At 21.3% G+C, this 57,671-nt stretch carries 63 protein-coding genes, 3 tRNA genes, 2 rRNA genes and 1 other RNA gene (2 of these 69 running past the window's edge); 45 read left to right on the forward strand and 24 right to left on the reverse strand.

The features are described 5' to 3' along the window. The 30 genes from fusA to rplQ all read left to right on the forward strand — a co-directional run. Positions 1-1,238 carry the 3' portion of an elongation factor G gene (gene fusA, locus LDP12_RS00600; protein ID WP_265226553.1) on the forward strand. The gene continues 874 nt to the left of window position 1, outside the view, so the window shows 1,238 of its 2,112 coding nt (coding positions 875-2,112); its start codon lies off the left edge, out of view; the stop codon is at positions 1,236-1,238. 49 nt (positions 1,239-1,287) lie between these two features. Then, entirely contained in the window at positions 1,288-2,472 is a 1,185-nt protein-coding gene (gene tuf, locus LDP12_RS00605; protein ID WP_265226448.1) for an elongation factor Tu, read from the forward strand. A gap of 316 nt (positions 2,473-2,788) precedes the next feature. Further along, positions 2,789-3,100: a 30S ribosomal protein S10 gene (gene rpsJ, locus LDP12_RS00610; protein ID WP_265226449.1), complete on the forward strand. Its 312-nt coding sequence runs from the start codon at positions 2,789-2,791 to the stop codon at positions 3,098-3,100. Positions 3,101-3,132: 32 nt separating this feature from the next. Next, entirely contained in the window at positions 3,133-3,786 is a 654-nt protein-coding gene (gene rplC / locus LDP12_RS00615; RefSeq protein ID WP_265226450.1) for a 50S ribosomal protein L3, read from the forward strand. Further along, complete coding sequence (gene rplD / locus LDP12_RS00620; protein WP_265226451.1) at positions 3,777-4,385, forward strand: 50S ribosomal protein L4; 609 nt, start codon at positions 3,777-3,779, stop codon at positions 4,383-4,385. Before rplC ends, rplD begins: the two co-directional genes overlap by 10 nt. Then, positions 4,379-4,678, forward strand: coding sequence for a 50S ribosomal protein L23 (gene rplW, locus LDP12_RS00625; RefSeq protein WP_265226452.1), 300 nt, complete (start codon positions 4,379-4,381; stop codon positions 4,676-4,678). Before rplD ends, rplW begins: the two co-directional genes overlap by 7 nt. Positions 4,679-4,695: 17 nt before the next feature. Then, positions 4,696-5,517 carry a 50S ribosomal protein L2 gene (gene rplB, locus LDP12_RS00630; protein WP_265226453.1) on the forward strand — a complete coding sequence of 274 codons (822 nt, stop codon included), beginning with the start codon at positions 4,696-4,698 and terminating at the stop codon, positions 5,515-5,517. Between the two features lie 24 nt (positions 5,518-5,541). After that, complete coding sequence (gene rpsS / locus LDP12_RS00635) at positions 5,542-5,820, forward strand: 30S ribosomal protein S19 (RefSeq protein WP_265226454.1); 279 nt, start codon at positions 5,542-5,544, stop codon at positions 5,818-5,820. Between the two features lie 29 nt (positions 5,821-5,849). Then, the gene (gene rplV, locus LDP12_RS00640; RefSeq protein WP_265226455.1) at positions 5,850-6,182 is read left to right on the forward strand and encodes a 50S ribosomal protein L22; all 333 of its coding nucleotides are present in this window, start codon (positions 5,850-5,852) and stop codon (positions 6,180-6,182) included. Between the two features lie 17 nt (positions 6,183-6,199). Next, positions 6,200-6,898 carry a 30S ribosomal protein S3 gene (gene rpsC / locus LDP12_RS00645; RefSeq protein WP_265226456.1) on the forward strand — a complete coding sequence of 233 codons (699 nt, stop codon included), beginning with the start codon at positions 6,200-6,202 and terminating at the stop codon, positions 6,896-6,898. Between the two features lie 17 nt (positions 6,899-6,915). Beyond that, positions 6,916-7,329, forward strand: a complete 414-nt coding sequence (gene rplP, locus LDP12_RS00650; protein ID WP_265226457.1) for a 50S ribosomal protein L16 — start codon at positions 6,916-6,918, stop codon at positions 7,327-7,329. Then, entirely contained in the window at positions 7,326-7,532 is a 207-nt protein-coding gene (gene rpmC, locus LDP12_RS00655) for a 50S ribosomal protein L29 (protein ID WP_265226458.1), read from the forward strand. The genes rplP and rpmC overlap by 4 nt, the downstream gene beginning before the upstream one ends. Then, positions 7,516-7,761 (forward strand): 30S ribosomal protein S17, encoded by a 246-nt coding sequence (gene rpsQ, locus LDP12_RS00660; RefSeq protein WP_265226459.1) that lies wholly within the window; start codon positions 7,516-7,518, stop codon positions 7,759-7,761. The genes rpmC and rpsQ overlap by 17 nt, the downstream gene beginning before the upstream one ends. Positions 7,762-7,821: 60 nt before the next feature. Beyond that, positions 7,822-8,190, forward strand: coding sequence for a 50S ribosomal protein L14 (rplN, locus tag LDP12_RS00665; RefSeq protein WP_265226460.1), 369 nt, complete (start codon positions 7,822-7,824; stop codon positions 8,188-8,190). 19 nt (positions 8,191-8,209) lie between these two features. Beyond that, positions 8,210-8,524 carry a 50S ribosomal protein L24 gene (gene rplX, locus LDP12_RS00670; RefSeq protein ID WP_265226461.1) on the forward strand — a complete coding sequence of 105 codons (315 nt, stop codon included), beginning with the start codon at positions 8,210-8,212 and terminating at the stop codon, positions 8,522-8,524. A 14-nt stretch (positions 8,525-8,538) separates the two neighbouring features. Continuing rightward, entirely contained in the window at positions 8,539-9,078 is a 540-nt protein-coding gene (gene rplE, locus LDP12_RS00675) for a 50S ribosomal protein L5 (protein WP_265226462.1), read from the forward strand. 20 nt (positions 9,079-9,098) lie between these two features. Next, positions 9,099-9,404, forward strand: coding sequence for a 30S ribosomal protein S14 (gene rpsN, locus LDP12_RS00680; protein WP_265226463.1), 306 nt, complete (start codon positions 9,099-9,101; stop codon positions 9,402-9,404). A gap of 31 nt (positions 9,405-9,435) precedes the next feature. Then, positions 9,436-9,828: a 30S ribosomal protein S8 gene (gene rpsH / locus LDP12_RS00685; protein WP_265226464.1), complete on the forward strand. Its 393-nt coding sequence runs from the start codon at positions 9,436-9,438 to the stop codon at positions 9,826-9,828. A gap of 14 nt (positions 9,829-9,842) precedes the next feature. Beyond that, the gene (rplF, locus tag LDP12_RS00690) at positions 9,843-10,388 is read left to right on the forward strand and encodes a 50S ribosomal protein L6 (protein WP_265226554.1); all 546 of its coding nucleotides are present in this window, start codon (positions 9,843-9,845) and stop codon (positions 10,386-10,388) included. Between the two features lies 1 nt (position 10,389). Continuing rightward, entirely contained in the window at positions 10,390-10,755 is a 366-nt protein-coding gene (gene rplR / locus LDP12_RS00695) for a 50S ribosomal protein L18 (RefSeq protein ID WP_414734420.1), read from the forward strand. A 13-nt stretch (positions 10,756-10,768) separates the two neighbouring features. Next, entirely contained in the window at positions 10,769-11,272 is a 504-nt protein-coding gene (rpsE, locus tag LDP12_RS00700) for a 30S ribosomal protein S5 (RefSeq protein ID WP_265226465.1), read from the forward strand. Continuing rightward, positions 11,265-11,456 (forward strand): 50S ribosomal protein L30, encoded by a 192-nt coding sequence (gene rpmD / locus LDP12_RS00705; protein WP_414734421.1) that lies wholly within the window; start codon positions 11,265-11,267, stop codon positions 11,454-11,456. The genes rpsE and rpmD overlap by 8 nt, the downstream gene beginning before the upstream one ends. 9 nt (positions 11,457-11,465) lie before the next feature. Beyond that, positions 11,466-11,897, forward strand: coding sequence for a 50S ribosomal protein L15 (rplO, locus tag LDP12_RS00710; RefSeq protein WP_265226466.1), 432 nt, complete (start codon positions 11,466-11,468; stop codon positions 11,895-11,897). A gap of 9 nt (positions 11,898-11,906) precedes the next feature. Further along, positions 11,907-13,244 carry a preprotein translocase subunit SecY gene (secY, locus tag LDP12_RS00715; RefSeq protein WP_265226467.1) on the forward strand — a complete coding sequence of 446 codons (1,338 nt, stop codon included), beginning with the start codon at positions 11,907-11,909 and terminating at the stop codon, positions 13,242-13,244. A gap of 29 nt (positions 13,245-13,273) precedes the next feature. Continuing rightward, positions 13,274-13,390, forward strand: coding sequence for a 50S ribosomal protein L36 (gene rpmJ / locus LDP12_RS00720; protein WP_265226468.1), 117 nt, complete (start codon positions 13,274-13,276; stop codon positions 13,388-13,390). 63 nt (positions 13,391-13,453) lie between these two features. Further along, positions 13,454-13,810: a 30S ribosomal protein S13 gene (rpsM, locus tag LDP12_RS00725; protein WP_265226469.1), complete on the forward strand. Its 357-nt coding sequence runs from the start codon at positions 13,454-13,456 to the stop codon at positions 13,808-13,810. 19 nt (positions 13,811-13,829) lie between these two features. Next, on the forward strand, positions 13,830-14,219 hold the full coding sequence (gene rpsK / locus LDP12_RS00730; RefSeq protein ID WP_265226470.1) for a 30S ribosomal protein S11: 390 nt from the start codon (positions 13,830-13,832) through the stop codon (positions 14,217-14,219). 38 nt (positions 14,220-14,257) lie between these two features. Next, positions 14,258-14,878, forward strand: a complete 621-nt coding sequence (rpsD, locus tag LDP12_RS00735) for a 30S ribosomal protein S4 (RefSeq protein WP_265226471.1) — start codon at positions 14,258-14,260, stop codon at positions 14,876-14,878. A gap of 19 nt (positions 14,879-14,897) precedes the next feature. Next, positions 14,898-15,887 carry a DNA-directed RNA polymerase subunit alpha gene (locus tag LDP12_RS00740; protein ID WP_265226472.1) on the forward strand — a complete coding sequence of 330 codons (990 nt, stop codon included), beginning with the start codon at positions 14,898-14,900 and terminating at the stop codon, positions 15,885-15,887. Between the two features lie 30 nt (positions 15,888-15,917). Beyond that, positions 15,918-16,307: a 50S ribosomal protein L17 gene (rplQ, locus tag LDP12_RS00745; protein ID WP_265226473.1), complete on the forward strand. Its 390-nt coding sequence runs from the start codon at positions 15,918-15,920 to the stop codon at positions 16,305-16,307. Between the two features lie 89 nt (positions 16,308-16,396). On the opposite strand, the gene fmt is transcribed toward rplQ, so the two are convergent. After that, the gene (fmt, locus tag LDP12_RS00750) at positions 16,397-17,338 is read right to left on the reverse strand and encodes a methionyl-tRNA formyltransferase (RefSeq protein WP_265226474.1); all 942 of its coding nucleotides are present in this window, start codon (positions 17,336-17,338) and stop codon (positions 16,397-16,399) included. Then, the gene (def, locus tag LDP12_RS00755; protein ID WP_265226475.1) at positions 17,335-17,832 is read right to left on the reverse strand and encodes a peptide deformylase; all 498 of its coding nucleotides are present in this window, start codon (positions 17,830-17,832) and stop codon (positions 17,335-17,337) included. The genes fmt and def overlap by 4 nt, the downstream gene beginning before the upstream one ends. A gap of 113 nt (positions 17,833-17,945) precedes the next feature. Between def and LDP12_RS00760 the strand changes: the two genes are divergently transcribed. The 6 genes from LDP12_RS00760 (at position 17,946) to cspE (ending at position 23,375) form a co-directional block, all read left to right on the forward strand. Beyond that, entirely contained in the window at positions 17,946-18,506 is a 561-nt protein-coding gene (locus LDP12_RS00760) for a Sua5/YciO/YrdC/YwlC family protein (RefSeq protein ID WP_265226476.1), read from the forward strand. Further along, a complete protein-coding gene (aroE, locus tag LDP12_RS00765) occupies positions 18,499-19,323 on the forward strand; it encodes a shikimate dehydrogenase (RefSeq protein WP_265226477.1) in 825 nt (274 codons plus the stop codon). Before LDP12_RS00760 ends, aroE begins: the two co-directional genes overlap by 8 nt. Positions 19,324-19,556: 233 nt before the next feature. Further along, positions 19,557-19,629: transfer RNA gene (locus LDP12_RS00770), tRNA-Glu, on the forward strand. A 150-nt stretch (positions 19,630-19,779) separates the two neighbouring features. Continuing rightward, positions 19,780-22,701, forward strand: a 23S ribosomal RNA gene (locus LDP12_RS00775). A 131-nt stretch (positions 22,702-22,832) separates the two neighbouring features. Further along, positions 22,833-22,948, forward strand: a 5S ribosomal RNA gene (rrf, locus tag LDP12_RS00780). A gap of 217 nt (positions 22,949-23,165) precedes the next feature. Next, positions 23,166-23,375 carry a transcription antiterminator/RNA stability regulator CspE gene (gene cspE / locus LDP12_RS00785; protein WP_265226478.1) on the forward strand — a complete coding sequence of 70 codons (210 nt, stop codon included), beginning with the start codon at positions 23,166-23,168 and terminating at the stop codon, positions 23,373-23,375. A 97-nt stretch (positions 23,376-23,472) separates the two neighbouring features. Here the strand turns inward: cspE and LDP12_RS02265 are convergent, their stop codons facing one another. After that, on the reverse strand, positions 23,473-23,736 hold the full coding sequence (locus LDP12_RS02265; protein WP_414734422.1) for a DUF493 family protein: 264 nt from the start codon (positions 23,734-23,736) through the stop codon (positions 23,473-23,475). Between the two features lie 73 nt (positions 23,737-23,809). On the opposite strand from LDP12_RS02265, the gene cysS reads away from it, so the two are divergent. Next, positions 23,810-25,186: a cysteine--tRNA ligase gene (gene cysS, locus LDP12_RS00790; RefSeq protein ID WP_265226479.1), complete on the forward strand. Its 1,377-nt coding sequence runs from the start codon at positions 23,810-23,812 to the stop codon at positions 25,184-25,186. Between the two features lie 2 nt (positions 25,187-25,188). On the opposite strand, the gene folD is transcribed toward cysS, so the two are convergent. Further along, complete coding sequence (gene folD, locus LDP12_RS00795) at positions 25,189-26,055, reverse strand: bifunctional methylenetetrahydrofolate dehydrogenase/methenyltetrahydrofolate cyclohydrolase FolD (protein ID WP_265226480.1); 867 nt, start codon at positions 26,053-26,055, stop codon at positions 25,189-25,191. Positions 26,056-26,179: 124 nt separating this feature from the next. Between folD and LDP12_RS00800 the strand changes: the two genes are divergently transcribed. Further along, positions 26,180-26,253 (forward strand) — tRNA-Arg (locus LDP12_RS00800). Between the two features lie 16 nt (positions 26,254-26,269). Here the strand turns inward: LDP12_RS00800 and LDP12_RS00805 are convergent. The 3 genes from LDP12_RS00805 to dnaX form a co-directional block, all read right to left on the reverse strand. Beyond that, positions 26,270-26,920 (reverse strand): adenylate kinase family protein, encoded by a 651-nt coding sequence (locus LDP12_RS00805; RefSeq protein ID WP_265226481.1) that lies wholly within the window; start codon positions 26,918-26,920, stop codon positions 26,270-26,272. A 56-nt stretch (positions 26,921-26,976) separates the two neighbouring features. Continuing rightward, the gene (locus LDP12_RS00810; RefSeq protein ID WP_265226482.1) at positions 26,977-27,309 is read right to left on the reverse strand and encodes a YbaB/EbfC family nucleoid-associated protein; all 333 of its coding nucleotides are present in this window, start codon (positions 27,307-27,309) and stop codon (positions 26,977-26,979) included. 94 nt (positions 27,310-27,403) lie between these two features. Continuing rightward, complete coding sequence (dnaX, locus tag LDP12_RS00815) at positions 27,404-28,492, reverse strand: DNA polymerase III subunit gamma/tau (RefSeq protein ID WP_265226483.1); 1,089 nt, start codon at positions 28,490-28,492, stop codon at positions 27,404-27,406. A 174-nt stretch (positions 28,493-28,666) separates the two neighbouring features. On the opposite strand from dnaX, the gene ffs reads away from it, so the two are divergent. Beyond that, positions 28,667-28,753: signal recognition particle sRNA small type (gene ffs, locus LDP12_RS00820), an RNA gene on the forward strand. Between the two features lie 27 nt (positions 28,754-28,780). Here the strand turns inward: ffs and LDP12_RS00825 are convergent. From LDP12_RS00825 to LDP12_RS00860, 8 genes are all read right to left on the reverse strand, one after another. Next, positions 28,781-30,514, reverse strand: a complete 1,734-nt coding sequence (locus LDP12_RS00825; protein ID WP_265226484.1) for a SmdB family multidrug efflux ABC transporter permease/ATP-binding protein — start codon at positions 30,512-30,514, stop codon at positions 28,781-28,783. Positions 30,515-30,527: 13 nt separating this feature from the next. Beyond that, a complete protein-coding gene (locus LDP12_RS00830) occupies positions 30,528-32,288 on the reverse strand; it encodes an ABC transporter transmembrane domain-containing protein (protein ID WP_265226485.1) in 1,761 nt (586 codons plus the stop codon). Between the two features lie 92 nt (positions 32,289-32,380). After that, positions 32,381-34,252, reverse strand: coding sequence for a SurA N-terminal domain-containing protein (locus tag LDP12_RS00835; protein ID WP_265226486.1), 1,872 nt, complete (start codon positions 34,250-34,252; stop codon positions 32,381-32,383). 76 nt (positions 34,253-34,328) lie between these two features. Continuing rightward, a complete protein-coding gene (gene lon, locus LDP12_RS00840) occupies positions 34,329-36,662 on the reverse strand; it encodes an endopeptidase La (protein ID WP_265226487.1) in 2,334 nt (777 codons plus the stop codon). A 124-nt stretch (positions 36,663-36,786) separates the two neighbouring features. Then, positions 36,787-38,043, reverse strand: coding sequence for an ATP-dependent Clp protease ATP-binding subunit ClpX (gene clpX / locus LDP12_RS00845; RefSeq protein ID WP_265226488.1), 1,257 nt, complete (start codon positions 38,041-38,043; stop codon positions 36,787-36,789). A 55-nt stretch (positions 38,044-38,098) separates the two neighbouring features. Next, positions 38,099-38,725, reverse strand: coding sequence for an ATP-dependent Clp protease proteolytic subunit (locus tag LDP12_RS00850; RefSeq protein WP_265226489.1), 627 nt, complete (start codon positions 38,723-38,725; stop codon positions 38,099-38,101). 39 nt (positions 38,726-38,764) lie between these two features. Then, positions 38,765-40,090, reverse strand: coding sequence for a trigger factor (locus LDP12_RS00855; RefSeq protein WP_265226490.1), 1,326 nt, complete (start codon positions 40,088-40,090; stop codon positions 38,765-38,767). Between the two features lie 57 nt (positions 40,091-40,147). Beyond that, entirely contained in the window at positions 40,148-40,444 is a 297-nt protein-coding gene (locus LDP12_RS00860; RefSeq protein ID WP_265226491.1) for a BolA family protein, read from the reverse strand. A gap of 287 nt (positions 40,445-40,731) precedes the next feature. Between LDP12_RS00860 and cyoA the strand changes: the two genes are divergently transcribed. From cyoA to cyoE, 5 genes are read left to right on the forward strand one after another with little or no spacing between them, the layout of a single operon-like run. After that, positions 40,732-41,559 carry a ubiquinol oxidase subunit II gene (cyoA, locus tag LDP12_RS00865; RefSeq protein ID WP_265226492.1) on the forward strand — a complete coding sequence of 276 codons (828 nt, stop codon included), beginning with the start codon at positions 40,732-40,734 and terminating at the stop codon, positions 41,557-41,559. A gap of 43 nt (positions 41,560-41,602) precedes the next feature. Further along, positions 41,603-43,588 (forward strand): cytochrome o ubiquinol oxidase subunit I, encoded by a 1,986-nt coding sequence (gene cyoB, locus LDP12_RS00870; protein ID WP_265226493.1) that lies wholly within the window; start codon positions 41,603-41,605, stop codon positions 43,586-43,588. Positions 43,589-43,598: 10 nt separating this feature from the next. Then, positions 43,599-44,222 (forward strand): cytochrome c oxidase subunit 3, encoded by a 624-nt coding sequence (locus LDP12_RS00875; protein WP_265226494.1) that lies wholly within the window; start codon positions 43,599-43,601, stop codon positions 44,220-44,222. Beyond that, positions 44,219-44,548: a cytochrome o ubiquinol oxidase subunit IV gene (cyoD, locus tag LDP12_RS00880; protein WP_265226495.1), complete on the forward strand. Its 330-nt coding sequence runs from the start codon at positions 44,219-44,221 to the stop codon at positions 44,546-44,548. Before LDP12_RS00875 ends, cyoD begins: the two co-directional genes overlap by 4 nt. After that, positions 44,532-45,431, forward strand: coding sequence for a heme o synthase (gene cyoE, locus LDP12_RS00885; RefSeq protein WP_265226496.1), 900 nt, complete (start codon positions 44,532-44,534; stop codon positions 45,429-45,431). Before cyoD ends, cyoE begins: the two co-directional genes overlap by 17 nt. Here cyoE and LDP12_RS00890 read toward each other — a convergent pair. The 4 genes from LDP12_RS00890 to ribH form a co-directional block, all read right to left on the reverse strand. Then, on the reverse strand, positions 45,426-45,722 hold the full coding sequence (locus LDP12_RS00890) for a TusE/DsrC/DsvC family sulfur relay protein (RefSeq protein WP_265226497.1): 297 nt from the start codon (positions 45,720-45,722) through the stop codon (positions 45,426-45,428). The two genes, cyoE and LDP12_RS00890, sit on opposite strands and share 6 nt — an antisense overlap. Positions 45,723-45,785: 63 nt before the next feature. Next, positions 45,786-46,205 carry a transcription antitermination factor NusB gene (gene nusB, locus LDP12_RS00895; protein ID WP_265226498.1) on the reverse strand — a complete coding sequence of 140 codons (420 nt, stop codon included), beginning with the start codon at positions 46,203-46,205 and terminating at the stop codon, positions 45,786-45,788. Between the two features lie 23 nt (positions 46,206-46,228). Further along, positions 46,229-47,347, reverse strand: coding sequence for a bifunctional diaminohydroxyphosphoribosylaminopyrimidine deaminase/5-amino-6-(5-phosphoribosylamino)uracil reductase RibD (ribD, locus tag LDP12_RS00900; protein ID WP_265226499.1), 1,119 nt, complete (start codon positions 47,345-47,347; stop codon positions 46,229-46,231). Positions 47,348-47,418: 71 nt separating this feature from the next. Next, positions 47,419-47,892, reverse strand: coding sequence for a 6,7-dimethyl-8-ribityllumazine synthase (gene ribH / locus LDP12_RS00905; RefSeq protein WP_265226500.1), 474 nt, complete (start codon positions 47,890-47,892; stop codon positions 47,419-47,421). A 151-nt stretch (positions 47,893-48,043) separates the two neighbouring features. Between ribH and LDP12_RS00910 the strand changes: the two genes are divergently transcribed. Then, positions 48,044-48,117 (forward strand) — tRNA-Met (locus LDP12_RS00910). A gap of 5 nt (positions 48,118-48,122) precedes the next feature. On the opposite strand, the gene recD is transcribed toward LDP12_RS00910, so the two are convergent. The 5 genes from recD to fbaA form a co-directional block, all read right to left on the reverse strand. After that, positions 48,123-49,916, reverse strand: a complete 1,794-nt coding sequence (recD, locus tag LDP12_RS00915; RefSeq protein WP_265226501.1) for an exodeoxyribonuclease V subunit alpha — start codon at positions 49,914-49,916, stop codon at positions 48,123-48,125. Between the two features lie 4 nt (positions 49,917-49,920). Continuing rightward, positions 49,921-53,394, reverse strand: coding sequence for an exodeoxyribonuclease V subunit beta (recB, locus tag LDP12_RS00920; protein WP_265226502.1), 3,474 nt, complete (start codon positions 53,392-53,394; stop codon positions 49,921-49,923). 18 nt (positions 53,395-53,412) lie between these two features. Then, positions 53,413-56,556: an exodeoxyribonuclease V subunit gamma gene (locus LDP12_RS00925; RefSeq protein WP_265226503.1), complete on the reverse strand. Its 3,144-nt coding sequence runs from the start codon at positions 56,554-56,556 to the stop codon at positions 53,413-53,415. A gap of 77 nt (positions 56,557-56,633) precedes the next feature. Then, complete coding sequence (locus tag LDP12_RS00930) at positions 56,634-57,302, reverse strand: mechanosensitive ion channel domain-containing protein (protein WP_265226504.1); 669 nt, start codon at positions 57,300-57,302, stop codon at positions 56,634-56,636. Positions 57,303-57,535: 233 nt separating this feature from the next. Beyond that, positions 57,536-57,671 carry the final stretch of a class II fructose-bisphosphate aldolase gene (gene fbaA / locus LDP12_RS00935; RefSeq protein ID WP_265226505.1) on the reverse strand. 947 nt of this gene lie beyond the right edge of the window, so 136 of the gene's 1,083 nt are visible here — the last part of the coding sequence; its start codon lies off the right edge, out of view; its stop codon occupies positions 57,536-57,538.

Genomic DNA, 57,671 nt, shown 5'->3' on the forward strand with positions numbered 1-57,671 from the left:
TTAATAATATATTAAATCAAAAAAAAAATACTCATGATTCTCATAAAAATCTTAAAAAATGTCAAGATCAAGACTCATTTTCTGCTTTAGCGTTTAAAATTTCTACTGATCCTTATGTAGGAAATTTAACTTTTTTTAGAGTATATTCTGGTATGATTTCTTCTGGAGATACTATTTTAAATTCTATAAAAAATAAACGTGAACGTGTAGGTAGAATAGTACAAATGCATGCAAATAAAAGAGAAGAAATTAAAAAAGTTTATTCTGGAGATATAGCAGCAGCTATTGGTTTAAAAGATGTTAGTACAGGAGATACTTTATGTGATCCAGAAAATCCAGTCATTTTAGAAAAAATGGAATTTCCAGAACCTGTAATTTCGATTGCTGTTGAACCAAAAACTAAAGTTGATCAAGAAAAAATGGGTGTTGCATTAAATAGATTAGCTAAAGAAGATCCATCATTTAAAGTTTCTACAGATATAGAGTCTAATCAAACAATTGTATCTGGTATGGGAGAATTACATTTAGAAATTATTATTGATCGTATGAAAAGAGAATTTAGTGTTGACGCTAATATAGGAAAACCACAAGTAGCGTATAGAGAGACGATTGGAATAGAAATTAAAAATATTGAAGGAAAATATATAAAACAATCTGGAGGTAGAGGACAATATGGACATGTAGTAATAGATATTTTTCCATTAAAGCCTGGTCAAGAAGGTTATCAATTTATTAATAAAATTAAAGGAGGAATTATTCCTGGAGAATATATTTCTGCAGTAAATAAAGGAATTCAGGAGCAATTAAAATTTGGACCTTTAGCTGGATATCCTGTAGTAGATATAGGAGTTATATTACATGACGGTTCTTATCATGATGTTGATTCTTCTGAAATCGCTTTTAAGTTAGCTGCTTCAATTGCATTTAAAAGTGCATTTAAAAAAGCAAAACCAATTTTATTAGAACCAATTATGTCTGTTGAAGTAGAGACACCTGAAATGTATATGGGAGATGTTATTGGAGATTTAAATAGACGTCGTGGAATAATTGAAAGTATGATGGATCAAGATTTAAGAAAAATTATTAAATCTTTAGTTCCACTTTCTGAAATGTTTGGATATGCTACTGATTTACGTTCACAAACTCAAGGTAGAGCTTCATATTCTATGGAATTTTTAAAATATGTTACAGCTCCATCTAATATTTCAAAAAAGATTCTTGAAAAAAAAAATAAATAATGTATATCATTAAGATAAATAAATTTTAATTTTCTGATAAGGTAAAATTATGTCAAAAGAAAAGTTTGAACGTTCTAAAGTACATATTAATGTTGGAACAATTGGTCATGTAGATCATGGAAAAACTACTTTAACTGCTGCAATTACTACTGTTTTATCTAAAAAATATGGTGGCTCAGCTCGTGCTTTTGATCAAATTGATAACGCTCCAGAAGAAAAAGCGAGAGGTATTACAATAAATACTTCTCATGTGGAATATGATACTAAAAATAGACATTATGCTCATGTAGATTGTCCTGGACATGCAGATTATATAAAAAACATGATTACTGGTGCAGCTCAAATGGATGGGGCAATATTAGTAGTTGCAGCTACTGATGGTCCAATGCCACAAACTCGAGAACATATTTTATTAGGAAGACAAGTAGGAGTACCTTATATTGTTGTTTTTTTAAATAAATGTGACATGGTAGATGATGAAGAATTATTAGAATTAGTAGAAATGGAAGTCAGAGATTTATTAACACAATATGAATTTCCAGGTGATGATACTCCAATTGTTAGAGGTTCAGCTTTAAAAGCATTAGAAGGAGATGTAAAATGGGAATCTAAAATTATTGATTTAGCTAATTTATTAGATTCTTATATACCAGAACCAAAGAGAGCAATAGATGAACCATTTTTATTACCTATTGAAGATGTTTTTTCTATTTCCGGAAGAGGAACAGTAGTAACTGGAAGAGTAGAACGAGGAATAATTAAAATAGGTGAAGAAGTAGAAATTGTAGGCATTAAACCTACTACAAAAACTATTTGCACTGGTGTAGAAATGTTTAGAAAATTATTAGATGAAGGACGTGCAGGTGAAAATATTGGTGTTCTTTTAAGAGGTACAAAAAGAGAAGATATTGAGAGAGGTCAAGTTTTATCAAAACCAGGAAGTATTTTACCTCATGTAAAATTTGAATCTGAAGTATATGTTTTATCTAAAGAAGAAGGAGGTAGACATACACCATTTTTTAAAGGATATAGACCTCAATTTTATTTTAGAACAACTGATGTAACAGGTTTAGTTGAATTACCAAAAGATATTGAAATGGTTATGCCGGGAGATAATATCAAAATTACAGTGACTTTAATACATCCTGTAGCTATGGAAGATGGATTAAGATTTGCTATTAGAGAAGGTGGAAGAACTGTAGGAGCAGGTGTAGTATCTAAAGTTATTAGTTAAAACTTAATTTATTAAATAAATAATTTAAGTTTAAGAATATAATTTTTAATCAAGAAAAGAAAGATTTCTTTTCTTGATTTTAATAGTAATTTGAAATTTTAAAATTAATATTAATATTAGATAAATAATAATATAGTATTAATTTGTAAAAAGATTTATTTTATAATATTATTTATAAATAAATTATTAAAATTTAATTATTCTAAAAAATATTTAATATTTTAATATAAAATTACTTATTTCTAAGATTCTTTCTATATTTTATAGAAAGAAATTTTTAGTTTTTATTATAATCAATAATTGGAGTTCTGACATTATGCAGAACCAAAGAATTAGAATACGTTTAAAAGCGTTTGATCATAAATTAATAGATCATTCGACTGCAGAAATTGTAGAAACTGCAAAAAGAACTGGAGCTCAAGTAAATGGTCCAATACCTTTACCTACAAAAAAAGAAAAGTTTACAGTTCTAATTTCTCCTCATGTTGATAAAGATGCACGTGATCAATATGAAATTCGTACTCATAAAAGACTAATAGATATTATAGAACCGACAGAAAAAACTGTAGATGCTTTAATGAGATTAGATCTTGCTGCAGGAGTAGATGTTCAAATAAGTTTAGATTAATAATTTATTTTTAAAGGAGTTAATAAAAAATTGTGCTTGGATTAGTAGGTAAAAAAATTGGTATGACAAGAATTTTTAGTGAATCAGGAAATTCAATTCCTATAACTGTAATTGAAATAGTGGAGAATAGAATTACGCAAATTAAAGATCAATATTTAAAAAAATTTTTTACAATACAATTAACTACTGGAGAAAAAAAAAATAAAGTTTTAAATAAACCGAAATTAGGACATTTTAAAAAAAATAATATTCAACCAGGTCGTGGATTATGGGAATTTAAAGTTTTAGACAAAAGTAAATTTTTTGTAGGTCAAAATTTATATGTAGATTTTTTTAAAGATATAAAAAAAGTAGATATTACAGGAATTTCTAAAGGAAAAGGTTTTTCTGGTACCATTAAGCGTTGGAATTTTTCTTCTCAAGATGCTTCACATGGAAATTCTTTATCACATAGAGCACCTGGATCAATTGGACAAAATCAAACTCCAGGACGTGTATTTAAAGGTAAAAAAATGTCAGGTCATTTGGGAAATAAAAAAGTTACGATACAAAGTTTATCAGTAGTTGAAATTAATAAAAATAAAAACTATCTTTTAATTAAAGGTTCAGTTCCTGGTATGTTAGGTGGAAATTTAATTATTAAACCTTCTGTAAAAAACATAAAAGGAGTGAATGTATGGAATTAATTTTAAAAGACACTAAAGAAGTAGTAAAGATATCGTCTAAGATTTTTAACTGTGATTTTAACGAATTATTAGTGAATCAAGTTTTAAAATCATACTATTATTCTCAAAGACAAGGTACTAAATCTCAAAAAAGTAAAGCAGAAGTTTCTGGATCTGGAAAAAAACCTTGGCGTCAAAAAGGAACAGGAAGAGCTCGTGCAGGATCTTTAAGAAGTCCTCTTTGGCGTTCTGGAGGTGTAACGTTTGCTTCTAAACCTAAAAATTATTTTAAAAAAATTAATAAAAAAATGTATCGTGGAGCATTAAAATGTATATTATCTAAATTAATTAAAGATGATTGTATGATTGTTTTTAAGGAATTTAAAATTCAATTTCCTCGTACAAAAGTATTATTAAATAAATTAAATAAAATTTGTACAAAACATGTAATGATTATAAAAGAAAAAATAGATAAAAATATTTTTTTAGCTTCTAGAAATTTATATAAAATTACAGCTGTGAATTTAGATTCTATAAATCCTTTAATTTTATTGAATTATAGAAAAATTTTAATAACATTACAAGCATTAAAAAAATTAGAGGAAATTCTTGAATGTTAAAACAAAACTTCTTATTTCAAACTATTCAATCTATATATGTTTCAGAAAAATCTAATCAATCTAAAGAAAATAATGTATTAGTTCTTAAAGTTGATAAAAAAGCTACTAAAAAAGAAATTAAAATATCTGTAGAAGAAATGTTTAAATTAAAAGTAAGAAAAGTAAATCTTTTAAATGTTAAAGGTAAAAAAAAAAATAAAGGTAAAAACATATTTTTTAAAAAGAATTGGAAAAAAGCATATGTTTTTTTAAATTCTAATCAAAATTTAGATTTTTTAAATAATTCAGCATAAATTAGAGAATAAAATTAATGACAATTGTTAAATGTAAACCCACTTCTCCTGGACGTCGCCATGTAATCAAGGTAGTAGATTCTAATTTATATAAAGGTCAACCATTTTCTAATTTATTAAAGAAAAATAATAAAAGCGGTGGAAGAAATAATAAAGGTAGAATTACTACTAGACATATTGGAGGAAGACATAAAAGAGCATATCGAATAATAGATTTTAAAAGAACGAAAGATAATATTTTTGCTTCTGTGATTCGTTTAGAATACGATCCTAATCGTTCTTCAAATATTGCTTTAATTTTATATAGAGATGGAACATATAGTTATATTTTAGCACCTAAAGGTCTTAAAATTGGATCTAAAATATGTTCTGGAAAAAATGTAGGTATTAAAATAGGAAATTCTCTACCATTAAATAAAATTCCTATAGGTTCATTTATTCATAATGTTGAATTAAAACCTGGTAAAGGAGGACAACTAGCTCGTTCTGCAGGGAGTTATTTACAAATTATTTCTAAAGAAAATGATTATGTTAGTGTACGTATGCGTTCTGGAGAAATGAGAAAAATATTATCAAATTGTAGAGCTACTATTGGTGAAGTAGGAAATTCTGAACATATGTTACAAGTTTTAGGAAAAGCAGGAGCTTCTCGTTGGAGAGGAATTAGACCCACTGTACGTGGTACTGCTATGAATCCTATTGATCATCCACATGGAGGAGGTGAAGGTAGAAATTTTGGGAAACATCCAGTGACTCCATGGGGTATACAAACTAAAGGTAAAAAAACAAGAAGAAATAAAAGAACACAAAAATTTATTATTCGTTCTAGAAAAAAATAATTTATTACATATAGGATATATTTTATGCCACGTTCTTTAAAAAAAGGACCATTTATTGATTCAAGTTTATTAAAAAAGATAGATATATCTATATCTCAAAAAAGTAGAAAACCGATTAAAACATGGTCTAGAAGATCTACTATTTTTCCAAATATGGTTGGTTTAACTATTGCAGTACATAATGGAAAACAACATATTCCTATTTTTATTACAGAAGAAATGGTTGGTCATAAATTAGGTGAATTTTCTTTAACCAGAACTTATAGAGGTCATTCAGCTGATAAAAAAATTAAACAACGTTAATTCCGTTTATATAAATAAGGAAAACATTTGTGAAAGTTTTTGCTACGTATAAAAAAGCTCGTTCTTCTGCTCAAAAATTAAGATTAATTGCAGATGAAATTCGTGGAAAAAAAGTAGAAACAGCATTGAATATATTAAATTTTTCTAAGAAAAAAGCAGCATTATTAATAAAAAAAGTATTAGAATCTGCAATTTCTAATGCAGAAAATAATCAAGGATTAGATATTGATTTATTAAAAATTTGTGAAATTTTAATAGATGAAGGTCCAACTATAAAACGTATGATACCTCGTGCTAAAGGAAAAGCAGATCAAATATTGAAACGTACTAGTCATATTAAAATTGTAGTATCAGAATTGTAATTTGGAGAGATATAATTATGGGACAAAAAGTACATCCACATGGAATGAGATTAGGAATTATTAAACAATGGAATTCTATATGGTTTTCTAATAGTAAAAATTTTTCTGAATATTTAAGTAATGATTTTGAAGTACGGCAGTTTTTAATGAAAAAATTATCTCGAGCATCCGTTTCAAAAATTATTATAGAAAGACATTCTAAAACTATAAAAGTGATTATATATACTTCTAGACCAGGAATTGTAATTGGAAAGAAAGGTGAAGATATAGAAAATTTAAAAAAAATTATTTCAAAGATTTCTAAAGTACAATCTCAAATTACTATTTCAGAAATAAGAAAACCAGAGTTAGATGCAAAATTAGTAGCAGATAACATTGCATCTCAATTAGAAAAAAGAGTAATTTATCGTCGAGCTATGAAAAGAGCTATTCAAAATTCTATGAGACATGGTGCTAAAGGAATTAAAGTAGAAATTAGTGGAAGATTAGGTGGTTCAGAAATTGCTAGAACAGAATGGCAAAGAGAAGGCAGAGTACCATTACATACATTACGTGCAGATATTGATTATAGTTTTGTTCCAGCTCATACTATTTATGGTGTAGTAGGAGTGAAAGTTTGGATTTTTAAAGGAGAAATTTTAGGAGGAATGCCAAATATTGAAGATAAAAATTATTCTAATATAAATTTTACTAAAAATAAAAAAAATAAAAGATAGTAAGGAGAATTTTTATAATGCTTCAACCTAAACGTACCAAATTTAGAAAAATGCATAAAGGACGTAATAGAGGTATAATTGTAAATGATAAAATTATTTTTGGAACTTTTGGTTTAAAAGCAATTACAAGAGGTCGTTTAACATCTCGTCAAATTGAATCTGCTAGAAGAAGTATTGCTCGATATGTGAAAAAATTAGGAAAACTATGGATACGTATTTTTCCAGATAAACCAATTACTCAAAAACCTTTAGAGGTTAGAATGGGAAAAGGAAAAGGAAATGTTGAATATTGGGTTTCATTAGTTCAACCAGGAAAAATTTTATATGAAATTACTGGTATTTCTGAAGAAGAATCTCGTCAAGCATTTAAATTAGCTTCAGATAAATTACCTGTGAAAACTATATTTGTTTATAAAGTGGAAGATTTATGAAGATTAGTGAATTAAGAAATAAAAAATTAGATTTTTTAAATACAGAATTGTTAAATTTATTGAAAGAAAAATTTAATTTAAAATTACAATTTTCTTCTAATAAATTAAAACAAACTCATTTATTAAAAATAAATAGAAAAAATATTGCAATTATTAAAACAGTCATATCTGAAAAGGATCGATTACATGTCAGAAAAAAGTAAATTTTTACAAGGAGTAGTAATAAGTAATAAAATGCAAAAGTCTATTATTGTTCTTGTAGAAAGATTTATTAAACATCATACATATAAAAAATTTATAAAAAAAAGAACTAAATTTTTCGTACATGATGAATATAATAAATGTTCTATTGGAGATTATGTATATATTAAAGAATGTCGTCCTATTTCTAAAAATAAATCTTGGACTTTAGTGAATATTATAAAAAAATAATATTTAATTAAATTTTGTAATATTTATAAATTTTAAATTTTTTATACAAGGTTAATATAAATGATTCAAGAACAAACTATATTAAATATAGCAGATAATTCTGGAGCTCGTTCGGTAATGTGTATTAAAGTATTAGGTGGATCTAAACGTAGATATGCTAATATTGGAGATATAATAAAAATTGCTGTTAAAGAAGCTATTCCTCGAGGAAAAGTAAAAAAAGGAGAAGTGTTAAAAGCAGTTATAGTTAGAACTAAAAAAGGTATTCGAAGATCAGATGGTTCTGTATTAAGATTTGATAGTAATGCATGTGTTGTTTTAAATAATAATGAACAACCAATTGGAACGCGTATTTTTGGTCCAGTTACTCGTGAGTTACGTACAGAAAAGTTTATGAAAATTATTTCTTTAGCTCCTGAAGTATTATAAAATTTACAGGTATAATAACATGGCATCAAAAATTCGTATTAATGATAAAATAATTGTTATATCAGGAAAAGATCGCGGTAAAATTGGAATAGTAAAAAAAATATTTTCTAAAAATAAAGTGATTGTTAAAGGTATAAATATAGTAAAAAAACATATTAAACCTATTCCAGCAGAAAATAAATTAGGTGGTATTATAAAAATGGAATCTTATATTCATATTTCTAATATCGCTCTTTTAAATCCTAATACAAATAAACCGGATAAAGTAGGATTTAAGTTTAATCAAGGAAAAAAAATTCGTTTTTTTAAGTCTAATAATTTATCTATTAAATAAATTGGAATATAATAATGATTGATATGTATAATTTTTATAAAACACAAGTCATTCCAAAGTTTATTAAAAAATTTAATTATACTTCTATAATGCAAGTACCAAAAATAGATAAAATTACATTAAATATGGGAGTAGGAGAAGCTTTAGTTAATAAAAAAAAATTAGAATATGCAATATCTGATTTAACTTTAATTTCTGGACAAAAACCTATAGTAACAAAAGCTAGAAAATCAATTGCAGGATTTAAAATTAGACAAGGAAATGCGATTGGATGTAAAGTTACTTTAAGACGTTTAAGAAAATGGCATTTTTTAAATAAATTAATTAATATTGCTATGCCTAGAATTCGAGATTTTAGAGGATTTCCAAAAAAATCTTTTGATAAATGTGGAAATTATAATTTTGGTATTAAAGAACAAATTATTTTTCCTGAAATTGATTATGATAAAATTGATAAGATTAGAGGTTTAGATATATCAATAGTTACTACAGCTAAATCTAATTTAGAAGCATTTTATTTATTATCAAAGTTTAATTTTCCTTTTCGTAAATAATTTAATTAAGGTTTTATTACATGGCTAAAAAATGTATGAAAGAAAGAGAAATTAAAAGAAGATATTTATCTAAAAAATTTTACAATCAAAGAATGGAATTAAAATCTATAATTAAAAATATAAAATTGTCTAAAGAAAAACGTTGGAAAGCTGTTTTAAAATTACAAAAATTACCTCGAGATTCTAGTATATCGCGTCAGAGAAATCGTTGTTATATTACAGGTAGACCTCATGGTTTTTTAAGAAAATTTGGTTTTAGTAGAATTAAATTAAGAGAAGCAGCTATGAGAGGAGAAGTTCCTGGTTTAAGAAAATCTAGTTGGTAAAAGTATTTTAATTGTATTAAGGAAATATATTATGAGTATGCAAGATCCTATATCTGATATGTTTGTGCGCATTAAAAATGCTCAATCTGCAAATAAAATTTCAGTAAATATTCCTTTTTCTAATTTTAAAACAGAAATTGCTAAACTTTTAAAAAAAGAAGGTTATATAGAAAATTATTTTGTAAAACATATGCAGAAATCTAATTTAGAAATTTTTTTGAAATATTTTAAAGGAAAACCAGTAATAGAAAGTATTATAAGAGTTAGCAAGCCTGGATTAAGAATATATAAAACAAGGAATGAAATTCCACAAGTAATTTCTGGTTTAGGTATTGCAATTATTTCTACATCTCAAGGTGTACTCTCTGATCGAGAAGCTAGAAAAATAGGTTTAGGTGGAGAAATTATTTGTTATGTATCTTAATTAAAGGAAAAAATATGTCTAGAATTGCTAAACGTTCTATTATAGTTCCTAATAATATTAAAGTAATATTAAAAAATCAAGATATTGTGATTCAAGGGGAAAAAGGTACGTTAAAACGTACTTTTAATAAATTAGTAAATATTAGTTATATAAATAATATATTAACTTTTAAAGCGCGTTATAAATCTGATTCATTAGGATGGATGCAAGCAGGAACTGCTAGATCATTAACCAATTCTATGATTATTGGAGTGACATGTGGATTTTCTAAAAAATTGCATTTAATCGGGGTTGGATATAAATTTTCTATAGAAAATATAAATACAAATGAACTTATATTATCTTTAGGATATTCACATAATATTAAATATATTTTTCCATTAGGAATTAATATTGAATTAATTTCATCAACGGAAATTCTAATTAAAGGTATAGATAAGCAATTAGTAGGTCAAGTTTCTGCAAATTTAAGAAAATATCGTAAACCTGATTCTTATAAAGGAAAAGGTGTACGATATTTCAATGAATTTGTAAAAACTAAAGAGGCAAAGAAAAAGTAATATGAAAAATATGAATTTAGTTAAATATTCTAGAAAAAAAAGAGCTTTAAAAATACGTAAAAAATTAAAATCTTTAAAAAAGGTACGTTTAGTCGTATATAGAACTTCTCGTCATATTTATGCTCAAATTATTTCTTGTAATAATTTTTCTGTTTTAGTAACTGCATCAACTTTAGAAAAAGATATTAATAAAAATTTAGGATATACTGGAAATAAAATTTCTGCTGAAATTATTGGTAAAATTATTGCACAACGTGCTTTAAAAAAAGGAATTACAAAAGTATCTTTTGATCGTTCAGGTTTTAAATATCATGGAAGAATTGAATCTTTAGCGAATTCTGCACGTAAATATGGTCTTCAGTTTTAAGGTATAAAATTATATGATTTATTTTGAAAGAAAAAATATTAAAGATTTACAAGAAAAATTAATTACTTTAAATCGAGTTTCTACAACTGTAAAAGGTGGACGAATTTTTTCATTTAGTGCTTTAGTTGTAGTAGGTAATAATAAAGGAAAAGTTGGTTTTGGATACGGAAAATCTAAAGAAGTTCCGTTTGCTATTCAAAAAGCAATGGATAAAGCTAGAAAAAATATGATTAGTTTTACATTAAAAAATAATACTTTACAACATACAGTTTATGAAACTTATACTAGTTCTACAATATTTATGAAACCTGCTGCAGCAGGAACTGGAATTATTGCTGGTGGTGTAATGCGTTCTGTATTAGAAGTTTCTGGTATAAAAAATGTTTTAACTAAAATATATGGATCTACTAATCCAATTAATGTAGTTAGAGCTACTATTAATGGATTATGTAACATGAAATCTCCAATATATATTGCTAATAAAAGAAACAGGTCAATTCGAGATATTTTTGAGTAAAAATATTATGAAAAAATTTTTAATAATTCAACAAATTAAAAGCAAGATTGGTATCTTACCTAAACATAAAAATGTTTTAAAAGGTTTAGGATTGCGTTATATTAATCATGTAGTAAAAAGAAGAAAAAATAAATCAATTTTAGGTATGATCAAAAAAATTTCATATATGTTAAAAGTAACATAGGTAACTTTTATGTATTTAAATACTATATTTAAAAATTCTTGTCAAAAAAAAAAAAAACGTGTAGGTAGAGGCATTGGTTCTGGTTTAGGAAAAACTGCAGGTAGAGGGCATAAAGGTCAAAAATCTAGAACTGGAAGTAGAATTAAAAGAGGCTTTGAAGGAGGTCAAACTCCTTTATATCGAAGAATACCAAAATTTGGTTTTAATTCAAAAAAAAAAAAATATAGATCAGAATTAAAATTATCAGAATTATTAAAATTAAATAAAAAATTTATTGATTTAAATCTTTTAAAAAAAAGAAATATAATCAAATCATACATTAAATGTGTGAAAATTATTTCTTCTGGAAAAATTTCAACTCCTTTAATAATTAAAGGTTTATCTGTAACACAAGGAGCTCGTTTATGGATTGAATCTTGTGGAGGAAAGATTGAGGAATAATAATATAGAATGGATAAAAAATTAAATTTAAATTTTAAAAATATTAGTATGAATTTTTCTGAAATTAAAAATAGATTATTGTTTTTAATTTTTGCATTGATAATTTTTAGATTAGGTTCTTTTATTCCTGTACCTGGAATTGATACAGCATCTTTGTCTAAATTATTAAGAAATCAACAAGGTACAATTGTAGAAATGTTAAATATGTTTTCTGGAGGATCTTTAAATAGAGCTTCTATTTTTTCTTTAGGTATTATGCCGTATATTTCATCTTCAATTATGATACAATTATTAACTTTTATTTATCCAACTTGGAAAGATTTAAAAAAAGAAGGTGAAGCTGGTCGTGAAAAAATTAATCAGTATACTAAATATTTAACAGTTTTTTTGTCAATTATACAAGCTGTAGGAATTTCTTTAAGTTTACCTAATATGCCAGATATGAAAGTATTAATTTTTAAATTAGACTTATGTTTTTATTTAACAACTATAGTTAGTTTAGTTACTGGAACAATATTTTTAATGTGGATTGGAGATTTAATTACAGAATATGGACTTGGAAATGGAATTTCTGTAATAATTTTTGCAGGAATTATGGCAAATTTACCAATAGCTGTATTTCATACTTTAGAAGCATTAAGATTAAATAATTTAAATATATTATTATTAATATTTACAGTAATTTTAATTTTTTTGATTATTTATTTTGTTGTTTTTATTGAAAAAAGTCAAAGAAAAATTATAATTCATTATTCTAACAGACAACAAAATAATAGAATGCATTTTTCTCAAAATATAGCTCATTTACCATTAAAGATTAATATGTCTGGAGTTATTCCAGCAATTTTTGCTTCTAGTGTGATTTTATTTCCAACAACTATTGCATCTTGGATAAAAGAAAATAATCATAGTTCTTTATATTTATTAAATTTTATTTGTGATAATCTTCAACCAGGAACATTTTTATATATATTTTTATATACTATTTCTATTATATTCTTTTGTTTTTTTTATACTAATTTAGCTTTTGATTCTAGAGAAACTTCAGATAATTTAAAAAGATCTGGAGCTTTTATTCAAGGAATTAGACCTGGTGAACACACTTCGAATTATATTAGAAAAATTATGTTTCGATTAACTTTTATTAACTCGATATATATTGTTTTTATTTGTTTAATTCCAGAATTAATACATTTTTTAACACATGTTCCGTTTTATTTTGGAGGAACTTCATTATTAATAGTTGTTGTGGTAATTATAGATTTAATTACGCAATTACAAACATTAATGGTTTCTAGGCAATATAAATCTTCTTTTCGAAGAGCAAATTTAAATTTAAAAAAATAAATTTTTATTAATATTATTGAGGAGATTTCATGAAAGTTCGCACTTCTATAAAAAAATTATGTAGAAATTGCAAAATTATACGAAGAAAAAATGTAGTACGAGTAATATGCAGTAATGATCCTAAACATAAACAAAGACAAGGATAAAAATTAAATATTTTTAAATAAAAATTTATTAAATAATTTTTTATTAATAATAAGGAGTTTAAATTGGCTCGTATAGCAGGAATAAATGTTCCTGATCAAAAGCGTACTATAATAGCTTTAACATTTATTTATGGAATTGGAAAATCTCGTTCTAAAATTATTTGTAATATTTTAAAAATAAATCAAATAACAAAAATTTCAGAATTAAGTAAAGATCAAATAGAAGATTTAAGATTAGAGGTAGCAAAATTTATTGTAGAAGGTGATTTAAGAAGAGAAAATACTTTAAATATTAAAAGATTAATAGATTTAGGATGTTATAGAGGTATACGTCATCGTAGAAAACTTCCTGTACGAGGACAACGTACTAAAACTAATGCCCGTACTAGAAAAGGACCACGTAAACTAATAAAAAAATAATATAGGTAATTAAAATTTTATGCAAAAAAAAAAAATTCGAATAAAAAAACGCATTAAAAAAAAAATTTCAGATGGTATAGCGCATGTTTATGCATCTTTTAATAATACTATTGTTACTATTACTGATAAAAAAGGAAATTCTTTAGGATGGGCTACTTCTGGTGGTTCTGGATTTCGTGGTTCTAGAAAATCTACTCCTTTTGCTGCTCAAGTTGCTGCAGAAAAATGTGCTGAAAAAATTAAAGATTATGGTATAAAAAATTTAGAAGTGATGGTGAAAGGTCCTGGTCCTGGAAGAGAATCTACTATTCGAGCGTTAAATGCTGCAGGATTCAGAATTACAAATATTACAGATATTACTCCTATTCCTCATAATGGATGTAGACCACCTAAAAAAAGACGAGTTTAATTTTTTTTTAAAATTTAAAAAAATAAAAAGAGTATTTTATGGGAAAATATTTAGGTCCTAAATTAAAATTATGTAGACGTGAAAAAACAGATTTATATTTAAAATCTGGTTTAAGATCTATTGGTTCAAAATGTAAAATGGATCATTTACCAGGACAACATTATGTCAGAAAGAAAAGAGTTTCAGAATATGGTAAACAATTACGAGAAAAACAAAAAGTACGTCGTTTATATGGAATTTTAGAAAAACAATTTAGAAATTATTATAAAATTTCTGTTCGATCTAAAGGAAATACTGGAGAAAATTTATTAAGGTATTTAGAAAATAGATTAGATAATATCGTTTATAGAATGGGTTTTAGCACGACAAGATTAGAAGCACGACAGTTAGTTAATCATAAATCTATTACTGTAAATAAAGTTATAGTAAATATTCCTTCATATCAAGTGTCTCCTAATGATGTTATAGAAGTTCGAGATAAATTTAAAAAGCATTTAAGAATTAAAGCTGCTTTAGAACTTTCTGAGCAAAAAGAAAAATCAGCATGGATGGAAGTAGATTCAGTAAAAATGAAAGGAGTTTTTATTAGAACACCAGATAGAATAGATTTATCTTCTGAAATTCAAGAGCATTTAATAGTAGAACTTTATTCGAAATAATTTTTTTAAAGGTTGAATAATGACAGATTCATTAATGAATTTTTTAAAACCTCGTTTAGTAAATATTCAACAATTTAATTATAAACATTCTAAAGTTACTTTAGAACCTTTAGAACGTGGTTTTGGACATACTTTAGGAAATGCATTACGTAGAATTCTTTTGTCTTCTTTACCTGGATGTGCTGTAACTGAAGTAGAGATAGAAGGAATTTTACATGAATATAGTACTAAAGAAGGAATTAAAGAAGATATATTAGAAATTTTATTAAATTTAAAAGAATTACCTGTAAAAATTTATGATAAAAATTTTTCCTATTTAACTTTACAAAAAAAAGGAATAGGTGTAGTAACTGCTTCTGATATTCAATGTGATTCAAGTGTAGAAATTGTGAATTTAGATCATGTGATATGTAATTTAACTAATTATTCTTCTTGTATTAATATGAAAATTAAAGTAGAAAAAGGAAGAGGATATTCTCCAGCATCGACTCGTTTTAAAAATAATATTCATGAAAATAGTATAGGAAAATTATTTATCGATGCATGTTATAGTCCTATTGAACGTATTTCTTATCAAGTAGAAGCTGCTAGAGTAGAGCAAAGAACAGATTTAGATAGACTAATAATAGAATTAGAAACAAATGGAACTATTGATCCTGAAGATTCAATTCGACAAGCTGCGACTATTTTATCTAAGCAATTAGAATATTTTGTTGATTTAAAAGATGTTAGTGAACCAATAGTTCCTATTGTTCAACCTGAATTTGATTCAATTTTGTTAAAACCTGTAGATGACTTAGAATTAACTGTAAGATCTGCAAATTGTTTAAAAGCAGAATCAATACATTATATTGGTGATTTAATACAAAAAAATGAAGTAGATTTATTAAAAACTCCGAATTTAGGAAAAAAATCATTAACTGAAATTAAAGATATTTTAGCTGCTAGAAATTTATCATTAGGAACAAAATTAGAAAATTGGCCTCCAAAAAGTATTTTAGAAGAATAAAATAGATTTAAAAAAGGAAGATTATAAATTATGCGACATCAAAAAGTTGGTCGTAAATTAAATAGAACAGGTAGTCATTTAAAATCAATGTTAATAAATTTATCATGTTCATTATTTTTACATGAAAAAATTAGAACGACTTTAGCAAAGTCAAAAGAATTAAGAAGAGTAGTTGAACCTATTATTACAGTCTCTAAAATTGATAATTTACATAATCGAAGATTTATTTTCTCTAAAATTAGAAATAATAATATTTTACATAAATTATTTACAGATTTAGGTCCTTTTTTTAAAAATAGATTAGGTGGATATACTAAGATTATTAAATGTGGTTATAGAAATGGAGATAAATCTCCTATGGCGTATGTTTTATTAGTTGAAAGACATCATATACAAAATAAAATTTTAAAGAGTGAATAATAAATTATTTTATATATAAAAAACAAAACGGCATAGGTATGCCGTTTTGTTTTTTATAGAAATTATTTCATTTTATATATTTTTTAAAATTATATAATGTTACCGATTTGAAATAATTTTTTATAAGAATGTATGATTTTATCTACTGTATTTTTTTTTTTTCCAGAAATTTGTAATTTTATAATATTAATAAAATTTTTTTTTGTACTTATTAATATTCCATTGGAATCAGCTTTAATAATTTTTCCAGGAGTAGTTTTTTTATGAGATTGAACAATATTTACTTTCCAAATTTTAATCATAATTTTATTTATAAAAAAAAAAGTTCCTGGCCATGTATTAAACGCTCTAACTTTTTTTTCTATTTTTGAAGCTTTTTCATTCCAGTTTATTAAACCGTCTTTTTTATATATTTTTTTTGTATAAGTTGCATCATTTTCTTTTTGCGGAATAGAAATATTTTTTTTTAAAAAAATGTTTTTTAAAAATTTAATTAAAGATTTTTTTCCTAAAATACATAATTTTTTTTTTAATGTTTTATATGTATCTTTTTTTTTTATATTAATTGATTTTTTATATACAATATTTCCTGCATCTAATTTATCATTTATTTGAATAATACTAATTCCAGTTTTTTTTTTTCCTTTAAGTATAACCGATTGAATAGGAGATGGACCTCTAAATTTTGGTAATAAAGAAGTATGAATATTAATACATCCTAAAGAAAAAATTTTAATTATTTTATTTGGTATCATTAATCCAAAAGAAACAACAATCATTATATCTGGTTTTAATTTTTTTAAGATTTTATAATATTTTTCTGAATTTAATGAATTTAACTGTATTAATGATAATTTATTTTTTATAGCTATCTTTTTTATTTCTGAAAATTGAATTTTTTTTCCTCTACCAATTTTTTTATCTATTTTTGTAATTACAGCTAATATATTAAATTTTTTTACAATTAATTCATTTAAATGAATAGAAGAAAATTTATCAGTTCCTGCAAAAATTATTTTAATATTTTTCATGATTTTTTTTTAATTAATTTTTTTTTAATTCTATTCTTTTTTAAAGATGATAAATAATCTATAAACAATGTACCGTTTAAATGATCTATCTCATGTTGTATACATACAGAAAGTAAAGATTTTGCATTTAAAATGAAATTTTTTCCATAAGCATTATATCCAGAAACAGTTATATATTTAAATCTAGAATTAATACTGTATTCGTAATTTGGAATAGATAAACATCCTTCTTTAATTTTTATTTTTCCATTTTTTTTTTGAATTTTAGGATTAATTAAAACTAATGGATATTTTAAAGGATATATTTTATCTATAACTATAATTTGTAATTGAATATCTACTTGTATTGCAGCTAAACCAATTCCTTTTTTTTTATACATTGTATGAAACATTTTTCGAACTATATTTTGAATATTTTTATCAAAAATTTGCACCGGTTTAGCAATTTTTCGAAGATTTTTGTTTGGATATTTTAATATTTTAAAAATAGACATTTTTTAATTTTTTTAGATTTTAAATGTGAAATATAATACATTATATAAAAAGAATTTTATAAAATAAAAAAATATATTTTTTTAAATAATTTTATATAAAAGGATTTTTTTTTATGAATAAAAATTTTTTGTCTTCTTTACAAATTTGTATACAAAAATTAAATCAAAATGAAGTAATAGCATATCCAACAGAATCAGTTTTTGGATTAGGTTGTAATCCAGATAGTGAAGTTGCAGTAAAAAAATTGTTATTTATAAAAAATAGAACTATAAATAAAGGATTTATATTAGTATCTTATCATTATAATCAATTAATTCCTTATATTATTGAAAAAAAAATTTTACAAAAAAAACATCTTTTATTAAATAAAAAACAATTTTTAACCTATCTTGTTCCAGCTCATTCAAAAGTACCAATTTGGTTAACAGGAAATTCTAAATTAATTGCTGTAAGAATTACTCAACATAAATTAATAAAAAATTTATGTTTTTATTTTAATAAACCTATTATTTCTACAAGCGCAAATATTTCTGGTGAAAAACCTTGTGAAACTATAACACAAGTTAAAAAAATTTTTGGTCAAGATTTTCCAATTTTGAATGGATTTTTAGGAAATAAAAAAAAACCTTCTAAAATTATAAATTTGTTAACTGGAGAAGTAATACGTGCTTAATTTTAATAAAAATATTTGTTATGCTGTTTTTGGAAATCCAATAAATCATAGTAAATCTCCTAAAATACATAATTTTTTTTTTAAAAAATATAATTTTAATGAAAAATATATTCGAATTTGCGCTTCAAAACAATTTTTTTTAAAAGAAATTTTAAATTTTTTTGAAAATGGAGGTAAAGGAGCAAATATTACTTTACCATTTAAAGAAAAAGTGTTTTCTATTTGTACAGTTTTAACAAAAAGAGCACAGATATCTGGTTCTATTAATACATTAAAAAAAAATAATATAGGTATTATTGGAGATAATACAGATGGAATTGGTTTACTTACAGATTTAAAATATAAAAATTTAATTAGTAAAAATGATAATATATTAATTTTAGGTGCAGGTGGAGCAGCTAGAGGAATTATTTATCCTTTATTAAAATTTGGATGTAATATTTATATTACTAATAGAACTATACAAAAAGCTAAAATTTTATCAAAGGAATTTTTAAAATTTGGATATATTAAATATTTAAAATTAAATCAATTACATAAAAATAAATTTCAAATTATTATAAATGCTACTTCAGCTGGAATTTCTGATCATAGTTCTTTAGTTATACCTTCTAATATTTTTAATCAAAAAACTATTTGTTATGATATGTTTTATGGAAATACAGATACTAATTTTATGAAATTATGTAAAAATTTAGGTTCAAAAAAAGTATATAATGGAATAGGAATGTTAGTTAATCAAGCAGCTCATTCTTTTTTTTTGTGGACTGATATTTTTCCTAAAATAAATGATGTTTTTAATTTTTTAAAAAAATAATATAAAATATTATTTATTACAATTATTAATTGTTTCATAAAATTTTTTTTTAATGTATGATATTTTATATTTTTTTTTCTTAATTAATATAAATTACTTGACTCTTGTGTTTGAATATGTAAAATAGTTACATTAGTAAAAAATATTTTATTTTAAATATTTTATTATAATGAAATTATAAAAATTTTTTTAAAAAAAAAAAATGAAATAAATAATTTTAATAATAAAAATTAGTCCCCTTCGTCTAGCGGTCTAGGACACTGCCCTTTCACGGCAGCAACAGGGGTTCAATTCCCCTAGGGGACAATATTTAAAAAAAAATATTTCCTATTTTAAATTATTATGATATAATTACATTTTAAGTTAAACTTTATTTAAAATATTATTTTTTTAAGTTCTTTAAAAATTCGGAACAAGTATAATTTTAATTATTATCAAAACACCTGTGGGTTGTAAGGTTAAGCAAAAAAGCGTATATGGTGGATGCCTTGGCAGTCAGAGGCGATGAAGGACGTACTAATCTGCGAAAAGCGTCGATAAGTTGATAAGAAACGTTATAGTCGGCGATTTCCGAATGGGGAAACCCATCATATTTTTATATGATATTATTTATTGAATAAAATAAATAAATAAAGCAAACCAAGGGAACTGAAACATCTAAGTACCTTGAGGAAAAGAAATCAATTGAGATTCCCTGAGTAGTGGCGAGCGAAATGGGAAAAGCCCAGAGTACAAATTATAATTTTATTTTTAATAGAATAATTTGGAAAAATTAGCGATACAAGGTGATAGCCCTGTAAATGAAAAAAATATATTATAAACTCGAAAAGTAAAACGAGACACGAGAAATCTTGTTTGAAGATAGGGGGACCATCCTCTAAGGCTAAATACTCCTGACTGACCGATAGTGAACTAGTACCGTAAGGGAAAGGCGAAAAGAACCCCTGTTAGGGGAGTGAAATAGATCCTGAAACCGTATACGTACAAGCAGTAGAAGCTCAATTTTATAGAGTGACTGCGTACCTTTTGTATAATGGGTCAGCGACTTGTACTCTGTAGCAAGGTTAACCGAATTTTTAAAAAGGGGAGCCGTAGGGAAACCGAGTCTGAAATGGGCGTTTAGTTTCAGGGTACAGACCCGAAACCCGGTGATCTAGCCACGGGCAGGTTGAAAGTTAGGTAAAACTAATTGGAGGACCGAACCGACTGATGTTGAAAAATCAGCGGATGACCTATGGCTAGGGGTGAAAGGCCAATCAAACCGGGAGATAGCTGGTTCTCCTCGAAAGCTATTTAGGTAGCGCCTCGTGAAATTCATCTTCGGGGGTAGAGCCACTGTTTCGGTTAGGGGGTCATACTGACTTACCAATCCGATGCAAACTCCGAATACCGTAGAATGTTATCACGGGAGACACACAGCGGGTGCTAACGTTCGTTGTGGAAAGGGAAACAACCCAGACCGCCAGCTAAGGTCCCAAAATCATAATTAAGTGGGAAACGATGTGAGAAGGCATAAACAGCCAGGATGTTGGCTTAGAAGCAGCCATCATTTAAAGAAAGCGTAATAGCTCACTGGTCAAGTCGGCTTGCGCGGAAGATTTAACGGGGCTAAATTATGTACCGAAGCTGCGGCAGTATTTTTTTTACTGGGTAGAGGAGCGTTCTGTAAACCGTAGAAGATATATTGTAAAGTATATTGGAGGAATCAGAAGTGCGAATGCTGACATGAGTAACGATAAAGCAGGTGAAAAACCTGCTCGCTGAAAGACTAAGGTTTCCTGTCCAACGTTAATCGAGGCAGGGTAAGCCGATTCCTAAGGCGAGGCTGAAAAGCGTAGTCGATGGACAACAGGTTAATATTCCTGTGCTTGAATTTATTGCGACGGGAGGACGAAAAAGGTTAGATTATCCAAGCGACGGTTGTCTTGGTTTAAACGTGTAGACATAAATATTTAGGAAAATCCGAATATTTTTTAAGTTAAGGCGTGATGACGAGTTATTACGGTAACTAAGTAATTTATACCATATTTCCAAGAAAATTCTCTAAGCATCAGATAAATTCAAATCGTACCACAAACCGACACAGGTAGTTGGGTAGAGTATACTAAAGCGCTTGAGAGAACCCAGATGAAGGAACTAGGCAAAATGGTGCCGTAACTTCGGGAGAAGGCACGCTAACTCGTAAGTGAGAGGATTTACTCCTTTAGCTGAAGTTAGTCGAAGATACCAGCTAGCTGCAACTGTTTATTAAAAACACAGCACTGTGCAAACATGAAAATGGACGTATACGGTGTGACGCCTGCCCGGTGCCGGAAGGTTAAATCAAGGAGTCAAAGGTTAAACTTAAAGCTCTAACATGAAGCCCCGGTAAACGGCGGCCGTAACTATAACGGTCCTAAGGTAGCGAAATTCCTTGTCGGGTAAGTTCCGACCTGCACGAATGGCGTAATGATGGCTAGGCTGTCTCCATCTGGGACTCAGTGAAATTGAAATTGCTGTGAAGATGCAGTGTACCCGCGGCAAGACGGAAAGACCCCGTGAACCTTTACTATATCTTGACATTGAATATTTATATTTAATGTGTAGGATAGGTGGGAGACGTTGAATCTAATACGTCAGTATTAGTGGAGTCTACCTTGAAATACCACCCTTTAAATATGAATATTCTAACCTAGCACCGTTAACCGGTGTAGAGACAATGTCTGGTGGGTAGTTTGACTGGGGCGGTCTCCTCCCAAAGAGTAACGGAGGAGTACAAAGATTGGCTAATTACGGTCGGAAATCGTAAGTTTAGTGCAAAGGCATAAGCCAGTTTAACTGAGAGCGTGATAACGCAATCAGATGCGAAAGCAGGTCTTAGTGATCCGGTGGTTCTGAATGGAATGGCCATCGCTCAACAGATAAAAGGTACTCCGGGGATAACAGGCTAATACCGCCCAAGAGTTCATATCGACGGCGGTGTTTGGCACCTCGATGTCGGCTCATCACATCCTGGGGCTGAAGCAGGTCCCAAGGGTATGGCTGTTCGCCATTTAAAGTGGTACGCGAGCTGGGTTTAGAACGTCGTAAGACAGTTCGGTCCCTATCTGCCGTGGGCGTTGGAAGATTGAGGGGATCTATTTCTAGTACGAGAGGACCGAAGTGGACGCATCACTGGTGTTCGGGTTGTCATGCCAATGGCATTGCCCGGTAGCTATATGCGGAAAAGATAAGTGCTGAAAGCATCTAAACACGAAACTTACCCCAAGATTAATCTTCCCTGAAACTCTTGTAAGTTTACTGAAGGGACGTTGAAGACTACAACGTAGATAGGCTAGGTGTGTAAGCATAGTAATATGTTAAGCTAACTAGTACTAATGACCCGAGAGGCTTAACCTTACAACACCAGAGGTGTTTTTAAAATTTTGATTAAAAATACTTGTTACCGATTAAAAATAAATATATAAAATATGTATACTTTAATATATAATTTTGTGTATTAAAGTATACAAAGTTTAAAAAATTAATAGCCTGGTTAAAATAGTGTAATGGTACCACCTGAATCCATTTCGAACTCAGAAGTGAAACATTATAACGCCGATGGTAGTTCAGGGTCTCCCTGTGTGAGAGTAGGAAATTTCCAGGTTATTAATTTTTTTTTGAAAATCTCAAGTATAAAATAAGATAAACTTTCATTTTCAAAGTGTAATTTTTGAAAATAAAAGTTTATTTTTTCACATCGTTAATTTAATAATTTATATTAATTTAATTTTTAATATATAAGTAAAATTTTATTAAAATAAATTTTAATTAACATTTAATGTAAGTATTATATATCATTTTCATGTAAAGGTAATAAACAGATGTCAAAGATTAAAGGTAATGTTAAATGGTTTAATGAAGCAAAAGGTTTTGGATTTATTACTCCTGAAGATGGAAGTAAAGATGTTTTTGTACATTTTTCAGCTATTCAAAGTGATGGATTTAAAACTTTAGCAGAAGGACAAAGTGTGGAGTTTGAAATTACAGAAGGAGAAAAAGGTCCATCTGCAATTAACGTTACCGGTTTATAAGAAATATCTTATAAAATTTTTTTAAAATTTTTTAACACTGTTCAGTGCTTTTATTCTTTATAACAGGTACTGAACAGATAATTTTTAATTCTTATTTTTATAAAATTATTTTTACAAATTTTAATATTCCAACGTTTTCATAAATATATTTTATACATTTAAATTTTTTTGCATATATAGTAATAGAAAATGATATATATTTTTTTTGTGTACTATAATATATATTTTTTTTGTGAATTTTTATTTTTATTTTTTTAAATATATTTAAAATGTTTTTTTCAGCATTTTTTTTATTAAAACAGATAATTTTAAAAGTAAAATATACAGGAAAGGTCATAATTTTTTTTAATTTTTTATACATAATTTTTTTTTAATTATATTTAAGTAATATTTATTTTATATAAATTTTAAATTAATTTCATAGAGAAATATTAATGTTAAAAATTTTTAATACTTTAACTCGAAAAAAAGAAATTTTCAAATCTATTTATAAAAAAAAAGTTTCTATATATGTATGTGGTGTTACTGTATATGATAATTGTCATATTGGACATGCAAGAACATTTATATTTTTTGATGTGGTAAATCGTTATCTTAAAAATTTAGGATATTCTGTAAAATATGTAAGAAATATTACTGATATAGATGATAAAATTATTAAAAAATCAACATTAATTAATAAAAATATTTTTTCTTTTACAAAACATGTTATTAATCAAATGAATATTGATTTTAACACTTTAAATATTTTAAAACCGTCTTTTGAACCTCGTGTTACTTCTCATATAATAGATATTATTAATATGATTAATATATTAATTTTAAATAAACATGCTTATATTAATTCACAAGGAGATGTTTTATTTTCTATTAAAAGTTATCAAAATTATGGTCAATTATTACATAAAAAAAATAATTTAAATGAATTTGAAAATAATAATTTTTATAAAAATGATTTTGTTTTATGGAAAAAAACTAAAAATACTGAAATATCTTGGAAGTCTCCTTGGGGAAATGGAAGACCAGGTTGGCATATTGAATGTTCTGCAATTAATTATTTATATTTTAAAAATAAATTAGATATTCATGGAGGAGGAAATGATTTAATTTTTCCTCATCATGAAAATGAAAGAGCTCAATCAGAATGTTTTTATAAAGAAAAATTTGTAAATTATTGGATGCATACAGGAATGATTATTTTAAAAAATAAAAAAATGTCTAAATCTTTAGGTAATACTTTTTTAATTAAAGATTTAATAAATAATTTTAGTTCTGATGTTATACGTTATTATTTTTTATCAACTAAATATAAACATCCAATTTATTATAATGTAAAAAATTTAATTAAAGTTAATAAAATATTAAGAAAATGGTATTTTTGTATTAATTTATCTATAAAAAAAAATTATAATTTTTCTTTTAATCATTCTTCTATATTTTATATTAATTTATTTAAAAATGCTATGAATGATAGTTTTGATACACCGTTAGCGCTTTTAATTTTATCAAATTTAGCTAAAAAAATAATTATTTTATATGATATGAAGAAATTTAAAAAAGCTATATTTTTGTCTTCTTTATTGCATTATTTAGGAAGTATTTTAGGATTTTTTAATTTTAATATAAATTCTAATAATTTAAATTATATTAAAGATATAAATTTATATAAAAAAATAGAAAAAATTATTAAAAAAAGAAATTACGCAAGAAAATTAAAATTATGGAAAAAAGCTGATCATTTAAGAGAAAAATTATTAAAATTTGGAATATATATTAAAGATACAAAAAATGAAACATTGTGGAATTTTTAAATTTATTGTTTTTGTTTATCATAGTAATTTTCACAAGCATATAAAGTATTTTGAAGTAAACTAGTAACTGTCATTGGTCCTACTCCTCCTGGAACAGGTGTAATGTATGATGCTTTAAGATAATTTGAATTAAACTCTACATCTCCTACTATTTGACCATTTTTTAATCTATTAATTCCTACATCAATAATAATTGCTCCTTTTTTAATAAATTTTCCGTTTAAGAAATTTGGTTTACCAATAGCAATTACTATTAAATCTGCATTTTTAATATATTTATTTAAATTTTTTGTGAATCTATGTGTTATCGTGGTTGTACATCCAGCTAATAATAATTCTAGCATCATAGGTCTTCCAACAATATTAGATGCTCCTATTACTAATGCATTTAATCCTTTAATATTAATTTTATATTCTTTTAAAAGATTTATAATTCCTAAAGGAGTACAAGCTCTTAATCGTGGATTTCTTTGACATAATAGTCCTATATTAAAAGGATGAAATCCATCTACATCTTTTTTATATGAAATTTTTCTTAGTATTTTTTGTGTATTAATTTTTTTTGGTAAAGGTAGTTGTATTAAAATTCCATGTATATTACCATCACTATTAAAATTTTTAATTGTATTGATAATTTTTTTTTCTGTACTAGATTCTGATAATTTACATATTTTTGAAATTAAACCAACTTTTTTACATGCAATTTTTTTATTTTTAACGTAAATTTTTGAAGATATATTTTTTCCTACTAATATAACAGCTAATCCTGGTCTTAATAAACCATTTTTTTTTCTTTGAATAATTTTTTTTTTAATTTTTTTTTGTATTTTTTTTGCTAATTTTAATCCATCAATTATTTTTGCGATCATAATATTTCATTATCCTTTTATTAGTATTTAGAAAATAAATTTTATAGGTATAAACTAGTATTTTTTATGGAAATAATTTATAATACTAAAATAAAAATCTTATTTATATATTAAAATTTTATAAGCGCTTTTAGCTCAGTTGGATAGAGCAACGGCCTTCTAAGCCGTGGGTCACAGGTTCGAATCCTGTAAAGCGCATAAATATATAGTAAATTTATTGACTTAAAATTTTTTGTATTTGTTCTTGTATTATAAATAATTTTTTTTTTGCATTAATTTTAAAAAATTTTAATTGTTTTAATTTATTTTTTTTTTTATAGTATTTAATAATTTCTTTTTTGAAAAGATTATATTCATTTAATCTTTTTATAATTATTTTTTTAGTGTCATCTTTTCTTGTAACTAGTTTTTCTCCTGTAATATCGTCTCTATTTTTATTTAAAGGAGGATTGTAAATTTTATGATATATGCGTCCGGATTGAATATGAATTTGTCTACCAATCATTCTTTTTAAAATTTTTTTTTTAGAAATTAGTAATTCCAGAACATAGTCTATTTTAAATTTATTTTGATCCATTATTTTTGCTTGATTTATAGTTCTAGGAAATCCATCTAAAACATATCCTTTTAAACAATCTTTCTTAGATAATCTTTTTTTTATTATAGAAATTATTATATTATCTGAAATTAATTCTCCTTGATTAATTTTTTTTTTTATATCTAAATATTTTTTATTTTTTTTATTTAAAATAATTGATCGTAATAAATCTCCTATAGAAATTTTTGGAATATTATATTTTTTTGAAATAAATTTAGCTTGAGTGCCTTTTCCTGAACATGGATATCCAATTAAAATAATTTTCATTATTGATCCTTTTTAAAATTATTTAATAGCATTTTTAATGATTTTTATTTAAGAATTTATATTGGAAAGTTAAGATTATTAGGTAAAGGTATGATTCCAGATAATTCTTTCATTTTTTTCTTTTGTGCTTCTTTGATTTTTCTTGATGCATCATTAAAAGCTGCAATAATTAAATCTTCTATAATTTCTTTTTCATCATCTTTAAATAAAGATGAATCAATGTCAACTACTTTACAATGATGTTCTCCATTTAAAGTTATTTTTACTAATCCTGCTCCAGATTCTCCTTGTACTATAATAGATTTCATTTGTTTTTGAATTTTTTTCATATTTTCTTGCATTTTTTGAGCTTTTTGCATTAAATTTCCAAATTGATTTTTTTTAAACATATTCTTCTCTTATTTAAATTTAAATAAATAAATATTTTTGTGTAATATTTGTAGAATATTTTGTGTAATTTATAAAATTTATATTTTTGATATATCATTTAGAATCTAAAATTTGTAGTAAAGTTAATTCCATACCTAATTTTTTAGAAGGAGCGTATTGTATATTTTTTCTACCATTTAAAATTATAGAATAATAATCTTTAATTTTAGATAATTTAGTTTTTTTTGAAATATTATTTAAAATTTTTTTTTGTTTTTTATTATATATATTAGATTTCCATGATATTTTAGAAATTTTTTTAATATATACATAATGTAATAATCTTAAAATTTCAATTAATATTTTTTCTGGTTCTACATCTAAAGATAAAATTTTTTCTGTAAAATATATAATTTTTTTTATATTTTGTTTCAATAATGATATTAAAAGACAAATAAAATTTTCATATTTAAATGTTCCTAATATTTTTTTTACATCATTTTTTTTTATTTCTCCGTTTCCTATAGAAATAATTTGTTCTGTTAAACTTAAAGCATCTCTCATACTTCCATCAGCCTTTGTTGCAATTAAATTTAAAGTTTTTTCTTCAAATAATATTTTTTCTTTATTTAAAATATGTTGAATTTTTTCTACAATTTTTTTTTTTTTTATATGTTGTAAATTTAATCTAATACATCTAGATAAAATAGTTTTAGGTAATTTTTCAATATTTGTAGTTGCTAAGATAAATTTAACATGTTGAGGAGGCTCTTCTAATGTTTTTAAAAGAGCATTGAAGCTATATCTAGAAAGCATGTGTATTTCATCTATTAAATAGATTTTAAATCTTTCTTTTATAGGAGGATATTTTGCATTATCTAATAATTCTTTTATATCTTCTACTTTTGTTTTTGATGCTGCATCAATTTCAATTAAATCAGGATTAAAATTTTTATCAATTTCTTTACAAGAATCGCATTTTTGACATGGAGAAATAGTAATTTTTTTTTTACAATTTAAACATTTTGCTAAAATTCTTGCAATAGTAGTTTTTCCTATTCCTCTAGTTCCATATAAAATCCATGCATGATGTATTCTGTTTAGTTTTAAACTATTGCATATGGCTTGAATAATATATTTTTGACCTACTATTTCTTTAAAACTTTTTGGTCTCCATTTTCTTGCTAAAACTTGATATATCATATTTTTTTTATTTTTTTTTTTAAAGATTTTTATATGCTATCATAATTATATTTTTTTTTCATTAATCTTACTTTTTTCTTTATTTTTTAAGAAATTATAAAGAATTCTTGTATTTTTTTTATAAATAATGTATATTTCAAAATATATAAAGAATATTTTAAAGTGTTTTATTAGTATTTAATACGATGTTAAATTTTGAATACTTAGTCAGGTCTGAAAAGAAGCAGCTAGTTCAAAATAAAACATGCATATTAAAAATTATTAATAAAGCACTTTATAAAATATTTTTTATATTGATTTAAATAATTGAGATTTATACATCGAATAATATTTATTTTTCATATTCATTAACTGTTTATGAGTACCTTTTTCAATTATTTTTCCTTTATGTAAAACAATAATATGATCTGCTTTTACTACTGTTGATAATCTATGAGCAATCATAATCAATGTAGTTTTATTTTTAATTTCTAATAAAGATTTTTGAATTAGTTTTTCTGTATAAGAATCAATGTTAGCTGTAGCTTCATCTAAAACTAGTATTTTTGGGTTTCGGATTAGAGCTCTAGCAATAGAAATTAATTGTTTTTGTCCTACAGATAAATTATTTCCTTGTTCACTTAAATTAGTATATATACCTTTTGGTAAAGATGATATCAATTCATCTAAATGTACTAGTTTTATTATTTTTTCAACTTTTTTAATTGAAACTTTTTTTCCTAAAGTAATATTTTCTAATATATTTACAGGAAGTATCATAGGTTCTTGTTGTATTAATCCAATGGAACTTCTTAAAGCATAATGACTTAAATTTTCTATTTTATTTCCATCCAGATAAATTGAACCGTGATTAATTTTATAATATCCCATTAATAAATTAGCTAAAGTACTTTTTCCACTTCCTGTTTTTCCAACAAAAGCAATAAATTTATTTGGTTGAATATTAATATTTATGTTAGATAAAATATAATCTTCTTTTTTGTTGTATTTAAAAAATATTTTTTTAATATAAATTTGACCAGAATTAATTTTTTTTGTAATTTTTCCATATTTTTGTTGTGGAATATCCATTAATTCAAATATTCTTTCTCCAGCTACAATAGCTTTTTGTAATAAAGGTTGTTGACTTGCAACTGAAATTAATGGTTCATTAAGACGAGATAAATAACTGATAAAAGCATATAAAACACCTACTTTAAAAGTATCAACTTCAGAGATAATACATAAAAATATAATTCCGCATAATATCATAGATGAAAGTAAACTTAATAAAGGTCTTAATAAAATACCTTCTAATTTTAAAATTTTCATTTTAAGTTGATAATGCATATAACTAGTTTTAATAATTTTATTTCTAAATTTTTCTTCTTGTTTAAATTGTTTAATTACTTTAATGCCATTTACAATTTCATTAAATTCATGATAAATTTTGGATAAATAATATCTTGTTTTTCTTAATAAAGGTACACTATAGTATTGATAAGTAAATATTATAAATATAACAATTGGTATTAGTATTATTGCGATAAGAGCCATTTTCCAAGATAATATAAACATTGCTATTAAAACTATAAAAACTAATACAGAACTATTTACTACTGAACCTAATATAGTATCGTATAATTCACGTATAGATTCAGTATCATTTGTAATTTTTGATATAATATGTCCTATAGGTTGGTTGTCATATATTTTAATTGGTAATGTTAAAGTAGATTTCATTATATCATATCTAAGATTTTGAATAATTTGAATAGATATTTTATTAAATATAATATTTTGAGAATAATATAAAATTACTGATGTTATTTGTAAAGTAATAAAACCAATAATATTAAATGCTATAATCATTGTTGAAAATTCATGTTTTTCTAATATATTTTTAATAAAATTACTAATTAAGATAGGTCCTAATACTTCAGATAAAGCTGCTGATAGAAGTAAAAAGACTCCAAAAAAAAGTAATTTTTGAAAAGGTTTTCCATATTTTGCTAATCTTTTAAGAGTAGGCCAATATTTCATAAAATTACACATTCTATTTCCTTTTATGGATTTTTTTGCTATTTTTATCAATAATTTTGTGATTAGATATTGAATGACTATACCAATTTTTGTTTTTAATTAATTCTATATGTTTCCCTTTATTTTTAATTTTTCCTTTTTTCATAACTATAATTTTATCTGATTTTTCTAATGTAGAAAGTTTATGTGAACTCATAATAATAGTTGTATTTTTACTTTTCCATTTGAAAATATTTTTTAAGATTAAATTTTCTGTATTTCCATCTATTGCAGATAAAGCATCATCTAAAATTAATATTTCTGGATTTAAAATTAAAGCACGAGCAAGCGCTATTCTTTGTTTTTGCCCTCCAGATAATAATATTCCTTCAGCACCTATTAAAGTTTCATAACCATTTTTTAAAGATAAGATTTCTTTATGCATATTTACTATTTTTGCATATTTTTTTATTTGAGATAAATTTAAATTTTCATTTCCAAAAGAAATATTATTTTTAATAGTATCAGAAAATAAAAAAGTTTCTTGATTTACTATTGCAATTTTTTTTCTCCAAGTTTTTAATTTAATTTTATATAGTTCAATATTATCATATAAAATTTTTCCTATTGTTGGATCAAACTCTCTTTGTATTAAATGTATTAAAGTACTTTTTCCAGATCCTGTAGGACCACAAATTCCTATTATTTGTCCATTTTTTATTTTTAAATATATATTTTTTAATTGTAGATTGTTGTTTTTATTATAAAAAAATTTCTTTATAGAAATTTTTAATGATTTATTTTTTTTTAAAATATTTATTTTTCCATCTTTTAATTTAACTGGAGAATGAATTATTTTTTGTATTCTATTCCAAGCTGAACTTCCTCTTTCTACAATATTAAACATCCATGCTAAAGCTAACATCGGCCAAATCATTAATCCAAGATACATAATAAAACTAGTTAATTGTCCTAAAGTAATATGATTATTCCATACTAACCAACTACCGAAAGAAATTGCTAAAAGATTAGAAAAAGCAATAGATAAATATATTACTGGATCAAATTTAGCATCTATTTTAGTGACGTTAATATTTTTTTTACTAGATTTTTTTATTAATTTTAAAAAATCTTTTAATTGTGATTTTTCTAATCCAAATGCTCTTACTATTCTAATACTAGTAAGAATTTCTTGTGTTTTATTATTTAAAATGGAAAAAGAACTTTGATATTTAAAAAATTCTTTATGAAGTTCTGCTCCATATTTTTTAATAAACATAGTCATTACAGGCATTGGAAGTAATGCAAAAAAAGTTAATTTATAACTTATTTGAGTACACATGACAATTAAAACTGAAATTCCCATGACAGATGAATCTACTAATGTTAAAACACCTTCTCCAGCTGCAAATATAACTCTTTCAATATCATTACTTACACGTGTAATAAGATCACCAGTTCTATTTTCTAAATAAAAATCTGAATTTTGTTTAATAATAGAATCATAAAAAATAGTTCTTAATTTAATTGCTAATTTATATGACGCTCCAAAAAGGAGTATTCTCCATATATATCTAAGAATATATACTATAATTGCTATTGCAATCATATAATAAATCCATTTTATAGATTCATAAAAGCACATTTTTCTTTTTACGATTAGATCTACTAGTATTCCAACAATTTTTGGAGGCATTACTTGTAGAAATGCAATTATAATTAATATTAAAACAGATCCTAGATATCTTTTCCATTCTTGAATAAAGTACCAGCTTAATTGCTTAAATAGTTGCACAGGATAATCCTAATATTTAATTTTTATAAAAATAATTAATAAATTTTTAAGTATTTTCAAAAATTTTAAAAATAATAAATTATTTTTAAAATTTAATATTCATTTATATTATATTGTATTCTAGCTTTAGATCGTAAAGATTCTAATATTAACTTTATTAATAATTTTTGATTTTGTATTTTAGATTTTATATAAATTTTATTCTTTTCATTTGGTTTTAATTTAATAAAATATTTTTTATATAGTTTTAACATGATCCATTTGTTTTTATAATTTGTGATTTTTATATAAACAGGTTTTTTATATACATAATTTTTATTAAACTTTTTAATTAAGAATAAAGAACTTTTATTTTTGTATTTGATAAGATATTTTTTTTTATCAAAAATAATATTTTTTTCATAAATTTGGTTATTTTGTTTTTGATTTAAATTTTTTTCAATTTTTTCAATTTTTTTAAATGTTGTTATTTTTGATTTTTTTATTTTAATTAATTTTATAATCTTTTTTTTTATTTTAGATAAAGGTTTTATAGTATTATTTTTGTAATTTATAATCTGTATAAATATATTTTTTTTTTCATCAAAAAATCTATAATTTAAAATTCTATTTTGTTTTTCTTTTAAAATTTTTTGTTTGTTTTTAAAAAAATTCTTAATAATTTTAAAGTTTATTTCTTTAGGAATTGAGTTTATTGTAAACCAATTAGTTTTTATAGGTTTTTGATTTACAGTTTTTTCTAATAAATTAAAATATTGAGTTTGATTAATAGAGATTAAATTAATTTTTTTAATTAGTTCTTTATATTTTTTTTTTTGTAATTTTTTTTTAATAATATTTTTTATTTGATCAATATTTTTATTTTTAAATTTTTTAATATTATCTAATTTAAATATTATGAATTTATTTTTAAATTTAATAATTTGAGAGATTTGATTAATTTTATTTAATTTTATTGTATTTATAATTTTTAAAAATTTTTTTTTTGTTATCCAATTTAAATGAAAATTTTTTATAAAATTATGATTTTGAATAAAAATTTTTTTTACGTTTAATTTATTTTTTTTATTTTTTTTAATTTTTATTAATTCTTTTATAGCTTGTTTTTTAGTATTAAAATTTCTTAAACTAATTTGTTTTGTTTCTATAATAGAATATTTATTTCTATTGTTTTGAAATTCTTTTAAGATGTCTAATTTTTTAATTTTTTGATTCGATTTAAAAAATGGAATCACTTTTAGAAATTTTATTTGAAATTTTTTTTGATTAGTAACAAATTTTTTATAAAGATTGTAAAAATTATTAATTTCTTCTTGAGTATATTGTTGTTGAGAAATAATTTTTTTAAAATTTATAATATATTTTTTACATAATATTCTTTCTTGATGTAAATTATTCAAAAATAATTTTTCTTTTTTAAATATATTATTTGAATTTAAGATATCATTAAAAAAAAATTTTTCAGTTATTTTATTACCTATAACTTCTAAATATTCATTTTCATTAAAATTAATTTTTTTTAAAAATTGATTATATAAATTTGAATTAAATTTATTATTTTTTTTAAAAAGATCTATTTTCATAATTAAATTCTTAGTATTTTTTTTATTATTTTTAAGATTATTATTTTCAATATAGTCTTTTATTAAAGATTTATTTATTAAATTAGACACAATATTTTTATATAAATTTTTGATATATATTTTATTTTTTAATAAGTTATATGTATTATTTATATATTTTTTTTTTAAAAGTAAAATTTTATATTCAAATATTTTTTGAATTTGATTTGTTTCAATTATTTGATTATTAACTTTAATTAACCAAAATTTATTATAATTATAATTATAAAAATTATTTTTATAATAATTCTTTAAATTTACTATAAATACAGATGTTAATAAAGTTATTATAATTATACTTAAAATAATCTTTTTAAACCATTTAGTATCTTTTAAATTCATTACTTGAATCCTTTAATAAAAATATTTAAATTTTAATTATTAAAATTATTGTTAATTTTTTTAAAAAATTTTAAATTTATTTATAAGGATTTTTTTCTAAAGCATGTTGAAATACTTCTTTAATATTTTTTACTAAATGTATTTTCATATCAGAAAGAATATTTTTTGGAATTTTTTGTAATTGTCTACGATTTTCTTTTGGAATAATAGCTATTTTGATTCCTTCTCTGTAAGCAGCTAATAGTTTATCTTTTAATCCACCAATAGCTAATACATTTCCATTTAATGTAATTTCTCCTGTCATAGCAACATCTGCTTTAGCTGGATTTTTTGTTATAGAAGAAGCTAGAGATGTACATATTGCAACACCTGCACTAGGTCCATCTTTTGGAGTTGCACCTTCTGGAATATGAACATGTATATCTTGTTTTTCATAAAAATCATCAGATATTTTTAGTTTTTTAGCTTGAGTTCTAATTACAGTCATAGCAGCATAAATAGATTCTTTCATTATTTTTCCTAAATATCCTGTTAAAAATAATTTTCCTTTTCCATGTACACATGCAGTTTCTATTTGTATAACTTCTCCACCACAATCAGTCCAAGCTAATCCTGTCACTTGACCAATTTGATTTACAAAATTTTTTCGATCTGTTGTAAATTTTTTAATTCCTAAATATTTATTTAAGTTTTTTTTATGAATTTCTATTTTTTTGATTTTTTTATCTAATAATATTTTTTTTACTACTTTTCTAAATATTTTTGCAATATTTTTTTCTAAACCTCGTACTCCAGATTCACGTGTATATGATCTAATAATTTCTAAAATAGTATCATTATTTATAATAATTTCGTTTTCTTGTAATGCATTTTCTTTAATTTGTTTTGGTTTTAAATAAGAATTATATATTTTAATTTTTTCGTCTTCTGTATATCCTGGTAATGTAATTATTTCCATGCGATCTAAAAGTGGACTAGATATGTTAAATGAATTTGCTGTTGCAATAAATAAAACTTCTGATAAATCATAATTTACTTCTAAATAATGATCATTAAATGCATAATTTTGTTCAGGATCTAAAACTTCTAATAAAGCAGATTCTGCATCACATCTTGCATCATAAGACATTTTATCAATTTCATCTAATAAAAATAATGGATTTTTAACTCCAGATTTTGAAATATTTTGCATGATTTTACCAGGCATAGATCCAATATATGTTCTTCTATGACCTCTGATTTCCGCTTCATCTTTAATTCCTCCTAATGACATTCTAATATATTTTCGTCCTGTAGCTTCTGCTATAGATTCTGCTAATGATGTTTTTCCTACTCCTGGAGGTCCTACTAAACATAAAATTGGTCCTTTAATTTTATTTGTTCTTTTTTGTACAGCTAAATATTCTAATATTCGATCTTTTACTTTTTTTAATCCATAATGATTAGAATTTAATATATTACGTGCATTAGAAATATTTTTTTTAACTGTAGTACGTTTACTCCAAGGAATTTTTATCATCCATTCAATATAACTTCTTACTACAGTAGTTTCAGAAGACATATATGGCATAAATTTCAATCTATTTAATTCTTTTTGTATTTCTTTTTTAATTGATTGTGGTATTTTACGTAACTTAATTTTTTTTTTAAAACTAGAATATTCATTTAAATCTGGATTTTTTTTACCTAATTCTTTTTGTATAGCTTTTATTTGTTCATTAAGATAATATTCTTTTTGATTTTTTTCCATCTGTTTTTTAATTCTTTTTCTGATTTTTTTCTCTACAGAAAATAATTCTATTTCAGATTCAACAATCACCATTAAGATTTCTAATCTTTTTTTAATATCTATATGTTCTAATATTTTTTGTTTTTTATTTAATTTAGATGGAACATGTGTAGCAATGAGATCTATTAATTTTTCTAGATTTTTAATTTTTTTTAATGAATTTAATAAATCAGAAGAAATTTTTGCATTAAATTTAGCATAATTTTCAAATTGATTAATCAATGTTCTTTGTAATGTTTTATAATCTTTTTTACAAGTATCTTTAGAAATAATAATTTCAGCTTTTCCTAGAAAATTATTTTCTTTATTTCCTAATTTTATTATTCTTGCTCTTTTTAATCCTTCTATTAATATTTTTACTGTTCCGTCTGGTAATTTTAATAATTGTAAAATATTTGATATAGTTCCTATTTCATATAAATCTTTTATATTAGGTTTATTTGTAGAATATTTTTTTTGTGTTACTAATATAATTTTTTTATTTTTTTTAACTGCATTTTCAATGCATTGAATAGATTTTTTTCTTCCTACAAATAATGGTATTACCATATGAGGATATATTATTGTATCTCTTAATGGTAAAATATGTATTTTTATATATTTAGATTTTTTTTGACTCATAAATTTCTCTTTTTTTAATATATTTAAAAATATTATTTTTAATGATGTTTATTTTGATATTTAATTAAAAAATTTATAATGATAATTTTATAAATTTCTACTTAATATAATTATAATAACAATATTATTTATTTTTTTTTAATAAAATTTTTGGAGCATGGTTTTGAGTAATTGTAGATTCGTTAATAATTACTTTATCTACATTATTAATAGATGGTAAATTATACATTGTTTCTAGTAAAATATTTTCTAGTATTGATCTTAATCCACGAGCACCAGATTTTTTTAAAATAGATTTTTCAGCTATTTTTTCAATAGAATGTTTACAAAATTTTAATTTTACTCCTTCTATTTCAAAAAGAGTTTGATATTGTTTAATTAAAGAATTTTTTGGTTTATATAAAATTTTTATTAATTCTGATTTATTTAAATTATTCAATGTAGTAATAATTGGTAATCTTCCTATAAATTCTGGAATTAATCCAAATTTTATCAAATCTTGTGGCTCTAATTTTTCTAAATTATTTTTTTGAATTTTTTTATTATATAATTTATTTTTTTTTCTAAATCCTATTTTTGATTTTTTATTTAATCTATAAGAAATAATTTTTTTTAATCCTAAAAATGTTCCTCCACATATAAATAAAATTTTAGAAGTATCTATTTGAATACATTCTTGTTGAGGATGTTTTCTTCCACCTTGAGGAGGAATAGATGCAATAGTTCCTTCTATTATTTTTAAAAGAGATTGTTGTACACCTTCACCAGAAACATCACGTGTAATAGATAAATTATTTGATTTTTTAGATATTTTATCTATTTCATCTATAAAAATAATTCCAGATTCAGCTTTTTGTACATTATAATCACATTTTTGTAATAATCTTTGAATAATATTTTCAACATCTTCACCCACATATCCAGCTTCTGTTAAAGTTGTTGCATCAGATATTGAAAATGGTACGTCTAGTATTTTAGCTAAAGTTTCTGCTAATAAAGTTTTTCCACTTCCAGTTGGTCCTATAATAAGAATATTACTTTTACCTAATGGAATCATTTTTTTTTTATTATATGTTTCTATATTATAAAATTTTTTATAATGATTGTGCACGGCAACTGACAATATTTTTTTTGCTTGTTCTTGTCCAATAACATAATCATCTAATTTTTTTTTAATTTGATGTGGTGTAGGTAAATCTTTATATTTTTTAAATAAATGTTGATTTTGTAAATTTTCTTCACGTAAAATATTATTACATAAATAAATGCATTGATCACATATATATGCTTTTGTACCTGCTATAATTTTTTTAACTTCTTTTTGATCTTTTTTACAAAAAGAACAACATAATTTTTTATTTTTTTTTTTTTTTTGATCCATAGTTGTTTTCCTTTTAACATAAAAATATATTTTTTAAAATATTTATCTTAAATTTTTATATATTTTCTTTTTTTTTTAAAATAGAATCTATTATTCCATATTTTAATGCTTCTTTAGCTGAAAGAAAATAATCTCTTTCAGTATCTTTTTCTATTTCTTTTATATCTTTATTTGTATTATAAGATAATATTTTATTAATATTTTTTTTTACATTATCTATTTCTTTTGCATGTATTTTAATATCAGAAGCTTGTCCTTGAAAACCTCCTAAAGGTTGATGTATCATAATTCTAGAATTAGGTAAACTAAATCTTTTTCCTTTTTCTCCAGAAGATAAAATTAATGCTGCCATAGAAGATGCTTGTCCTAGACAAACGGTATTTACATCTGGTTTTATAAATTTAATAGTATCATATATAGATAAACCTGAAGAAACAATTCCTCCTGGTGAATTAATATATAAGAATATATCTTGTTTAGAATTTTCAGATTCTAAAAATAATAGTTGTGCAATAACAAGATTAGATAAATTGTCATCAATAGATCCGTTTAAAAATATAATTCTATCTCTTAATAAACGGGAATATATATCAAATGATTTTTCTCCAAGATAATTTTTTTCAATTACTATGGGTATTATATTTTGATTATTTTTTATTAAATAATTTTTTTCATATATCACGTGATTGTCCTTTTAAAATTATTAAATTTTAAAAAAAAATTATAAATAAGTTTTTTTATTTTTTTTTAAAGCTTTTTTAAAATCTATTTTTTTATTTTTTATTACTACATTTTGAAAAATAAAATTAAATGCTTTTTCTTTTAATAAAAAATTTTTGATGTTTTGTATAATAATTTTTTTATTAATTATATTGTTTTTTTTATCTTTTTGAGAGAAATTTTGTATAGTATTTTTAAATACTTTTTTAATTAATTTTTGACTTATAGATAAAGATTTTTCAAGAATAATTTTTTTGATCAAAATATTTATTATTGCTTTTTTTTTAGAAGCTTTAATAATATTTTTATTATACAATTTTTCAAAGATGTTTTGATTTTTTTTATATTGAGATCCAAGTTTTTCTTTATATATAAATATATTTTTTTTTATCATTGATATGATTTCATTGTTTTTATCAATATATTTTTTAATGTCTTTTGTGTTAATATATTTTTTAATAAATTGTTTTTTTAAATATTCTCGTGCAATTTTTTTTGATTCTTCTTTTATTTGTACATAAATATTTTTTTTTAATTCTTCTATATTATTTTCTATAAAACCAAATTTTTTAAATTCTTTAAAATTAATTTTTTGATTTTTCTTTTCTTTAATATTAACAATTTTTATACAAACAGTAACTTTTTTTCCAGCAATTTTTTTTTCTGGATGATATTTAGAAAATTTTATATTAGTAGTTATTAAATCTTCTTTTTTTTTGTTAATTATAGAATAAAAAATTTCTTTTAATAAAAAATTTTTATTCATAAGTATTGATAATTTTTTATTTTTTAAAATTTTTATATTATTATCTTTAAGTGTTAGATGATAATTAATAGTTACTTTATCATTTTTTTTAATTGATTCATTTTTTTCTTGCCAAGGTGAAATATTTTTTTGAAAATTTAACATTACTTGATCAATATTTTTTTTAGATATATTTATATTTAAATTATATAAAGTAATTGAATTTAACTTTTGTATGAATTTATCTAAAATAACGTCAAATTTTATTGTATAATTAAAATCAGTTCCTGGGATATATTTTCCAAAAAAATATTTAACATTTTGATAATTTTGAATATTTTTTTTTTGAATTAGTTTAATAAAATTTTGATGTATTATTTTTTTTAAAATTTTATTAAATATTTTGTTTCTATAATTTTCTTCAATAATTTTTTTTGGAACTTTTCCTTTACGAAATCCATTTATTACAATTTTTTTTTGTAAATTTAATAATTTTTTTTGAATTTTTTTTTCTATATTATTTGTAGAAATAATATATTTTTTTTTTATAGAAGTAATATTTTTTTCAAAAATAGAATTCATTTTTTTTTTCTCAATTTGTATAAATTTAAATAAATTTTAATCATGTAATTTATTAAATTATTTTTTGCATTGAATGTAAGATATTTTATTTTTTTTTTTTTTAATCCATTCTTTGAATGTGTATGTAAAAATTTCTATTCCGTGTATTACTTTTTTTAACTCTTTAGATAAAATATTATAAATTATTTGATGTCTTCTTAATATATTTATTTTTAAAAAGTCTTGAGAAACAATAATTATTTTAAAATGGGAATTATTATTTTTTAATTTCGGATGCATAAAACTTGTGTTATATATTTTTAAATATTTTACTTTAATTTGTTTTTGAATTTTTTTTTTTATTAAATTTATCATATTTTGGTATTTTTTTTTTTTATTTTTAAAATTTTTTATTTTAAGTAATATATGTAAAATAAAATAATTTATTTAATAATTTTTTATTCATATAGTATATAAATTATTTTTTAATTTAAAATAAATTTATTTAAGATAATATTATAATATTTAAATTATTATTCTTTTATAAGTTTTTTTTAAATATTTATTTATTTGATTAAATTAAAAAACTACATTATAAAATAGTTTAATAATTTTAATCTTATTAAATATAAATTTAATTTAAATTTTTTGAGGTTTTTAGTATGAATTTTGATAAATTTAAAACATTTTTAATATTTTTTTTATCATTTTTTTTAATTGGATGTCGTGAAGGCATTATTTCTCCTAAAGGTCAAATAGCTTTAGAACAAAAAAAATTAATAATTATTGCATTTTTAATTATGTTAATTGTAGTAGTACCAGTAATTTTGATGACTATTTTTTTTTCTATAAAATATTATCATAAATATAAAAATTCTATGTATAATCCTAATTGGGATCATTCTTATATTATTGAATTTTTTTCTTGGGGTGTACCTATAGCTATTATTTTATTCTTATCTGTTTTGTCATGGAAAAAAACACATGATTTAGATCCTAAAAAATCCATTTATGTAAATAATTTTCAACCTATAAAAATATATGTTTTATCTACAAATTGGAAATGGATATTTATTTATCCTCAACAAAAAATTATTACAATAAATGAACTAATTATTCCTACTAATATTCCAATAAAATTTTATATTACTTCTAATACAGTTATGAATTCTTTTTTTATTCCATCTTTAGGAAGTCAGATATATTCTATGCCAGGAATGATAACAAATTTAAATTTAATTTCAAATATTTCTGGTTTATATAAAGGTATTTCTGCAAATTATAGTGGAAAAGAATTTTCTAATATGAAATTTCATGTTTTTTCAATTTCTAGTAATAATTTTTTTTATTCATGGACTAACAAAATTTATAAAAAATGTAAACTAGTATCTAGTTTAAATGATATTAATAATATTTATAATATTGACAATATAAATTTTTTTTCTTTTAAAGATATTAAATTTATAAAAAAAATAATGAATACACAATAATTAATTTAAAAAAATTATTTTATCAAATTTAGGAAAAAATTATATGTTTGGAAAACTATCATGGGAAGATATACCTTTTCATGAACCAATTATTGTAATTACATATATTTTTATTTTTTTAATTTCTATATCAATTATATCTGGTATAACATATTTTAAAAAATGGAAGTATTTATGGGATAATTGGTTTACTACTGTAGATCATAAAAAAATTGCTGTAATGTATATAATATTATCTTTTATAATGTTATTTAGAGGTTTTGTTGATGCTATTATGATGAGAATTCAGCAATATCTAGCTTCTTTAGAACATCCTTCTGGATTTTTACCATCTTATCATTATGATCAAATATTTACTGCACATGGCGTTATTATGATTTTTTTTGTAGCGATGCCATTGATTATTGGTTTAATGAATTTTGTAGTTCCTTTACAAATTGGTGCTCGTGATTTAGCATTTCCATTTTTAAATAATTTAAGTTTTTGGATAACAGTTAGTGCTGTTATATTAATTAATTTATCTTTAGGAATAGGTGAATTTGCAAAAACAGGTTGGTTAGCATATCCTCCTTTATCTGAAATGCAATTTAGTCCTGGAGTTGGAGTAGATTATTGGATTTGGTGTTTACAAATTGCTGGATTAGGAACAACTTTAACAGCAATTAATTTTTTAGTAACAATATTAAAAATGCGAGCTCCAGGAATGACAATGTTTAGAATGCCTGTTTTTACATGGACTGTTTTGTGTTCTAATCTGTTAATTATTGCTTCTTTTCCAGTTTTAACAGTTACTCTCACTTTATTAACTTTAGATCGATATTTAGGATTTCATTTTTTCACTAATGAATTAGGTGGAAATATGATGATGTATATTAATTTAATTTGGATTTGGGGTCATCCTGAAGTCTATATTTTAGTACTTCCTGCATTTGGTATTTTTTCTGAAATAGTATCTACATTTTCTAGAAAATCTTTATTTGGATATATTTCATTAGTTTGGGCAACTTTAGTAATTACCATATTATCTTTTATAGTGTGGTTACATCATTTTTTTACTATGGGAGCTGGAGCAAATGTAAATGCTTTTTTTGGAATTACTACTATGATTATTGCAGTCCCCACTGGAGTAAAAATTTTTAATTGGTTATTTACAATGTATAGAGGTCGTATTTATTTTCATTCTTGTATGCTGTGGACTATTGGTTTTTTAATAACTTTTTCTATAGGAGGAATGGCTGGTGTATTATTATCTTTACCTCCTGCAGATTTTGTTTTACATAATAGTTTATTTTTAGTAGCTCATTTTCATAATGTTATCATTGGAGGAGTTGTATTTGGTTGTTTTGCTGGAATTACATATTGGTTTCCTAAGGTTTTTGGATTTATATTAAATGAATTTTGGGGTAAAGTATCTTTTTTCTTTTGGATTATAGGATTTTTGTTTGCTTTTATTCCATTATATTTTTTAGGATTTATGGGTATGACTCGTAGATTAAGTCAAAATATAGATTTTAATTTTCATTTTTTATTATCTATTGCTTGTATTGGAGTTTTTTTAATTTTTTTAGGTGTTATATCTCAAATTATACAATTTATAGTTTCGATTTTACAACGTAAAAAAAATTTAGATACTACAGGAGATCCTTGGAATGGAAGAACTTTAGAATGGAGTATATCTTCTCCAGCGCAAGATTATAATTTTGCTGTTATACCAAAAGTATTTTCTAGAGATATATTTTGGAAAATGAAAGAAAATAAATCTTTTATAAGAAATAATTTTAAAAATTTATATAAATATGAAGATTTATATATACCTCAAAATAATATATATGGTGTAATTATTAGTTTTTTTTTATTAATTTTAGGTTTTTCAGCAGTTTGGCATATTTGGTGGCTTTTCTTTTTTTCTATTATTAATGTTATTTTTATTTTTATATATAAAAGTTTTTTTAAAGATAAAAAGAAACGTATTAAAAAGAAAATAATTAAAAAATTAGAAAACAATTATTATAAAAATTTAAATAAATAGAGTTCAACTTATGCTTAAAAACTTTTTAAATAACATTTTTTCAAAAAAAAAAAATAATCTTTCAGAAGAAATTAAAGTTAATCGAAAAACTATTTTTGGTTTTTGGATTTATATTATGAGTGATTGTATTATTTTTTCTACTATTTTTGCAGTTTACTTTGTTATGGTTCATAACGTTTCTAATGGTCCATCTGGAAAAGATTTTTTTAATTTAAAATTTGTTTTTTTAGAAACTTTTTTTTTATTATTAAGTTCTTTATGTTTCAGTATTGCAATTAATTTTGTAAAAAAATGTAATTCTTTTATGGTAATGATATTTTTATTTTTAGTATTTATATTAGGATTTTTGTTTATTACGATAGAATTTACAGAATTTCTAAATTTATTTAGAAATAATTATATTCCTAGTAGAAGTGGTTTTCTTTCATCATTTTATACTTTATTATGGTTGCATGGTTTTCATGTAATTTGTGGTTTATTTTGGATTATTTTAATGATTTTTCAAATTTATGTTTTAGGCATAGACAAAATTATTAGAACTAGAATTTTATGTTTAAGTATTTTTTGGCATTTTCTTGATATTATATGGATTTTTTTGTTCACTTTTGTATATTTATTTGGAGTAATAAAATGATTTTAAATATGAAAAAAAAAAGTTTTTTTCAAACATCAATTTTTTTTTATATATTAGTGTTTATTTTTTCTTTAATTTTATCTTTTATTCCTTTTTATATAGTAATTTATAATATTTTTTCAAAAAATTATTTATATTTTTTTATTACATTATGTTGTTTTATACAAGTTTTAATTCATATATTATTTTTTTTACATTTAGATGATTTTAATAAAAATTACTGGAATTTTTTTTCCATAATTTTTACATTAATAATTATATCTATTATTTTAACTGGATCTATATGGATTATGAGGAATATAAATCATTATGCAATGTGTTTTTAAAAAATATAATAAATTTTTTTTTTATTATTTTGAAATTATAAAACCAAGAATTATCATAGCTAATATATTTTCAGCTTTAGCTGGGTATTTTTTTACATTAAGAAAAAATATTTTTTATTATAAAATATTTTTAGCTATGATTTTAGGTTTATCTTGTATTATAGCTTGTGGATGTGTTTTAAATAATATTTTAGACATTGAAAATGACAAGAAAATGATAAGAACAAAAAATAGAGTTTTAGTAAAGAAAAATATTTCTATAAATTCTGCTTATATATTTTCTTTTTTTTTATTTTTTTGTGGAAGTTTAATATTTTTATTATTTTTAAATAAAATAGCATATATAATATCTTTATTTGGTTTATTTTTTTATGTAGTTATATATACTATTTTATTAAAAAAAAAATCTCAATATTCTACTATTTTTGGAGCAATTTCTGGATCATGTCCAATTATAATAGGATATTTTTCAATAGAAAATTATTTTAATGTTATTCCTATGATATTATTTTTAATTCATCTTATTTGGCAAATACCTCATTCATATTCAATTTATTTATTGCATTTAAAAGATTATAGAAAAGCTCAAATGCCTGTTTTTCCTATAGTAAATACATTTCAAAGAACTTTAGATCATATGTATTTTTCTGTAATAATATTAATTTTTTTTATTTTTATGTTAAATTTTATATATTTTTCTAATTATTTTTATAGTTTTATTTTTTTATTTTTAGGAATTATATGGTTATCAATAATTTTAGAAGGTTATTATTATATTTATTCTTATAAAAAAACATGGGCAAGAAAAATTTTTAAATTTTCTATTTTTTATATAATTTTGTTTAATTTTTTTATTTGTATGAATTTTTTTAAATTTTTATAAACATTTATTAGGATTTGGAATACCAGAAATTTTACTAATTTGAATTGAAGGATTATTAGGAAAAAGTTTTATTAAAGATAAACTATTAATTTTTTTTTTAGATTTTTTATTAATAGCTTGTAATAATATTCTTATAGGAGGAGATATATTAAATTTTAAATAAAAATTTCTAGCAAAATAAATTATTTTCCAATGTTTTAATGTCATTTTAATTCCTGCATTTTTTGCTATATTAATAGCGTATTTTTCGTTCCATTCATTTTTTTTTTTTTTTTTTTTTTTTATTATCATAATTTTTTAATACTTATATAAATTTTAAAAAGAATTTTTTATAGATTAAATTTATTTGTAATATTATGCAATTTTTTTAAAACGTATTTTAATCGCTATTTTATCTAAAACACCATTAATAAATTTATGACTATCTTTAGATCCAAAAATTTTAGCTATTTCTATTCCTTCATTAATAATTACTTTATAAGGAATATCTTTTCTTTTAAGAAGTTCATAAACAGACATTCTTAAAATTGATTTTTCTACTTCACTTAATCTATTTAAATTTCTTAAAATACATGGTTTTATTAAGTTATCTATTTTAATTTTATTTTTTATAATTCCTAAAAAAATTTCATTAAAATATTTAAAATCTATTTTTTTTTTATATTTTTTATAAAAAAAATTTTTTATTTGATAACTTTTATTATTAGATAATTGCCAAGAATATAATGCTTGTACAATACGTATTCTAGAATTTTTACGTAGATAAATTTTCATATTTTACTCATTATATTTATTTTTTATTTACTAGATTTTTTAAAATTAATTTTCATACATAAATCGTTTCCTATTTTAAATACTTTTCTAAAAATTATTTTTTTAGATTGAGAAATTTTTTTTATATAATTTAATAAAAAAATAGGTTTAGAGTTATTTCCTAATATAATTGGAGCACAATATATTATTAGTTCATCAATAATATTTAATGATAATAAAGAAGAAGCAAATAATGATCCTGATTCAACTAAAATATTTTTTATATTTAAAGTTCCTAAAAATTTAAATAATAAAATTAAATTTATTTTATTTTTATATGGTGGAATAATTATTTGTTTAACATGTTTTGGCCATTTTTTATTATCTGATTTTAATCTAATCAGTAAAATTTTATTTGTAATTTGAATAATTTTATGATTTTTTTGAATTCTATTTTTACTATCAATTATAATTCTTATAGGTTGTACAAAATTTTCTTTAGGAAATTTTTTTTGATCTAAGATATTCATATCTTGAACACGAACATTTAACAAAGGATTATCTTGAAGAACTGTTTTACTTGTAGTAAGTATTGCTGTATTTTGTGCACGTAATTTATGTACTTCATTTCTTGATTTTTTTGATGTAATCCATTTACTTTTTCCAGATTGAGTAGCTATTTTACCATCTAATGACATAGCTATTTTTAGATTTATCCAAGGATTCCCTGTTTTAATCCATTTAAAAAATTCTCTATTTAAGAATTTAGATTTTTTTTTTAATAATCCTATATTTACTTTTATTCCTGATTTTTTTAGTTTTTTTATACTTTTACCATTTACTTTAGGATTTGGATCTTTAGTAGAAATAAAAATTTTGTATATTCCAGAAGAAATAATTTTTTTATAACATGGACCTGTTAATCCATAATGTGCACAAGGTTCGAGTGTAACATACATTGTTGCTCCATAAGATAATTTTTTAGCCATATTTAAAGCAATAATTTCTGCATGTTCAGAACCTCTTTTTTGATGCCATCCTTGACCTACTATAATTTTATTATTTACAATAACACAACCTACTATTGGATTAGAAGAAGTAGTAAAAATTCCTTTTTTTGCTAATTTTATTGCATATTTCATATATTTCTTATGATTAATCATATATTTTTTATAAAAATTATTTATAAATAGTGAATTATTTAATCAAGTATAATTTTTTTTTTAAAAAATTTTTATTTTTGATTAATTTTTTTAATAACATTAATAATTTCTAAAGCTGATAAAGCTGCTTCAGATCCTTTATTGTTTAATTTAATTCCGCATCTTTCTAAAGTTTCATTAATATTATTAGTCATTAGTATACTTGTAATAATTGGAATTCTATTAGTAATACTGATTTTAGATAGTCCATATGTAAGAGAATTTTCTATAAATTTATTATGTCTCGTTTTTCCTTTAATAATTGTACCTAAAGTTATAATCGCATTATATTCTTTTTTATGTGCAATAATTTCTGCAGTAATAGGTATTTCATATGCACCTGGTACTTTTATTATAGTGATATCATTGGATTTTAGATTTCCAATTCTTTTTAATGTTTGAACGCAACTTTTGAGTAATCTATTATTAATAAATTCATTAAATCTTGTAGTAATAATAGCAATTTTTGATTTTTTTGTTATTAATTTAGCTTGAATAATTTTCATTTTTTCCTTTTTTAAAATTATTTAAAAAGAATAATTATTTTATATAGATATTTTTATTATATATTAAATATTTTTTTATATTTATGAAAGTATATTTATATATTTAAAAATGTTGTTTTTTAAGAATATAAATGTTATATTATTCAAATATCGCGGGATGGAGCAGTTCGGTAGCTCGTCGGGCTCATAACCCGAAGGTCGTTGGTTCAAATCCAGCTCCCGCAAAACATTTAAATTTTTAAATTTTTTATAAATCCACTTTTTCTTATAATTTTATTAGATGCTGTTTTAAAAAAAACACTTTTTTTAGAAAAAATATGTATTTTTTTTTTAGATCTAGTAATAGCTGTATAAATAATTTCTCTGCTCATAATTTTATTTATTTTTAATGGAAATATAATATTAATTTTATTAAATTCTGAACCTTGTGATTTATGAATAGTTATTGCCCATGTTGTTTTATATTTAGGTAATAAATTTATTGGAATATTTTTTATTTCTCCATTATTCATTAAAAAAAAAATCTTCATTTTTTTTTTTTTATCTAAGAGAGTAATTCCAATACTTCCATTAAATAGTTTGATATTTTTATTATTTTTTAAAATCATGATAGGTTTACCTATATACCACTTATTTTTTTTTTCAGATTTTATAAAATATTTTTTAAAAATCATTTTTTTAAATATTTTATTTATTCCTTGAACACCAAACATTCCTTTTTTCAAAATACATAAAATTCTTATTTTATTAAAATATTTTAAAATTTTTTTATATGAATATTTATTAAAAATCATTTTCCAATAATTTTTATACATTTTAAAGATTTTTTTAATCATATTTTTATATGAAAAATAAGATTTATTTATAACAGAAAATTTAATATTATTAAATTTATTATTAAAAATGTTTTTTATTTGTTTTTGTTTAAATTTTTTAATAATTTTTGAACATTGATTTATATTAGATTTTTTTTTAAATCGATATCTTTTTTTCAAAATAAAAACTTTTTTTGTAATATTTTTTTTATTTAATTTAGAAAATTTTTTTTTAATAAAATTTATTAATTTTACATATATTTCTTGATTTTTTGTTTCTTTATATATAGAAAAAATATCTTGTAAAAAAGATCCATTATTAATCGAAGGGAGTTGATTGTGGTCTCCCAAAAATATTATTTGTCCATTTTGATTAGAGCTATCGATAATCTTTTCTAACATAAAAATATCTATCATAGATGATTCATCAATAATTAATAAATCATAATGAATTTTTTTTGCACGATTAAAAAAATTATTTGTATAATAATTATTAATTTTAAATAAGTCATGTATAGTAAATGCAGAATTAGGAATATATTTTTTATATTTATTTTTTATATTTAATAAATATTTATTTTTTTTAACAGATTCAATTAATATTGAACTTGCTTTTCCTGTAGGAGAAGTTAATAGAATTTTTTTTTTTTTTGAAATTTGAATAAAGAAATAAATAATTTTAGAAATTAATTGAGTTTTTCCAGTTCCAGGAGAACCTAATATAATTGTAAATTTATTTAATAAACATAAAAGAATTGCTATTTTTTGTTCAATATGAGATTTTTTAAAAAATTTATTTTTAAGAATTATTTTCCATTGGTGTAAATTATATTCTTTAAGAGTATATTTGTATGTTAAAAATTTTAATATTTTTCGTTCAATAATCCATATTTTATTTAAATATAAATTTTTTCCATCAAGGATTAACGGAAAATTTTTATCTTTATTTCCTACTGCATCACTTTTTAATAATTCTTTTTTGATATTTTTAATATTTTTAATTTTATGAATAATTTCTTTTGAAAAAATTTTATTTTTTTTTATTTTTTTTAAAGAAAGAAAAGTATATCCTTGTCTATTTAAAAAACTTATATATGTTGCTGTAATTAATAATAATAATTCATATTTTTTTGCTATATTTTTTGCAAAATAATAATCTATTTTTTTAAATATTTTTTTTTTTATTAATTTTTTTATTAGTTTAATCATAATTTTATTTTTTTTGCTGTATAAAGAAAAAATTATTTAATTTTTTAATTAAAGAATATTTAGGTTGATAAAAAAAAATTCCATTTTCATTATTTTTATTTATTCCGCGTAAAAAAATATAGTAAATTCCTCCAAAATTTTTTTTAAATTTGTAATTTTTTAATTTTAATTTCAGAAATCTATGTAATGCAAGAGAATATAAATAATATTGAATATAGTATTTTTTTTTTATAATTTCTTTTTTTAAATATTTTTTTTGGTAAAATTGATTATTTTCACCTAAAAAATTAGATTTATAATCTATTACATAATATTTTTTATTAAATTTAAAAATTAAATCAATACTTCCAGTTAAAATTTTATTTTTTATGTTTAATTTTTTTTTAAAATTTGTATTTATATTTTTATATTTTGTATTTAATAAACTTTCAATTAAATATATATTTATATTTTTTTTTAATGGTAAAGAAAATTTGAATTCTTTGATGTAATTTTTTTTATTTAAATTATATATTTTTATTTTAAATGTATTTAAAGGTTTTAATAAAATTAAATTAATCCATTTTTTTATTATAGGTAACCATTTTTCTTTTAATTTATTTTTTTTTAAATATTTTAAGATTAAAAAATTATTTATTTTTTTAAAATTTATATTTTCAAGTATTTTATGTAAAAAAATTCCATATTTTTTTCCTTTAGGAAAAGAATATTTTGTCAATTTTGTTTTTTTATTTAAAATAATTTTATTTTCTTTTTTTTTTATTATATTTTTCTTTTTAAGAATTTCTTTACATATTTTTGTATAATTTGTATTTTCTTCTATTTTAAATGTTCTTGTAAAATAATTTTTATGTATATATTTTTTTTTTTTAACAGTTTTTTTTATATAATCTGGAATTAAATTTTTATCATGAATATTAATGTTTTTATTTAAAATAATTTTTTTTATTTCATGTGTAAATTCTTGAATATTCATCTTTTTTCCCTTTTGTAGTATATATCCTAATCCACTATGATGAAAATTTGTTTTATTACATATTTTTTTTATATTTACAAATGGACTGACACCGATACTGCAATGAAATATAGAACGAGTAATAGCAACATATAATAAACGAATTTCTTCTGATAATTTTTCTTCTTCGGCTAATTTTATTTCTTTTATTTGTTTTTTAATATTTATTAAAATATTAAATTTTTTTCTATCATGAAAAATAAGTTTTTTAGAAAATGAAAAATTTGAAATAAATGGAATCCAAATAATTGGATATTGTAATCCTTTAGATTTATATATAGTAGTTATGTTAATACAATTTTTATTATTATAAATTAATTTTTGATAATCATTTTCATAATTTTGATCATCTTGAAATATTTTTTTTTTTAGCCATTCTAATAAAAAAAATAAATTTTTTTTTAATATAGATTTTTTTTCTAAAATTTCTCCTAAATAAATTAAATTTGAAATACAGTTCTTATTTTTTTTATAAAAAAAATATTTTTCATAAAGAGTGCTTTTATAGATAATATTTTTGATAAGATTTAATATTCCTTTTTTTTTCCATATATATAAAAATTTACTAAATATATTTTTTAATTTTGATAATTTATTTTGTTTTTTTTTTAGTTGAATTAAAGTGTAAAAATTTTTTGATATAATAGAAGTAGTAATCGCTCTATTAAAATAATATTCATTAGAATAATTTAAAATAGATTGTAGTATATAAAAAATTTCTTTAATAATATTTTTTTTAAAAATAGATTTTTTATATGAAGTATAATAAGAATCAATATTCTTTTTTTTTAATTGTTTTTTCAATATTTGATATTCTTTAAAGTTTTTTACTAAAATACAAATATCTTGTATTTTTAAAATTTTTTTACTATTTTCTGTTTTTAAAATTGCTTTTTTATTTTTTATTTTTGAAATTAAATAATAAATATTTTCAGAACATTTTTTAGAAATCCAATCATTATAATGATTTATTTTTTTATCTTTATTTTCATGTAGCCAAAATGTTATTGCAGGTTGTTCTTTTTTATCAATGATAAATTTTTTTTTTGCAGAGTTTTCAGAAGATAATATAGATCTATATTTTATTTTTTTAAAAATAAAAGAGTGTTTTATTCTATTGAATAATAAATTTATACTATCTATTAATTTTTTAGAAGATCTCCAATTTTTTTTTAAAGTATATAAATTAGATATTTTAAATGTATTTTTTAAATAAAAAAAAATATCAGCTCCTCTAAAGTTATAAATAGATTGCTTAGGATCTCCTATTAATATTAAAGAAGATTTTTTTTTATTTTGATAAATTTTTTTAAAAATATCATATTGTTGATGGTCTGTATCTTGAAATTCATCAATAAATGCTATTGGAAATTTATTTTCTATAAATTTTGATAGATTTTTTTTATTTTTTAAAAATAAAAGCATAGAATGAATTAAATTATCAAAACAAAATTTTTTTTTTTTAATTTCTTTTAAAATTTTTGGTATTTTTTTAATTGCATAAATCAGAATATTTTCTTTTAAAGAAAAATTAGTTTTTAAAAATTTTTTTATGATTTTTAAAAATAAAAAATCTTTATTTTGAAATTTATGACAATTTAATTCTATTTTTTTTTTTGTAAAATGCTTTAATTCTTGTGGAAAATTATAATTTTTTGTTTTTTTTAAAGTCCATTTTGTAATTTTTTTTATCCATCTAGAAGTATTTTTATTATTATATATTCTTTTATTGAATTTTTTTTCTGAAAATTTTTTTTTTAATTTAACTTTTATTTTATTCCATTTTTTTTTAAAAATATTAATTTTTTTTATATTTTCATTATGTTTTATATAAATATTTTTAATTTTTTTTTTATTTTTAAAAAATATTTTTGATTTAATATTTAAAAATTGAATAATTTCTAATAAAAGTTGATCCGGATGTTTCCAATATTGAAAAATTATATTTGATATTTCTTTATTTAGAGAATAAAAAAATTTTCTCCAAAAAGTGTATACAGATTTTTTATATAATATTTCTTCGTGATATTTTTTTTTTATATTAGAAATATCATCATGAAAATTTTTAATTTTTAATATATATTTACAAAATCCATGAATAGTATAAATTGAGGAATTATGAATATCTATATAAGCTTTTTTTAATAATAAACTAGCTTTTTCATAATTTTTAATGTTTTTAAATAATTTTTTAAAATAAACATTTTTAGTTTTTTTAGATAAACAATCTACATAACAATGATAAATATTTTGTGATATTCTGTTTTGAATTTCTATTGTTGCGTTTTTAGTATAAGTAATAATTAAAATTTCTTTTACTAAATATTTTCTTTTAGTATTAATTCCTAATAATAAACGTAAATATAATAAAATAATTGTAAAAGTTTTACCTGTTCCTGCCGAAGCTTCAATTATTTTAATTCCTTTCAATGGAATTAAAAATATATTATTTAATATATTCATTTTTTTAATAGTAAAATTTTATATTGAATTTTTATATATTGGAAGCATCCAATATTTACATGTATAACATGTTTTTTTGATAAAATTATTGTTTAATAGTGTATAAATTTTTTTAATATATGGATCTTTTTTCTCTCCTAAAACATATTTATTTCCATTCCATGTTTCTATAATTTTTTTTTTACTGTATATAATAGTATTATTTTTTTTAGAAAGATTTTTTTTTTTTTTATCATATATATAATGAAACCAATTTAATCCTGTATTAGTTAAAATTATTGGTTTTTGTAATCCTTGAATATATCCTATAATGTATTTTAATAAATATTTTTTTGCTAGATTTTTTGGAATATTTTTAAAAGTAATTTTATTATTCATACCTATATAAGAACTGTTATATTGTCCGTCTTGAATACAATATATTAAGTGTTCTATCCATAAAGTAATTTTGTTATAATGATTTAAATTAAATGCTTTCCAACGTAATAAACCTTTTTCAGTAATATTTTTTAATTTTCCTTCAATAATGTATTTTTTTATTTTAAACTTAATATTTTTCTCTTTTAAAGACATATTCATGTTTTTAATTTTATTAAATATTTTTTTTATTTTTTTTACTTGATAATTTAAATAAGTTTTTCCTAGGTTTCCATGAGGTAAAATCCCAATAGAAAAAATTTTTTTAAATAAATTTTTAGTATCTTTTTTAAAAATCATATAATCAAGAATTTTTTTATTTAATAAATAATGATTTTTTTTATCTATATAAAAAGGTTCTTGATTATAATTATTTAATCTTTCTGTTTTATAAAAAATTTTTAATCTGTTATTAAAAAAATATTTTATAGGATTGTTCCAAAAAGATAATAAATTATTTATATATATTTTTTTTATTTTATATAACAATGGTATTTTAATATTTTTTTTAGTATTTATCTTTTTTTTATTTTTTGATAATATCCATATTGAATGAAAACTATGAAAATTATTTTTTATATTAAAATTTTCTTTTTCAAAACTATGTTCTGGATGAATAAATAATAATTTTTTTAAAAAATTATTTTTTTTATTAAGATTTTTTTTTTTAAAAAAAAAATTTTGTTGTATATATATATTAAATTGATTTAATATAATAGAATATTTTTGTGTTTTTACATCATAAATTGAATTATTTATATAACTAATAAAAATTTTTTTTTGTGTAAAATATAATAATTCTAAAAACATAAAATATTCTTTTGAATTTTGTTGATAATTATTATTTTTTTTTTGTATATATAATAAATTTTCACATGTTTGAATATTTTTTTTAGGAAATTCGTTATAATTCATTCCTAAAATATAGGTAATTTTAAATGGAATAGTTCTAAAATTTTTAAAATTAGTAAATGTTATACAATTATAATTATTTTTTTTATATTCAAAAATATTTTTTAATTTATTATTCATTTCAAATTGAATAATTTTAATTGATATTCTTTTTTTATATGAACTATGTTTAATTTGTTTAAGTATTAAATTCCATTTTTTTTGAATATATTTAATTTTCTTGTTTTGTTTTGAACTTAAATAAAAAAAATCAGTGATAATTTCTGAATATATTTTTTTCCAAGAATGAATATTTTTTTTAGTCGATAATTTTTTTTTCCATTTTTTTAAAGTTTTTATAAAAAATAATAACTTTTCTAATATTTTAAGTTCTTTTGTTTCGTTAATATTATATGGAAGAATGTTATTCCATAAAATATAATTTTTTACTCCATATCCTATAATAATTTTTTTAATACCTTCATGCCAAGTATTTTGATTAATAGGTAAATGATTTATTTTTTTTTTATGATTTTTATCAATTCCCCATCTAATATTTGTATCTTTAACCCATTTTTTTATTATTTTTAATTCTTTTTTATCAATTAAAAATTTTTTAGAAATAAAAGAAAAATTTAATATATTTAAAATTTTTTCGCTTTTAAATTTATTTTCTGGAAGTTCTAAAATTTTATTTAAAATATATAAAATTTTACTGTTATAAAATTTTTTTTTATAAATATTAAACGGAATTTTATTTTTTTGATTTTCTGAAATAAAAACTGACTTAATAAATGGAATATAATTTTCAATATTTTGTGTTTTAATAATAATATCTTTCGGTTCAATATTTTTATTTTTATTTAAAATATATGATATATTATCATATAAAACTTCTATTTCTCGTAAATAACTACAACATTCATGAATTGAAATTGAATTATCACATTTTAAAAATTTTTTTTTTTTTAGAATATTGTATATATGTATATTTTTAATTGTATTTTGAATATTTTCCAACAAAGTTTTATTTTTATTTAGAATATATTTTTGTTTAATATTTTTTGTTAAAGTAAAAATATACTTAATTTGTTTAAAATGATCTTTATACCAATGTGAGATAAAAGAACTTGAATAATTGTATTTTTTTTTTGTTATATTTTTTAAATTTTTAAATGGAGTACATATAAATAAATAAATCTTTGTAAGATTACTAATTTTTTTTAAAATTTTTAAATATGTATATGGATAACTACATGGATTTAGCAAGAATATTTGATTAGTTAAATTTATAGATTGAGTATTTTTATTTAAACTTTTAATTAAATCTGACATATGATATATATTTTTTTTTTTAGTATAAAATATATTTTTCCAGATTTTTTTTTGTATTTTATACAAAATATAATTCTTTTTAAATATTTTAGATTTTTGATTGTTCCAATTTAAAATCCAGTTTGGATGATGAATAGAGTATTCATATAAAATTTTAGATAATTTTTTAAAATATTTAAATTTAATTAAATCTGAATCTGTTTTATTAAATGAAAAATATTTTGTATATTTTGAAGATAAATTCATTAATTTCCATAAAATATATTCTTGATCAGCAAAAATTTTTTTATTAAATATTTTTTTTTTTAAAATACAAAATATAAATTTTCTAATTGAAATATAAGAAATATTACTATCTATTCCGAGAATTTTTGATATTTTATTTTTAATAAAAGTAATCATTGTTTTATTTTCTACAATAATTATTTCTTTTAAAAATACGTTTTGGTTACTTTTTATAAAATTACATATTTTTTTTATTAAATAATTTAAATTATTAGAAGTATAAGTTTTAATCATAATTTTTAAATTTATTTTAAGTAATTAAATTTAATTATTTGAACATTAAATAATTTTATAATTTAATTACTTTTTTATTATTTTGTATTTTTTGTATGTTTGGTGTTGATGTTTTTAGATTTTATAGATTTAAAAAAATGATTTGAACATGCAATTTGAATATTATTTTTATCTAACGCTTTTTTGAATTTATACATAAGATCCCAATATACTGTTTGTAATTCTATTGTTTTACTCCAACATCGAACAACAAAATTTAAAGAATTTGGAGATAATTCATGTAATCCAATTAATATATCTTGATTATGTATGACACGATCTTCTTTATTAACAACTTTTTTTAATACTGAAATTACTAATTTGATATCAGAATTATGAGCAACATGTATAAAAAATTCATTTCTTCTAATAGCAGCTCTAGAATAATTTACAATTTCTCCAGATATTATTCTGTTATTAGGAACAACAGCTATTTTACCATCTATTGTACGTAAAATTGTATAGAATATATCTATATTTAACACTGTTCCTGATATTTTTTCTAAACTAACATATTCTCCTAATTTAAAAGGTCTAAAAATTTTTAATAAAATTCCAGCAGTAAAATTCGATATATTTCCTTGTAGAGTTAATCCTGTAGCCATTCCTAATGTTCCAAGAATTGCAATAAAAAATGTTGGTTGAACATTACTTATATGAACTAATGAAAGCACTATTGCAAGAATTATAAGTATGTATATCAACATGTTTTCGAATCCAATAAAAATTATATTTATTAAATAAATGAAATATTTTTAAAAATTTCAATTATGATAAATAAAGTTATAGTTTTATAAAATAAAATTTTTTTATTAATTTTATTTTACTGATTTTTTTTTTATAATAAACAATTTTATACTTTTTTGTAAAATATTAATGTAATTTTATATAACATAAGTTTTCATAGATTTATATTAATAATTATAAATTATAATATTTTTTATAATATATTTTTTGCGTTTAAATTTTTAAAAATTTTTTGTAATTTTAAATAAGTATTATTTTGTGATTGTTTTATCCAAGTTCTTGGATCATAATATTTTTTATTTGGTTTATTTATTCCTTCAGGATTTCCT

Origin of the sequence: Buchnera aphidicola (Chaitophorus viminalis) (assembly GCF_026122795.1) — a bacterium.
Classification (GTDB): Bacteria; Pseudomonadota; Gammaproteobacteria; order Enterobacterales; family Enterobacteriaceae; genus Buchnera_J; species Buchnera_J aphidicola_BK.

Bases quoted from the DNA above. Each gene is read 5' to 3' on its own strand.
- tuf (WP_265226448.1), top strand. From the start codon at position 1,288: ATGTCAAAAGAAAAGTTTGAACGTTCTAAAGTACATATTAATGTTGGA.
- rpsJ (WP_265226449.1), top strand. From the start codon at position 2,789: ATGCAGAACCAAAGAATTAGAATACGTTTAAAAGCGTTTGATCATAAA.
- rplD (WP_265226451.1), top strand. From the start codon at position 3,777: ATGGAATTAATTTTAAAAGACACTAAAGAAGTAGTAAAGATATCGTCT.
- rplW (WP_265226452.1), top strand. From the start codon at position 4,379: ATGTTAAAACAAAACTTCTTATTTCAAACTATTCAATCTATATATGTT.
- rplB (WP_265226453.1), top strand. From the start codon at position 4,696: ATGACAATTGTTAAATGTAAACCCACTTCTCCTGGACGTCGCCATGTA.
- rpsS (WP_265226454.1), top strand. From the start codon at position 5,542: ATGCCACGTTCTTTAAAAAAAGGACCATTTATTGATTCAAGTTTATTA.
- rpsC (WP_265226456.1), top strand. From the start codon at position 6,200: ATGGGACAAAAAGTACATCCACATGGAATGAGATTAGGAATTATTAAA.
- rplP (WP_265226457.1), top strand. From the start codon at position 6,916: ATGCTTCAACCTAAACGTACCAAATTTAGAAAAATGCATAAAGGACGT.
- rpmC (WP_265226458.1), top strand. From the start codon at position 7,326: ATGAAGATTAGTGAATTAAGAAATAAAAAATTAGATTTTTTAAATACA.
- rpsQ (WP_265226459.1), top strand. From the start codon at position 7,516: ATGTCAGAAAAAAGTAAATTTTTACAAGGAGTAGTAATAAGTAATAAA.
- rplN (WP_265226460.1), top strand. From the start codon at position 7,822: ATGATTCAAGAACAAACTATATTAAATATAGCAGATAATTCTGGAGCT.
- rplX (WP_265226461.1), top strand. From the start codon at position 8,210: ATGGCATCAAAAATTCGTATTAATGATAAAATAATTGTTATATCAGGA.
- rplE (WP_265226462.1), top strand. From the start codon at position 8,539: ATGATTGATATGTATAATTTTTATAAAACACAAGTCATTCCAAAGTTT.
- rpsN (WP_265226463.1), top strand. From the start codon at position 9,099: ATGGCTAAAAAATGTATGAAAGAAAGAGAAATTAAAAGAAGATATTTA.
- rpsH (WP_265226464.1), top strand. From the start codon at position 9,436: ATGAGTATGCAAGATCCTATATCTGATATGTTTGTGCGCATTAAAAAT.
- rplF (WP_265226554.1), top strand. From the start codon at position 9,843: ATGTCTAGAATTGCTAAACGTTCTATTATAGTTCCTAATAATATTAAA.
- rplR (WP_414734420.1), top strand. From the start codon at position 10,390: ATGAAAAATATGAATTTAGTTAAATATTCTAGAAAAAAAAGAGCTTTA.
- rpsE (WP_265226465.1), top strand. From the start codon at position 10,769: ATGATTTATTTTGAAAGAAAAAATATTAAAGATTTACAAGAAAAATTA.
- rplO (WP_265226466.1), top strand. From the start codon at position 11,466: ATGTATTTAAATACTATATTTAAAAATTCTTGTCAAAAAAAAAAAAAA.
- secY (WP_265226467.1), top strand. From the start codon at position 11,907: ATGGATAAAAAATTAAATTTAAATTTTAAAAATATTAGTATGAATTTT.
- rpmJ (WP_265226468.1), top strand. From the start codon at position 13,274: ATGAAAGTTCGCACTTCTATAAAAAAATTATGTAGAAATTGCAAAATT.
- rpsK (WP_265226470.1), top strand. From the start codon at position 13,830: ATGCAAAAAAAAAAAATTCGAATAAAAAAACGCATTAAAAAAAAAATT.
- rpsD (WP_265226471.1), top strand. From the start codon at position 14,258: ATGGGAAAATATTTAGGTCCTAAATTAAAATTATGTAGACGTGAAAAA.
- LDP12_RS00740 (WP_265226472.1), top strand. From the start codon at position 14,898: ATGACAGATTCATTAATGAATTTTTTAAAACCTCGTTTAGTAAATATT.
- rplQ (WP_265226473.1), top strand. From the start codon at position 15,918: ATGCGACATCAAAAAGTTGGTCGTAAATTAAATAGAACAGGTAGTCAT.
- fmt (WP_265226474.1), bottom strand. From the start codon at position 17,338: ATGAAAAATATTAAAATAATTTTTGCAGGAACTGATAAATTTTCTTCT.
- def (WP_265226475.1), bottom strand. From the start codon at position 17,832: ATGTCTATTTTTAAAATATTAAAATATCCAAACAAAAATCTTCGAAAA.
- LDP12_RS00760 (WP_265226476.1), top strand. From the start codon at position 17,946: ATGAATAAAAATTTTTTGTCTTCTTTACAAATTTGTATACAAAAATTA.
- cspE (WP_265226478.1), top strand. From the start codon at position 23,166: ATGTCAAAGATTAAAGGTAATGTTAAATGGTTTAATGAAGCAAAAGGT.
- LDP12_RS02265 (WP_414734422.1), bottom strand. From the start codon at position 23,736: ATGTATAAAAAATTAAAAAAAATTATGACCTTTCCTGTATATTTTACT.
- cysS (WP_265226479.1), top strand. From the start codon at position 23,810: ATGTTAAAAATTTTTAATACTTTAACTCGAAAAAAAGAAATTTTCAAA.
- folD (WP_265226480.1), bottom strand. From the start codon at position 26,055: ATGATCGCAAAAATAATTGATGGATTAAAATTAGCAAAAAAAATACAA.
- LDP12_RS00805 (WP_265226481.1), bottom strand. From the start codon at position 26,920: ATGAAAATTATTTTAATTGGATATCCATGTTCAGGAAAAGGCACTCAA.
- LDP12_RS00810 (WP_265226482.1), bottom strand. From the start codon at position 27,309: ATGTTTAAAAAAAATCAATTTGGAAATTTAATGCAAAAAGCTCAAAAA.
- dnaX (WP_265226483.1), bottom strand. From the start codon at position 28,492: ATGATATATCAAGTTTTAGCAAGAAAATGGAGACCAAAAAGTTTTAAA.
- LDP12_RS00825 (WP_265226484.1), bottom strand. From the start codon at position 30,514: ATGAAATATTGGCCTACTCTTAAAAGATTAGCAAAATATGGAAAACCT.
- LDP12_RS00835 (WP_265226486.1), bottom strand. From the start codon at position 34,252: ATGAATTTAAAAGATACTAAATGGTTTAAAAAGATTATTTTAAGTATA.
- lon (WP_265226487.1), bottom strand. From the start codon at position 36,662: ATGAGTCAAAAAAAATCTAAATATATAAAAATACATATTTTACCATTA.
- clpX (WP_265226488.1), bottom strand. From the start codon at position 38,043: ATGGATCAAAAAAAAAAAAAAAATAAAAAATTATGTTGTTCTTTTTGT.
- LDP12_RS00855 (WP_265226490.1), bottom strand. From the start codon at position 40,090: ATGAATTCTATTTTTGAAAAAAATATTACTTCTATAAAAAAAAAATAT.
- LDP12_RS00860 (WP_265226491.1), bottom strand. From the start codon at position 40,444: ATGATAAATTTAATAAAAAAAAAAATTCAAAAACAAATTAAAGTAAAA.
- cyoA (WP_265226492.1), top strand. From the start codon at position 40,732: ATGAATTTTGATAAATTTAAAACATTTTTAATATTTTTTTTATCATTT.
- cyoB (WP_265226493.1), top strand. From the start codon at position 41,603: ATGTTTGGAAAACTATCATGGGAAGATATACCTTTTCATGAACCAATT.
- LDP12_RS00875 (WP_265226494.1), top strand. From the start codon at position 43,599: ATGCTTAAAAACTTTTTAAATAACATTTTTTCAAAAAAAAAAAATAAT.
- cyoD (WP_265226495.1), top strand. From the start codon at position 44,219: ATGATTTTAAATATGAAAAAAAAAAGTTTTTTTCAAACATCAATTTTT.
- cyoE (WP_265226496.1), top strand. From the start codon at position 44,532: ATGCAATGTGTTTTTAAAAAATATAATAAATTTTTTTTTTATTATTTT.
- LDP12_RS00890 (WP_265226497.1), bottom strand. From the start codon at position 45,722: ATGATAATAAAAAAAAAAAAAAAAAAAAAAAATGAATGGAACGAAAAA.
- nusB (WP_265226498.1), bottom strand. From the start codon at position 46,205: ATGAAAATTTATCTACGTAAAAATTCTAGAATACGTATTGTACAAGCA.
- ribD (WP_265226499.1), bottom strand. From the start codon at position 47,347: ATGATTAATCATAAGAAATATATGAAATATGCAATAAAATTAGCAAAA.
- ribH (WP_265226500.1), bottom strand. From the start codon at position 47,892: ATGAAAATTATTCAAGCTAAATTAATAACAAAAAAATCAAAAATTGCT.
- recD (WP_265226501.1), bottom strand. From the start codon at position 49,916: ATGATTAAACTAATAAAAAAATTAATAAAAAAAAAAATATTTAAAAAA.
- recB (WP_265226502.1), bottom strand. From the start codon at position 53,394: ATGAATATATTAAATAATATATTTTTAATTCCATTGAAAGGAATTAAA.
- LDP12_RS00925 (WP_265226503.1), bottom strand. From the start codon at position 56,556: ATGATTAAAACTTATACTTCTAATAATTTAAATTATTTAATAAAAAAA.
- LDP12_RS00930 (WP_265226504.1), bottom strand. From the start codon at position 57,302: ATGTTGATATACATACTTATAATTCTTGCAATAGTGCTTTCATTAGTT.